Origin of the sequence: Aeromicrobium camelliae (assembly GCF_003850045.1) — a bacterium.
In the GTDB taxonomy this organism is placed as follows: Bacteria; Actinomycetota; Actinomycetes; order Propionibacteriales; family Nocardioidaceae; genus Aeromicrobium; species Aeromicrobium camelliae.
Genome location: NZ_RQJX01000018.1, coordinates 1 through 56,062, shown reverse-complemented (window position 1 = coordinate 56,062; position 56,062 = coordinate 1). Strand labels below are relative to the sequence as shown.

General features: G+C 69.2%; 55 protein-coding genes and 1 pseudogene. 28 read left to right on the top strand and 28 right to left on the bottom strand.

Annotated elements, in window-relative coordinates:
• Nucleotides 1-168: 168 nt before the first annotated feature.
• Nucleotides 169-390: a hypervirulence associated TUDOR domain-containing protein gene (locus tag EHW97_RS15810; RefSeq protein WP_243696435.1), complete on the bottom strand. Its 222-nt coding sequence runs from the start codon at nucleotides 388-390 to the stop codon at nucleotides 169-171.
• Between EHW97_RS15810 and EHW97_RS12580 the strand changes: the two genes are divergently transcribed.
• Complete coding sequence (locus EHW97_RS12580) at nucleotides 304-594, top strand: GNAT family N-acetyltransferase (RefSeq protein WP_243696434.1); 291 nt, start codon at nucleotides 304-306, stop codon at nucleotides 592-594. The two genes, EHW97_RS15810 and EHW97_RS12580, sit on opposite strands and share 87 nt — an antisense overlap.
• 12 nt (nucleotides 595-606) lie before the next feature.
• Here the strand turns inward: EHW97_RS12580 and EHW97_RS12575 are convergent, their stop codons facing one another.
• Entirely contained in the window at nucleotides 607-1,029 is a 423-nt protein-coding gene (locus tag EHW97_RS12575) for a DUF6098 family protein (RefSeq protein ID WP_208002029.1), read from the bottom strand.
• Between the two features lie 128 nt (nucleotides 1,030-1,157).
• Between EHW97_RS12575 and EHW97_RS12570 the strand changes: the two genes are divergently transcribed.
• From EHW97_RS12570 to EHW97_RS12555, 4 genes and pseudogenes are all read left to right on the top strand, one after another.
• Nucleotides 1,158-1,607 carry a helix-turn-helix transcriptional regulator gene (locus EHW97_RS12570; RefSeq protein ID WP_124237519.1) on the top strand — a complete coding sequence of 150 codons (450 nt, stop codon included), beginning with the start codon at nucleotides 1,158-1,160 and terminating at the stop codon, nucleotides 1,605-1,607.
• 5 nt (nucleotides 1,608-1,612) lie between these two features.
• A pseudogene (locus EHW97_RS12565) lies at nucleotides 1,613-2,023 on the top strand (VOC family protein).
• Nucleotides 2,024-2,046: 23 nt separating this feature from the next.
• Nucleotides 2,047-4,428: an ATP-binding cassette domain-containing protein gene (locus EHW97_RS12560; protein WP_124237518.1), complete on the top strand. Its 2,382-nt coding sequence runs from the start codon at nucleotides 2,047-2,049 to the stop codon at nucleotides 4,426-4,428.
• Nucleotides 4,429-4,748: 320 nt separating this feature from the next.
• Nucleotides 4,749-5,441, top strand: a complete 693-nt coding sequence (locus EHW97_RS12555; protein WP_124237517.1) for an MOSC domain-containing protein — start codon at nucleotides 4,749-4,751, stop codon at nucleotides 5,439-5,441.
• 35 nt (nucleotides 5,442-5,476) lie between these two features.
• Here EHW97_RS12555 and EHW97_RS12550 read toward each other — a convergent pair whose 3' ends face one another.
• The 3 genes from EHW97_RS12550 to EHW97_RS12540 are packed head-to-tail and all read right to left on the bottom strand — an operon-like array spanning nucleotide 5,477 to nucleotide 6,897.
• The gene (locus tag EHW97_RS12550) at nucleotides 5,477-5,725 is read right to left on the bottom strand and encodes a helix-turn-helix domain-containing protein (RefSeq protein ID WP_124237516.1); all 249 of its coding nucleotides are present in this window, start codon (nucleotides 5,723-5,725) and stop codon (nucleotides 5,477-5,479) included.
• Nucleotides 5,725-6,222: a DUF2975 domain-containing protein gene (locus EHW97_RS12545; protein WP_124237515.1), complete on the bottom strand. Its 498-nt coding sequence runs from the start codon at nucleotides 6,220-6,222 to the stop codon at nucleotides 5,725-5,727. The genes EHW97_RS12550 and EHW97_RS12545 overlap by 1 nt, the downstream gene beginning before the upstream one ends.
• A gap of 60 nt (nucleotides 6,223-6,282) precedes the next feature.
• Complete coding sequence (locus EHW97_RS12540; protein WP_124237514.1) at nucleotides 6,283-6,897, bottom strand: trimeric intracellular cation channel family protein; 615 nt, start codon at nucleotides 6,895-6,897, stop codon at nucleotides 6,283-6,285.
• Nucleotides 6,898-6,947: 50 nt separating this feature from the next.
• Between EHW97_RS12540 and EHW97_RS12535 the strand changes: the two genes are divergently transcribed.
• From EHW97_RS12535 to EHW97_RS12510, 6 genes are read left to right on the top strand one after another with little or no spacing between them, the layout of a single operon-like run.
• Nucleotides 6,948-7,232: a DUF1905 domain-containing protein gene (locus tag EHW97_RS12535; RefSeq protein ID WP_124237513.1), complete on the top strand. Its 285-nt coding sequence runs from the start codon at nucleotides 6,948-6,950 to the stop codon at nucleotides 7,230-7,232.
• A gap of 29 nt (nucleotides 7,233-7,261) precedes the next feature.
• The gene (locus tag EHW97_RS12530) at nucleotides 7,262-7,840 is read left to right on the top strand and encodes a DnaJ family domain-containing protein (protein ID WP_124237512.1); all 579 of its coding nucleotides are present in this window, start codon (nucleotides 7,262-7,264) and stop codon (nucleotides 7,838-7,840) included.
• On the top strand, nucleotides 7,837-8,739 hold the full coding sequence (locus tag EHW97_RS12525; RefSeq protein ID WP_124237511.1) for a DNA-3-methyladenine glycosylase family protein: 903 nt from the start codon (nucleotides 7,837-7,839) through the stop codon (nucleotides 8,737-8,739). Before EHW97_RS12530 ends, EHW97_RS12525 begins: the two co-directional genes overlap by 4 nt.
• 54 nt (nucleotides 8,740-8,793) lie before the next feature.
• Nucleotides 8,794-9,615, top strand: a complete 822-nt coding sequence (locus EHW97_RS12520) for an HpcH/HpaI aldolase/citrate lyase family protein (protein ID WP_124237510.1) — start codon at nucleotides 8,794-8,796, stop codon at nucleotides 9,613-9,615.
• Nucleotides 9,616-9,625: 10 nt separating this feature from the next.
• On the top strand, nucleotides 9,626-10,228 hold the full coding sequence (locus EHW97_RS12515; protein WP_124237509.1) for a hypothetical protein: 603 nt from the start codon (nucleotides 9,626-9,628) through the stop codon (nucleotides 10,226-10,228).
• A gap of 9 nt (nucleotides 10,229-10,237) precedes the next feature.
• On the top strand, nucleotides 10,238-10,867 hold the full coding sequence (locus tag EHW97_RS12510) for a pyridoxamine 5'-phosphate oxidase family protein (protein ID WP_124237508.1): 630 nt from the start codon (nucleotides 10,238-10,240) through the stop codon (nucleotides 10,865-10,867).
• Here the strand turns inward: EHW97_RS12510 and purE are convergent.
• Genes purE through EHW97_RS12485 form a run of 5 tightly spaced genes read right to left on the bottom strand, consistent with a single transcriptional unit; the run spans nucleotide 10,855 to nucleotide 14,918 of the window.
• Nucleotides 10,855-11,364, bottom strand: a complete 510-nt coding sequence (purE, locus tag EHW97_RS12505) for a 5-(carboxyamino)imidazole ribonucleotide mutase (RefSeq protein ID WP_124237507.1) — start codon at nucleotides 11,362-11,364, stop codon at nucleotides 10,855-10,857. The genes EHW97_RS12510 and purE overlap by 13 nt on opposite strands.
• A complete protein-coding gene (locus EHW97_RS12500; RefSeq protein WP_279432318.1) occupies nucleotides 11,361-12,530 on the bottom strand; it encodes a 5-(carboxyamino)imidazole ribonucleotide synthase in 1,170 nt (389 codons plus the stop codon). The genes purE and EHW97_RS12500 overlap by 4 nt, the downstream gene beginning before the upstream one ends.
• A gap of 33 nt (nucleotides 12,531-12,563) precedes the next feature.
• Nucleotides 12,564-13,556: an adenylate/guanylate cyclase domain-containing protein gene (locus EHW97_RS12495; protein ID WP_243696433.1), complete on the bottom strand. Its 993-nt coding sequence runs from the start codon at nucleotides 13,554-13,556 to the stop codon at nucleotides 12,564-12,566.
• Complete coding sequence (locus EHW97_RS15805; protein ID WP_124237506.1) at nucleotides 13,540-14,061, bottom strand: PH domain-containing protein; 522 nt, start codon at nucleotides 14,059-14,061, stop codon at nucleotides 13,540-13,542. The genes EHW97_RS12495 and EHW97_RS15805 overlap by 17 nt, the downstream gene beginning before the upstream one ends.
• A 26-nt stretch (nucleotides 14,062-14,087) precedes the next feature.
• The gene (locus EHW97_RS12485) at nucleotides 14,088-14,918 is read right to left on the bottom strand and encodes a biotin--[acetyl-CoA-carboxylase] ligase (RefSeq protein ID WP_124237505.1); all 831 of its coding nucleotides are present in this window, start codon (nucleotides 14,916-14,918) and stop codon (nucleotides 14,088-14,090) included.
• Nucleotides 14,919-14,935: 17 nt separating this feature from the next.
• Here EHW97_RS12485 and EHW97_RS12480 point away from each other — a divergent pair, with 17 nt between their 5' ends.
• The 4 genes from EHW97_RS12480 to EHW97_RS12465 are packed head-to-tail and all read left to right on the top strand — an operon-like array spanning nucleotide 14,936 to nucleotide 19,323.
• Complete coding sequence (locus EHW97_RS12480; protein WP_124237504.1) at nucleotides 14,936-16,540, top strand: acyl-CoA carboxylase subunit beta; 1,605 nt, start codon at nucleotides 14,936-14,938, stop codon at nucleotides 16,538-16,540.
• Complete coding sequence (locus EHW97_RS12475; RefSeq protein WP_124237503.1) at nucleotides 16,537-16,767, top strand: acyl-CoA carboxylase subunit epsilon; 231 nt, start codon at nucleotides 16,537-16,539, stop codon at nucleotides 16,765-16,767. The genes EHW97_RS12480 and EHW97_RS12475 overlap by 4 nt, the downstream gene beginning before the upstream one ends.
• A gap of 2 nt (nucleotides 16,768-16,769) precedes the next feature.
• Entirely contained in the window at nucleotides 16,770-17,372 is a 603-nt protein-coding gene (locus EHW97_RS12470) for a Maf family protein (protein ID WP_124237536.1), read from the top strand.
• A 25-nt stretch (nucleotides 17,373-17,397) separates the two neighbouring features.
• The gene (locus EHW97_RS12465) at nucleotides 17,398-19,323 is read left to right on the top strand and encodes a VWA domain-containing protein (RefSeq protein WP_124237502.1); all 1,926 of its coding nucleotides are present in this window, start codon (nucleotides 17,398-17,400) and stop codon (nucleotides 19,321-19,323) included.
• A 3-nt stretch (nucleotides 19,324-19,326) separates the two neighbouring features.
• On the opposite strand, the gene EHW97_RS12460 is transcribed toward EHW97_RS12465, so the two are convergent.
• Nucleotides 19,327-20,493: an acyl-CoA dehydrogenase family protein gene (locus EHW97_RS12460; protein WP_124237501.1), complete on the bottom strand. Its 1,167-nt coding sequence runs from the start codon at nucleotides 20,491-20,493 to the stop codon at nucleotides 19,327-19,329.
• A 191-nt stretch (nucleotides 20,494-20,684) separates the two neighbouring features.
• On the opposite strand from EHW97_RS12460, the gene EHW97_RS12455 reads away from it, so the two are divergent.
• Nucleotides 20,685-22,454, top strand: coding sequence for an acetyl/propionyl/methylcrotonyl-CoA carboxylase subunit alpha (locus tag EHW97_RS12455; protein ID WP_243696432.1), 1,770 nt, complete (start codon nucleotides 20,685-20,687; stop codon nucleotides 22,452-22,454).
• A gap of 59 nt (nucleotides 22,455-22,513) precedes the next feature.
• Here the strand turns inward: EHW97_RS12455 and EHW97_RS12450 are convergent, their stop codons facing one another.
• The 6 genes from EHW97_RS12450 to EHW97_RS12425 form a co-directional block, all read right to left on the bottom strand.
• A complete protein-coding gene (locus tag EHW97_RS12450) occupies nucleotides 22,514-27,316 on the bottom strand; it encodes a SpoIID/LytB domain-containing protein (RefSeq protein WP_124237500.1) in 4,803 nt (1,600 codons plus the stop codon).
• Between the two features lie 147 nt (nucleotides 27,317-27,463).
• Nucleotides 27,464-28,834, bottom strand: coding sequence for an NAD(P)H-quinone dehydrogenase (locus EHW97_RS12445; protein WP_124237499.1), 1,371 nt, complete (start codon nucleotides 28,832-28,834; stop codon nucleotides 27,464-27,466).
• A gap of 43 nt (nucleotides 28,835-28,877) precedes the next feature.
• Nucleotides 28,878-29,555 carry a biliverdin-producing heme oxygenase gene (locus EHW97_RS12440; RefSeq protein ID WP_124237498.1) on the bottom strand — a complete coding sequence of 226 codons (678 nt, stop codon included), beginning with the start codon at nucleotides 29,553-29,555 and terminating at the stop codon, nucleotides 28,878-28,880.
• Complete coding sequence (locus EHW97_RS12435; RefSeq protein WP_124237497.1) at nucleotides 29,555-30,343, bottom strand: heme ABC transporter ATP-binding protein; 789 nt, start codon at nucleotides 30,341-30,343, stop codon at nucleotides 29,555-29,557. The genes EHW97_RS12440 and EHW97_RS12435 overlap by 1 nt, the downstream gene beginning before the upstream one ends.
• Nucleotides 30,340-31,368, bottom strand: coding sequence for a FecCD family ABC transporter permease (locus tag EHW97_RS12430; RefSeq protein WP_124237496.1), 1,029 nt, complete (start codon nucleotides 31,366-31,368; stop codon nucleotides 30,340-30,342). The genes EHW97_RS12435 and EHW97_RS12430 overlap by 4 nt, the downstream gene beginning before the upstream one ends.
• Nucleotides 31,365-32,474, bottom strand: a complete 1,110-nt coding sequence (locus EHW97_RS12425) for a heme/hemin ABC transporter substrate-binding protein (RefSeq protein WP_124237495.1) — start codon at nucleotides 32,472-32,474, stop codon at nucleotides 31,365-31,367. The genes EHW97_RS12430 and EHW97_RS12425 overlap by 4 nt, the downstream gene beginning before the upstream one ends.
• 136 nt (nucleotides 32,475-32,610) lie before the next feature.
• On the opposite strand from EHW97_RS12425, the gene EHW97_RS12420 reads away from it, so the two are divergent.
• Nucleotides 32,611-33,417, top strand: coding sequence for a purine-nucleoside phosphorylase (locus EHW97_RS12420; RefSeq protein WP_124237494.1), 807 nt, complete (start codon nucleotides 32,611-32,613; stop codon nucleotides 33,415-33,417).
• A complete protein-coding gene (locus EHW97_RS12415; protein ID WP_124237493.1) occupies nucleotides 33,414-35,042 on the top strand; it encodes a phospho-sugar mutase in 1,629 nt (542 codons plus the stop codon). The genes EHW97_RS12420 and EHW97_RS12415 overlap by 4 nt, the downstream gene beginning before the upstream one ends.
• Nucleotide 35,043: 1 nt before the next feature.
• Here EHW97_RS12415 and EHW97_RS12410 read toward each other — a convergent pair whose 3' ends face one another.
• Nucleotides 35,044-36,303, bottom strand: coding sequence for a DUF445 domain-containing protein (locus EHW97_RS12410; protein ID WP_124237492.1), 1,260 nt, complete (start codon nucleotides 36,301-36,303; stop codon nucleotides 35,044-35,046).
• Between the two features lie 103 nt (nucleotides 36,304-36,406).
• Between EHW97_RS12410 and EHW97_RS12405 the strand changes: the two genes are divergently transcribed.
• Together EHW97_RS12405 and hrpA are read left to right on the top strand one after the other, a co-directional pair.
• The gene (locus EHW97_RS12405) at nucleotides 36,407-37,153 is read left to right on the top strand and encodes a CPBP family intramembrane glutamic endopeptidase (protein WP_124237491.1); all 747 of its coding nucleotides are present in this window, start codon (nucleotides 36,407-36,409) and stop codon (nucleotides 37,151-37,153) included.
• Between the two features lie 4 nt (nucleotides 37,154-37,157).
• On the top strand, nucleotides 37,158-40,811 hold the full coding sequence (gene hrpA, locus EHW97_RS12400) for an ATP-dependent RNA helicase HrpA (RefSeq protein WP_124237490.1): 3,654 nt from the start codon (nucleotides 37,158-37,160) through the stop codon (nucleotides 40,809-40,811).
• Here hrpA and EHW97_RS12395 read toward each other — a convergent pair.
• Nucleotides 40,777-41,481: a GAP family protein gene (locus EHW97_RS12395; protein ID WP_124237489.1), complete on the bottom strand. Its 705-nt coding sequence runs from the start codon at nucleotides 41,479-41,481 to the stop codon at nucleotides 40,777-40,779. The two genes, hrpA and EHW97_RS12395, sit on opposite strands and share 35 nt — an antisense overlap.
• Nucleotides 41,474-41,836 carry an FKBP-type peptidyl-prolyl cis-trans isomerase gene (locus tag EHW97_RS12390; protein WP_124237488.1) on the bottom strand — a complete coding sequence of 121 codons (363 nt, stop codon included), beginning with the start codon at nucleotides 41,834-41,836 and terminating at the stop codon, nucleotides 41,474-41,476. The genes EHW97_RS12395 and EHW97_RS12390 overlap by 8 nt, the downstream gene beginning before the upstream one ends.
• Before the next feature lie 19 nt (nucleotides 41,837-41,855).
• Between EHW97_RS12390 and EHW97_RS12385 the strand changes: the two genes are divergently transcribed.
• Nucleotides 41,856-42,875: a zinc-dependent alcohol dehydrogenase family protein gene (locus EHW97_RS12385; RefSeq protein ID WP_124237487.1), complete on the top strand. Its 1,020-nt coding sequence runs from the start codon at nucleotides 41,856-41,858 to the stop codon at nucleotides 42,873-42,875.
• A gap of 4 nt (nucleotides 42,876-42,879) precedes the next feature.
• Here the strand turns inward: EHW97_RS12385 and EHW97_RS12380 are convergent, their stop codons facing one another.
• Nucleotides 42,880-44,091, bottom strand: a complete 1,212-nt coding sequence (locus EHW97_RS12380; RefSeq protein ID WP_124237486.1) for an acyl-CoA dehydrogenase family protein — start codon at nucleotides 44,089-44,091, stop codon at nucleotides 42,880-42,882.
• 13 nt (nucleotides 44,092-44,104) lie between these two features.
• A complete protein-coding gene (locus EHW97_RS12375) occupies nucleotides 44,105-45,409 on the bottom strand; it encodes an acyl-CoA dehydrogenase family protein (protein ID WP_243696431.1) in 1,305 nt (434 codons plus the stop codon).
• A gap of 153 nt (nucleotides 45,410-45,562) precedes the next feature.
• Here EHW97_RS12375 and def point away from each other — a divergent pair, with 153 nt between their 5' ends.
• Nucleotides 45,563-46,156 carry a peptide deformylase gene (gene def / locus EHW97_RS12370; RefSeq protein WP_279432317.1) on the top strand — a complete coding sequence of 198 codons (594 nt, stop codon included), beginning with the start codon at nucleotides 45,563-45,565 and terminating at the stop codon, nucleotides 46,154-46,156.
• Nucleotides 46,149-46,703 carry a GNAT family N-acetyltransferase gene (locus EHW97_RS12365; protein WP_124237484.1) on the top strand — a complete coding sequence of 185 codons (555 nt, stop codon included), beginning with the start codon at nucleotides 46,149-46,151 and terminating at the stop codon, nucleotides 46,701-46,703. Before def ends, EHW97_RS12365 begins: the two co-directional genes overlap by 8 nt.
• A 3-nt stretch (nucleotides 46,704-46,706) precedes the next feature.
• Here the strand turns inward: EHW97_RS12365 and EHW97_RS12360 are convergent, their stop codons facing one another.
• Entirely contained in the window at nucleotides 46,707-47,510 is an 804-nt protein-coding gene (locus tag EHW97_RS12360; RefSeq protein WP_124237483.1) for a TrmH family RNA methyltransferase, read from the bottom strand.
• An 18-nt stretch (nucleotides 47,511-47,528) separates the two neighbouring features.
• Here EHW97_RS12360 and EHW97_RS12355 point away from each other — a divergent pair, with 18 nt between their 5' ends.
• Nucleotides 47,529-48,056, top strand: coding sequence for a YbhB/YbcL family Raf kinase inhibitor-like protein (locus EHW97_RS12355; RefSeq protein ID WP_124237482.1), 528 nt, complete (start codon nucleotides 47,529-47,531; stop codon nucleotides 48,054-48,056).
• 11 nt (nucleotides 48,057-48,067) lie between these two features.
• Here the strand turns inward: EHW97_RS12355 and EHW97_RS12350 are convergent, their stop codons facing one another.
• Genes EHW97_RS12350 through EHW97_RS12340 form a run of 3 tightly spaced genes read right to left on the bottom strand, consistent with a single transcriptional unit; the run spans nucleotide 48,068 to nucleotide 50,438 of the window.
• Nucleotides 48,068-49,156 (bottom strand): SPFH domain-containing protein, encoded by a 1,089-nt coding sequence (locus EHW97_RS12350; protein WP_124237481.1) that lies wholly within the window; start codon nucleotides 49,154-49,156, stop codon nucleotides 48,068-48,070.
• A gap of 11 nt (nucleotides 49,157-49,167) precedes the next feature.
• Nucleotides 49,168-49,620 (bottom strand): NfeD family protein, encoded by a 453-nt coding sequence (locus EHW97_RS12345; protein WP_124237480.1) that lies wholly within the window; start codon nucleotides 49,618-49,620, stop codon nucleotides 49,168-49,170.
• Nucleotides 49,621-49,637: 17 nt separating this feature from the next.
• Nucleotides 49,638-50,438, bottom strand: a complete 801-nt coding sequence (locus EHW97_RS12340; RefSeq protein WP_124237479.1) for an ABC transporter ATP-binding protein — start codon at nucleotides 50,436-50,438, stop codon at nucleotides 49,638-49,640.
• A gap of 75 nt (nucleotides 50,439-50,513) precedes the next feature.
• On the opposite strand from EHW97_RS12340, the gene serB reads away from it, so the two are divergent.
• A complete protein-coding gene (gene serB, locus EHW97_RS12335) occupies nucleotides 50,514-51,731 on the top strand; it encodes a phosphoserine phosphatase SerB (protein WP_124237478.1) in 1,218 nt (405 codons plus the stop codon).
• 9 nt (nucleotides 51,732-51,740) lie between these two features.
• Here the strand turns inward: serB and EHW97_RS12330 are convergent, their stop codons facing one another.
• Nucleotides 51,741-51,956 (bottom strand): dodecin, encoded by a 216-nt coding sequence (locus EHW97_RS12330; protein ID WP_124237477.1) that lies wholly within the window; start codon nucleotides 51,954-51,956, stop codon nucleotides 51,741-51,743.
• 24 nt (nucleotides 51,957-51,980) lie between these two features.
• Here EHW97_RS12330 and EHW97_RS12325 point away from each other — a divergent pair, with 24 nt between their 5' ends.
• Nucleotides 51,981-52,310, top strand: a complete 330-nt coding sequence (locus EHW97_RS12325; RefSeq protein WP_208002028.1) for a DUF3099 domain-containing protein — start codon at nucleotides 51,981-51,983, stop codon at nucleotides 52,308-52,310.
• Between the two features lie 2 nt (nucleotides 52,311-52,312).
• Nucleotides 52,313-53,056, top strand: a complete 744-nt coding sequence (locus EHW97_RS12320; protein WP_124237476.1) for an SURF1 family cytochrome oxidase biogenesis protein — start codon at nucleotides 52,313-52,315, stop codon at nucleotides 53,054-53,056.
• On the opposite strand, the gene EHW97_RS12315 is transcribed toward EHW97_RS12320, so the two are convergent.
• Nucleotides 53,043-54,644: an ABC-F family ATP-binding cassette domain-containing protein gene (locus EHW97_RS12315; protein WP_124237475.1), complete on the bottom strand. Its 1,602-nt coding sequence runs from the start codon at nucleotides 54,642-54,644 to the stop codon at nucleotides 53,043-53,045. The two genes, EHW97_RS12320 and EHW97_RS12315, sit on opposite strands and share 14 nt — an antisense overlap.
• Nucleotides 54,645-55,093: 449 nt before the next feature.
• Here EHW97_RS12315 and EHW97_RS12310 point away from each other — a divergent pair.
• Nucleotides 55,094-56,062 (top strand): DUF222 domain-containing protein (locus tag EHW97_RS12310; protein ID WP_124237474.1); only part of this gene is annotated, 969 nt, incomplete at its 3' end.

The following is a 56,062-nucleotide window of genomic DNA, read 5'->3' as shown; positions in this document are numbered from 1 at the left end:
CCACGCCCCGGTCGACCACAACGCGGCCACGGCCAGCACAGGCTGGAAGAACAGGCGCACGAGACGGGCACGATCGGTGGTGAGACCGAAGGCGTCCGTATGACTGAGTTACTGGGTGACGTTGCCGGGAAACGACGGTCGTGTCGTCGTCGAACGAAACGCGGCTCATCAGCGTTTGTCCAGCGACTCTTCCCGATGTGCGGCCCGGGCGCCGGTCTTGCCCGACTCCACGATCCAGTAGGGCTCGTCCGCGCTGGCGTTGAAGGTCTGTCCCTCGAACTCGAAGCGTTCGACGCGCTCCTCGTGGCCGAACTCGACGGCGAGCTCGTCGGTACGGTCATCGCTGGTTGGGACGGTTGGCGTGCCCACCTGTATCGGCTGGCGGTTCATCCCGCCCGGCGCGGCCACGGCATCGCGCAGACACTGCTCGACGCGGCGGAGCATCGCCTGTACCGCCTCGGTGCGCCACGCTTCGACGCCATGGTGCTCGAGGGCAATGAGCTCGGCGGGGGCTTCTGGACGGAGCGCGGCTACGCGCCCCAGGAGGAGTGGCGACGCTGGGTACGCGCCGCTGACGCGACCACGGAGCCGTGATCGCCGCGCGGGTCAGTCCTCCGGACCGTTGCCGGCGTCGAAGTTGCTCGTGTAGACGTCTTCGGCCTCCGCCAGGAGGTCGTCGGAGAGCCGGGCGAGCGGGACGACGTCGACGAGCAACGGTTCACAGTCCGGACCCCGTCCGGCCAACGTTCCGGTCAGCGCCCACGCGTGGCGCTCGGGGTTCTTCTCGTGGAGATGCTTGTACTGGCAGAGCTGCCGGGCCAGCCAGTCGCGGACCGGACACGTCCACCACGCCTCGGGGGTGAGCGGGTTGACCGACAGACCGGGCAGTTCCAGACCGCTCTCGGTGTCGAAGCTGCCGGACGAGGCGTCGGCGTCGTAGCCCTCGGAGTAGCGCACGTAGACCGTCTCATCCCGCTTGAGCAGATCCTCGAGCTCCTCGAGTGAACTCACCACGTCGATCGTCTCCACCGCGCACCACCTCACGTTCGTCGTTGCGCCCTCGTACTGCCCCACGTCGCCGTGCGTGAATCGACGACGCTCCCATCGTGCCAGCGCGCTGCTAGGCATTGTCGGCGGGACGTGACACGATCTCGCGTGTGAGCAACCGAACGGTCGACGAGGAACGTCTGCGCGAACTCCTGCTGCTGCGCCGGGTTCGCGATCGGATCGACCGCGAGTACGCTCAGCCGCTCGACGTCGAGTCGCTCGCGCGCGGCGTTCATATGTCAGCGGGGCATCTCAGCAGGCGGTTCAAGATCGCGTACGGCGAGTCGCCCTACTCGTACCTGATGACCCGGCGCATCGAGCGGGCGATGGTGCTGCTGCGTCGCGGCGACCTCAGTGTCACCGACATCTGTTTCACCGTCGGCTACGGCTCCCTCGGGACGTTCAGCACCCGCTTCACCGAGCTCGTCGGCATGTCGCCCAGCGCCTACCGCGTCAAGGCGGCGCAGGACGCGGCGGGCATTCCGCCTTGCGTGGCCAAGCAGGTCACCAGACCGATCAGGAATCAAGAAGCGCTCTCGCGTCAGCCGCAGCTAGCGTGACCGTCATGAGCCTGATCATTCATTACACCTTCCTCCCGCACACGGACGCCGACGCCGCCCTGGCCTTCTACCGCGACGCCCTCGGATTCGAGGTCCGCAAGGACGTCGGATAAGAGGACATGCGCTGGATCACGGTGGGACCGCCGGAGCAGCCGGAGACGTCCATCGTGCTGCACCCGCCGGCCGCCGATCCGACGATCAGCGACGCCGAGCGCCAGACGATCCTCGAGCTGATCGCCAAGGGCAACTACGGTGCCCTCACCCTCGCCACCGAGGACCTCGACGCGACCTTCGCGAAGCTCGAGGCGTCCGGTGCCGAAGTCCTCCAGGAGCCGACGGACCAGGATTACGGGGTGCGCGACTGCGCCTTCCGCGATCCGGCCGGCAATCTCATCCGCATCAACCAGCTGGCGTGAGCCGCACGAAAGGGTTCAGAGGTATGACCAGCAGCGAGCAGGCGTCGGTGGCCGCGCACGTCGCCGACAGCCATGACCGGATCCGGGTGCACGGCGCCCGCGAGAACAACCTCAAGAACGTCACCGTCGACATTCCCAAGCGGCGGTTGACGGTGTTCACCGGTGTGTCCGGTTCCGGCAAGAGCTCGCTCGTGTTCGGCACGATCGCCGCTGAGTCGCAGCGGATGATCAACGAGACGTACAGCGCCTTCGTGCAGGGTTTCATGCCCACGCTCGCGCGGCCCGAGGTCGATCTGCTCGAGGGGCTGACCACGGCGATCATCGTCGACCAGGAGCGCATGGGTGCCAACCCCCGCTCGACGGTCGGCACCGCCACGGACGCGAACGCCATGCTGCGCATCCTCTTCAGCCGGCTCGGCGATCCGCAGATCGGACCGCCGACCGCCTTCTCGTTCAACGTCCCGACCCGCCGGGCGGGCGGCGTCATGAAGACGGAGAAGGGCGGCCGCGTCGAGAAGAAGGTCGTCCGCGACGCGGTCTATCTCGGTGGAATGTGCCCGAAGTGCGAGGGCATGGGCCACGTGTCGGACTTCGACCTCACGGCGTTGTACGACGACTCCAAGTCGCTCGCCGAGGGTGCGCTCACGGTGCCCGGTTACAGCATGGACGGGTGGTACGGCCGGATCTTCGCCGGTGCGGGACTGCCGCTCGACAAGCCGATCTCCGCCTTCACCGACAAGGAGCGCGAGAAGCTGCTGTACGCCGAGCCGCAGAAGATCAAGGTGGAAGGCGTCAACCTCACCTACGAGGGACTCATCCCGAAGATCCAGAAGTCGATGCTGTCGAAGGACGTCGAGGCGATGCAGCCTCACGTGCGGCGGTTCGTCGAGCGGGCGATCACCTTCGACACGTGCCCGGAGTGCGAGGGCACACGGCTGACCCGCGAAGCTCGATCCTCGACGATCAAGGGCAAGAACATCGCCGACCTGTGCGCCATGCAGATCAGCGACCTCGCTGCATGGGTGCGCGAGCTCGACGAGCCGTCGGTGGCACCGCTGATCGCCGGATTGCAGCACCTGCTCGACTCCTTCGTGGAGATCGGCCTGGGGTACCTCAGCCTCGAGCGCCCTGCCGGCACGTTGAGCGGGGGAGAGGCGCAACGCACCAAGATGATCCGCCATCTCGGCTCCTCGCTGACCGACGTCACCTATGTCTTCGATGAACCCACGATCGGTCTCCACCCGCACGACATCGACCGGATGAACGACCTGCTGGTGCAGTTGCGCGACAAGGGCAACACGGTGCTCGTCGTGGAGCACAAGCCCGAGACGATCGCGATCGCCGATCACGTCGTCGACCTCGGCCCGGGAGCGGGCACCGAGGGCGGCACGATCTGTTACGAGGGGAGTGTGGAGGGCCTGCGCAGCAGCGGCACGGTCACCGGCAAGCACCTCGACGACCGCGCCCACCTCAAGGACGAGGTGCGGCGGCCGACCGGCGTGCTCGAAGTGAGGGGAGCGGACACCCACAACCTCCAGGACGTCGACGTCGACGTGCCGCTCGGCGTCCTGTGCGTCGTCACCGGCGTCGCGGGCTCGGGCAAGAGCTCGCTCATCCACGGTTCGGTCGCGCCACGCGACGGCGTCGTGGTGATCGACCAGGGTGCGATCAAGGGCTCCCGCCGCAGCAATCCCGCCACCTACACGGGCCTGCTGGAGCCGATCCGCAAGGCGTTCGCCAAGGCCAACGGCGTGAAGCCGGCGCTGTTCAGTTCCAACTCCGAGGGTGCCTGCCCCACGTGTAAAGGTGCCGGCGTCATCTACACCGAACTCGGGATCATGGACACCGTCGAGACGCCGTGCGAGGAGTGCGGCGGCCGGCGATTCCAGACCGCCGTCCTGGAGTACACGTTCGGCGGTCAGAACATCGCCGACGTACTCGACATGTCCGTCGACGAGGCGCTCGCGTTCTTCTCCGAGGGCGAGGCGAAGACGCCGGCCGCCCACAAGATCCTGGCGCGGCTGTCGGATGTCGGTATCGGTTATGTCAAGTTGGGGCAGCAGTTGACCACCCTCTCGGGCGGGGAGCGGCAGCGGCTCAAACTGGCCAGCCAGATGGGCGAGGCCGGCGACGTCTACGTCCTCGACGAACCGACGACCGGCCTGCACCTGGCGGACGTCGAGAATCTGCTGGGATTGCTGGACCGGTTGGTCGACGGCGGTAAATCGGTCATCGTCATCGAGCATCACCAGGCCGTCATGGCGCACGCCGACTGGGTGATCGACCTGGGTCCGGGCGCGGGACATGACGGCGGGCGCGTGGTCTTCGAGGGCACACCGGCCGAGCTCGTGGCCGACCGGTCGACGCTCACCGGGCAGCATCTCGCGTCGTACGTCGGTGCGTGAGTTTGCCGCGGCCACTGGGACAATCGCGGAATACTCGATAGAATCCGCGAAAGGGGAGTACTTCACAAGGCCGGACCCGGTCAGTACGGACATCCCACGATGGCCCCGGGCCGCCGCCCCAGCGGGGCGAAGGAGACCTTGACCTCGCTGCTCGAGGAGGCCCCATGCTCGCCGCCATCGTCGATGTGAGCATCGCTCTGCTGATTCTGACCGCCCTGGTGATCTCCTGCGCGGCCCTGTCCGGAGGTCCACGACCCCGAGGACGCGGCCGCTAGGCGTCGAGCGTTCCGCGCGCGTGACCCGCATGGGACCCTAACCCCATGCGGATGACAGTGGCGCGACTGCGACGATATCCGGTCAAGTCGATGGGCGGCGAGTCGCTGGACTCCGCCGAGCTCGATCTGCGCGGCCTCGTCGGCGACCGTCGGTACGCGGTCGTCGACGAGGCCGGCTTTCTGGCCTCGGGAAAGAACACGAGGAGGTTCCGCCGTCGCGACGCCATCTTCGACTACACGGCGCGCATGACCGACGACCACGACGTGCTGGTGACGAACGGTCGGCGCGAGTGGCAGGTCGGCGACCAGAACCTCGCCGACGAGCTCTCCAGCGCCATGGACGCGCGGGTGACGATCGAGGCGGATCGCACCGCCGCTCACCAGGATGAAGCGGCCGTCTCATTGATCAGTACGGCGACGCTCGACTGGTGCGCGGCCCGTTGGAGCATCGACGCCGATCCGCGACGCCTGCGCACGAACCTGGTGATCACCGCTGACGAGCCGTTCACCGAGGAAGCCTGGGAAGGCCGTGAGCTGACGATCGGCGACGGCGTCCGTCTGCGCGTCACGCGGCGCATCCCACGGTGCCGGATGATCGACGTCGATCAGGACGGCGCCGTCGCCGAAGGTCGGTGGCTCAGGTCGCTCGGTGCCGAGCGCGACACGCGCATCGGCGTCTATGCGGAAGTGATCGACGGCGGAACCATCCGTACCGGCGACGTTCTCAGCCCCTCCTGAGACGTCTCCGCACTGCGCCGATAATGTGCATTATGTCAACTTACGGAGGAAGGCGTGGATGCGCCCCCGTCGTACTCCTCGGCCGGCTCGAAGCGCAGCAGGTCCCCCGGCTGGCAGTCGAGCGCCTCGCACAGCGCCTCCAGTGTCGTGAATCTGACGGCTTTGGCGCGGCCGTTCTTGAGCACGGCGAGATTGGCAGGCGTGATGCCGATGCGTTCGGCGAGTTCGCCGACGGCCATCTTGCGCTTGGCCAGCATGACGTCGATGTCGACGATGATCGGCATCAGATCACCTCGCCCAGCTCGGCGCGCAGATCGTGCGCCTCGACCTCGCGCGCAACGGCCTGCGCCAGGAGCGAACGCATGACGAACACCAGCAGTGCGACACCGAAGGCGGTGACCGAGAGTCCGCAGATCAGCAGCACCACGCCGGGCGCCGCCGCCTCCCCCGGTGCCAGCGTGACGGCCAGCGCGAAGATCAGCACCGCGGCGGCGACGACCGCACCGATGATGACGTCGACGTAACGGAACGCTCCGTGCGAGAACACCGTGCCCCGGCGAACCATCGTCAGGAGCCGCCAGACGCAGACGAGTACCACTTGGGCGGTCACGAATCCCAGGATCACGATGACCACGACGGGGATCTGCACCGCGGACAGGTCTCCCCCGGCCTCATCCAGATCCACGCGCAGCAAGGGCGCCATCACACCCTGAACGAACAGGGATCCGGCGAGCAACAGGACGATCACGACCCGCAGTGCCAGAACGGCGAGCTTTCCCATGGCCCACTCCTTCACTCGACTGTCGATAAGTATATAGCGACAGTCGATAGATGGGAAGTGTCACGCCCGGCGTCGTGCTCCCGGAGCCGACCATCCGCGTCGCATGGAGACGAGCCGCAGCCCGAGGCACAGCAACGCAGGGAACACGTAGAGCACCCCGAGCGGCTCGAACTCCTGCAGGGCGACAGTGAGCGTCGCGCCGACGACGGCGGGGATCGCGTACAACTCACCGCTGAAGACCACGGGAGTGCGGCCGGACAGCACATCGCGCACGACTCCGCCGCCGATCGCGGTGATCACCCCGAGCAGCGCGCCGGTCGCCGGAGCGATGTCGTGCTGCAGCGCGGCGATCGTGCCCGTGACGCAGAAGGTGGCGAGCCCGACTGCGTCGAGCACCATGATCACGGGCTCGCGGCGACTCACCCGGTCGTGCTGCCAGAAGACGAGGGCGGCGGCCAAGGTAGCGGTCAAGAGCCGTTCCCAACTGGCGACGTTGACCGGAGGTGCGACACCGAGCAGAACATCGCGGATCGCGCCGCCACCGAGTCCGGTCAGCATCGCCAGTGCCAGCAGTCCGATGATGTCGAAGTCGCGCCGCGCACCCACGAGCGCGCCGGTCATCGCGAACACGAAGATCCCGGAGAACTCCAGGGCCGCGAGCACTGCATCGGTCACCGGGACATCGTAGGGGTGGACTGTCGGCGGCACGTGCGACGATCGAGCCTGTGTACACGTTCGAGGCCCGCGTCGAGCGGTTCGAGGGCTCGGCCGCCTGGCATTTCGTGATGCTCCCCGAAGACATCACCGACGAGATCGAGGACGCCGCTCCCCTGCGCGGTGGCTTCGGATCGGTCAAAGTACGGATGAGGTGCGGGAGCTCGGTCTGGGAGACATCGATCTTTCCCGACACCAAGCGCGGCAGCTTCCTGTTGCCCATGAAGAAGGCCATTCTGCGAGCGGAGGCCGTGGGCTACGGCGACCTCGTCCAGCTCGAACTGGAGATCCGGTAGGTCCGTACCATGGGGGGCGAGGTGGTTCGATGGACGGCGATAGCCGACGCCGAGCGGCGCACTACCGGACGAGCGCCGACCAGGACGCCCGCTCCGACGGGGCGTCCGAGGAGACCAGCGAGGCCGAATCCGGCCGCGATCGGCGCTTGGAAGCTCACGCGCTCTGGGTCGACCAGCAGATTCGCGCCGCCATGGCGCGCGGGGAGTTCGACGACCTGCCCTACTCCGGCAAACCTCTCCCCGACGACGTCATACGACGCGACCCCGACTGGTGGCTCAAACGACTCGTCGAACGCGAGCAGATCTCCGGGGTCCTGCCGCCCGCTCTGCAGCTGCGCAAGGACGATGCCGCCCTCAACGACACCCTCGACCGCCTCGGCTCGGAGCGTCAGGTGCGAGAAGAACTCGAGTCGTTCAATCGCCGGGTGATCGAAGCGCGCCGCCAGCTGCTCGGCGGTCCCCCGGTCGTCACCCCGCTGCGTGACGTCGATGCCGAGGTCGCCGCCTGGCGTGACCGCGCCGTCGAGCGACGGCGTCGTGCGGAACGAGCCCGCGTCCAGGAACGTGACCGCCCCGCGCCGCGTCGACGCTGGTTCTGGCACCGATGAACGGCGACGTCACCACGACCGTCGACCTGCCTGGCCCGTACCACCTGCATCGTTCCCTGGCCATGCTGCGTCGGGGTCCGGGCGATCCGGCCCTTCGTTTCGACACCACCGGCGCATGGCGGGCCACCCTCACTCCGGACGGGCCGGCCTCGCTGCGCCTCACGCCCCTCGCTGCCGATCGGGTCGGCGTCGCGGCCTGGGGGCCAGGGGCCGAGTGGGCCGTCCGGCAGGCGCCACGTCTCCTCGGCTACGAGGATCGCCCGGACGAGTTCCGTCCGGACCTCGCCTGGCTCGCGGATCTCCACCGTCGCACGCCCGGTCTGCGTCTCCCCCGCACCGATCGCGTCCTGGAGGCGCTCATCCCGGCCATCCTCGAGCAGAAGGTCCTCGGCGTCGATGCGTTCGCGGCGTGGCGGCGCTTGCTCCAGCAGCACGGCGACCCGGCGCCCGGTCCGGTACCGCCGGGACTGCGCGTCCCCTTGTCGGCGGAGCGTTGGGCTCGCCTCGCCGTGTGGGACTGGCATCGCGCGGGCGTGACACCTGAGCGGTACCGCACCGCGCAGGCGGTGGCGCGGATCGGCGACCGCTGGGAACACCTCTCCCCCGACCGCCTGCGCGCGGCGCTCCGTGCGGCGCCGGGGGTCGGGCCCTGGACGGTCGCGGAGACCCTGATGCGCGCACGCGGCGACGCCGATGCGGTTCCCTGGGGCGATTACCACCTGGGGCGCATCGTCGGCACGGCCTTCCTGGGACGGATTCTCGACGATGACGCCGAGGTCGCGAAGCTGCTCGCGCCGTTCGCTCCGCACCGGTACCGCGCGCTTCGGCTGCTCACGTTGCACACCCGGGTGGAGCGACGCGGACCGCGCCGAAGCAGGGTCGATGTCCGGCGCTGGTGACCGCCGCGCGATAATAAGAGGGTTCCCTCATGTTTCCGCCCGTGATTGGCCCGAATGACTGCACTCTCCTCCTCGTCCCTCGCCCAGCTCGACGTTCCGACGGCTCTCGCCCGCTCGTGGCGACTCATCGCCGCCGACACCCTCACGCCTGACACCCCGCGGATCGCGGACGTCCTGGTAGCCGACCTCGAGGACGGAGTGCCGGCCGAGCATAAGGAGGCCGCGCGGGCCACGCTGACGGCGTGGCTCGACGGCGGACGCGAGGCCTGGGTGCGCATCAACACCGCCGGTGGCCAGGAGTGGGAGAAGGACGTCGCCGCGCTGCGGGACCGCCGCGGACTTCAGGGCGTCATGCTCGCGATGGCCGAGACCGCCGAGCAGGTCGAACAGACCATCGCGGCGTTCGGTGACGTCCCGGTGGTGGCGCTCATCGAGAGTGCGCTCGGTGTCGAGAATGCCGGCGAGATCGCTCGCGCCGGCGTCGTGCGCATCGCGTTCGGCACCGGCGATTTCCGCCGCGATCTCGGCATCCCCGGCGACCGCACCGCGCTGCTGTACGCCCGCTCGCGACTCGTCGTGGCCAGCCGGGCGGCGCGGCTCCCCGGCCCGATCGACGGGCCGACCGTGGGCGACGATCCTGTCGTCGTCGCTGACGACACCCGCCACGCTCTGTCATTGGGCATGACCGCCCGGCTCTGCACGTCCGACCAGGCGGCGAGTGTCGTCAACACCACGTGTGCGCCGACCCCGGCCGACGTCGCCGCGGCGCGCGCCTTCGTCGCGTCGCCCCCCGAAGGCTATGCCGGCGCGATCGCCCCGCGTCTCGCGCAGGCCAAGGACACGCTTCGCCGCGCGGAGGCCTACGGGATCGAGTGATACTGGGCCGATGCTGTGGTCGTTCACCGGATACATCGCCGGTCTCGGAACGACCTCAGGTCTGCGCATCGTCATCGGCCACTGGACCGCATCGCCCTTCGGTGCGTTCAGCGACGTGATGCTGGAGACCGCGTCCGGGATGCGCGTCTTGCTCGCACCCGACGAGCAGGTCGCCGACTTCGTGGCAGCAACCTACCGATTCGACGCCGTGGTCGTCGGACCGGTGGCGGTTCGGGTGGTCGACGACCAGTGGGACGTCACGGCCCCTGACCTGGATCTCCACGTCGAGGTCGGCGGCCGGCGGACGCTCGGCCTCCTGCTGCGGACCGTCCCTACGAGGGTGCGCGACAGCCTCTGGTGGGCTCGCGCCATCGACCTGCTGGCGAGGACTCTTCAGCCCGGAGTACGCACCTACGGTTCTGCGGGCTCGGACCGCACCGAGTGGTACGCCGCGAGCGACGTGCGGTCGGTCAGCGCCGCCTGGGGCACGTTCCGCGGCGACCCTGTCGGCACGATTGCGCCGGTCGTTCCACCCGTCCGCTTCGGCTTCGGTTCCGCGCCGCGCTCCCCCAGCCTGACGACGGTCCGGTCCTTCGTGCGATCAGCCGGCTAGGCTGCGGCCATGGGCGAGACCGTCGAGATCACCGATGAGCAGGAACTGCGCGAGATCCTCGGCGTTCCACTTCCGCGTGCCGCTGCGAAGGACCGCGACCGCCTGCACCCGGAGCATCGCGACTGGCTGGCCGCGTCGCCGTTCTGCCTCGTCGCGACCAGCGCGCCGGACGGGAGCTGCGACGTGTCCCCGAAGGGGGATCCCGCCGGCCGCCTCGTTCACGTCATCGACGACCGCACGATCGCGCTCGCGGAACGGCCGGGAAACCGCCGCGCCGATGGCTTCCTCAACATCCTCAGCAACCCCCACGTGGGGCTGCTCTTCCTGATCCCGGGCCGTGGCGACACGCTGCGAGTGAACGGCCGGGCTCGCATCCTCGCCGATGCGCCGTACCGCGACGCGTTCGCCGTCGACGGACATGTGCCGCGGCTCCTGCTGGAGGTCGCGGTCGAGCAGGTGTTCTTCCACTGCGCGAAGGCGTTCCTCCGCGCGCATCTGTGGAAGCCCGAGACGTGGAATCCCACGGCTGTCGCCTCCCGTGCTCGCCTCGCGAAGACTCTCGAGGGCGCGGAGAACTCGATCGAGGAGTTGGAGCGCTACTACGGTTCGGCCTACGAGGCCAACCTCTATCGCGGCTGAGCGGCGTCGCGGACCGCCGCGCCCTTGGCGCGGGCGGTGTCAGCGAGCGACTCCTGGAAACGCAGCATCGCCGCGGTCAGTTCGGCGTCGCCGGCCGCGAGGATGCGCGCCGCCAGCAATCCGGCGTTGCGCGCGTTGCCGATCGAGACGGTGGCCACCGGCACGCCGGCGGGCATCTGCACGATCGAGAGCAGGGAGTCCATGCCGTCCAGGTAGCGCAACGGCACCGGAACGCCGATGACCGGCAACGGCGTGACCGCCGCCAGCATGCCCGGCAGGTGCGCCGCTCCGCCGGCTCCGGCGATGATGACCTCGAGCCCACGCTCGTGGGCACGCCGGCCGTACTCTAGCATCTCCGCGGGCATGCGGTGTGCGGAGACGACATCGGCCTCGTAGGCGATACCGAACTCGGCGAGCGCCTCGCCGGCTGCCTGCATCGTGGGCCAGTCGGAATCCGACCCCATCACGATTCCCACGCGGGGCGTTGCGTCGCTCATGCCGTCTCTTCTCCGTCCGTCAGGATGGCCGCACTCCGCCTGGCCCGGCGCAGCACGTCGTCGAGGTCGTCGCCGGTGGCCGTGACGTGTCCGACCTTGCGGCCCGGTTTGACCTCTTTGCCGTAGAGGTGGATGTGAACATCCGGCTCGGCCGCGAGTGCGACGGCTCGCTGGGCCACGAGGTCGGTCACGCTGCCGCCGAGGATGTTGACCATCACTGCCCACGGCTGGCGCGGCGCGGGTGAGCCGAGCGGAAGATCGAGCACGGCCCGAAGGTGGTTCTCGAACTGGCTCGTCTCGGCGCCGTCGATGCTCCAATGCCCGGTGTTGTGCGGCCGCATCGCGAACTCGTTCACGAGGACTCGGCCGTCCTGGGTCTCGAACAACTCCACGGCCAGCATGCCGACGACATCGAGGCCCTCGGCCACTGACGTGGCGACAGCCGTGGCCTCGGCGGCCGTCGCCGGATCGAGATCGGGCGCCGGCGCCGTGACTTCCACGCAGATGCCGTCGCGCTGGCGCGACTCCACGACCGGGTACACCACCATCTCGCCGGACGGGCGCCGCGCGACCTGCGCCGACAACTCCCGCCTGAAGTCCACGAGCGCCTCGGCGAGCAAGCGGGCCCCCGAAGCCGTGACCGCGGCGAACGGCTCGTCGAGGTCGTCGGCCGACGTCACCTTCCAGACGCCCTTGCCGTCGTACCCGCCGCGCGTGGTCTTGACGATGAAGGGCCAGCCGATCTGGTCGCCGAACGCGACGAGCGCCTCTCGGGCGGACTCCTCACCGTGCTGAGCGGGGTCGACGACGGTGAAGGCAGGAGCCGGTAGCGACAGTTCGGCCAGCTTCTCACGCATGTCGCCCTTGTCTTGGGCGTAGATGAGCGCCTGGGGCCCGGGACGGCATGCGATCCCCGACTCCTGCAGAGCGCGCAGGTGGGTCGGCGGCACGTGCTCGTGGTCGAACGTCACGACACCGACGCCCGCGGTGATCCGGTGCAAGGCGTCGAGGTCGGTGTAGTCGCCGACCTCGTGGTCCACCACGACCTGGGCGGCCGAGACGTCGGGGCCCTCGGCCAGGAGCCGAAGTCGGATCCCGAGGGCAATGGCAGGCTGCTGCATCATCCGGGCGAGTTGTCCCCCGCCGATCACCGCGAGTTCAGGCACGCCAGCAGCCTATCGATCGCAGCAGGCGGACGATCAGCGACTGCGGAAGCCGCGTCGCTCGCTGACGGTGATCGGCGAGACGTTGCCGAAACCCCGCAGCAGCCGCGGCGGGAGCACACGTGTCTCGAAGTCGTCGCCGAGCGCGTTCGCCGTCGTCGTGTCGACGAGCACGCGGTTGCTGCGCGCCACGTGGGAAAGTCGAGCGGCCAGGTTGACCGGAGGACCGAACACGTCGCCGAGGCGGCTGATGACCGAGCCGGTGGCCAGGCCCACCCGCAAGCTCGGGAGGCCCTCACTCGTCGACAGTCGCTTGACGATCTCGAGCGCGATCCGCGTGGCTTGGACGGGATCCGGGCACACGTAGAGCACGGCATCGCCCAACGTCTTGATGACACGGCCGCCGTACGACGTCACCAGGTCGGTGGCACGGTTCTCGAACGTCTCGACGACGCGCGCGAGCGCCGCGTCGTCGAGCTCGTTGGACAAGGCGGTGAAACGGGAGAGGTCGGCGAATCCGACGGACATCGTGGTCGACAACAGTTCCTCGTCGACGGCGCCCTGCGCCTCCAACCGCGATGCGGCGGCGGCCAGGTGACGGCGCCACGCATGCACCATGAGCTTCTCGAGTGCCGGGCCGGCGGTGGCCGCCAACGCCATCGCCGCCTGGAGCCGGCTCTGGGCCTTGCCCTCCTCGACGTCGCGCTCCAGTTGATCGACCAGCGTGGAGACCTGCCAGTCCGCGAGCCGTGCCATGGTCTGGCCGACGGCGCGCGTGAGCCGGAAGGTGGTGTCCTCGGCGAGGATGTCGTTCTCGATCGCGGAGGCGACGATCGCCACCGCTTCGGCGTCCGACGTGCCGAACGCCGACGAGTCACCCGGATCGGGAAAGCCGAGCGCGCGCCACAGTCGCCGGGTGTTCTCCGGCGACAGGCCGCCCTTCTCCGCGACCTCGTCGCTGGTCAGGTCCAGTCGCGAACCGAGGATCAGCGAGACGAGTTCGTCACGCTCGTCAGCTCGATTCGCCACGGGGAACCTCCTGATGGGATGGGTGGTTGTCGAACACCAGCGTGCTGACGCTGCGGTGGAACTCCTCGATCCGCGGGACGTCGTGCAGCCGCAGGCCCTCCTGCTGGCTCGCATCATGGATCACGAGCGTCCCGCAGCGCAGGATGCGGTCGATGAGCTGTTTCTCGTAGTTGACGTCGTTGACGCGCATGAGGGGGATGATCCTGCCGGTCCGCGTGAGGATTCCGCGCTGCTCGACGATCCGCAGGTTCGTCAGCGTGTAGGTCCACAGGTACCAGCGCAGGAACGGGATGACCGTGGTGATGGTGAAGAGCACGAGAGCGACCACGACGACCGCGATGCGCGCCCAGGAGCCGCCGCCGTCCCCGATCACGCCGTAGGTGAACCCCGCGACCGCCATGACGGCCAAGCCGAAGAGGAACGGCACGACGAGCACCTTGACATGCGTGCGGGTCTCCTCCACGACGTTCTCGCCGTCGAGGAGCAGCTTGGCCGAAAGGGACATGTGACGATTCTGTCACGCCCGGGAGGTCACCTGGCAGGACGAACGTGAGTGATGTCGCCGGCGCTGAACGGCTTCCCGTCCACGACCAGGCGACCGAACTCGTCCACCGTCTCCGCGGTGCCCTCGACGCGACTCCCGTCGGGCAGCATCACCCGGACGTGCTGCCCGACGGTGACGCAGCGCTGCACGAACGCTTCGCGCAGCGCGGCGAAGCTCTCGTCGTCGTTCTCCCACGCCGAGAGCCATCGATCCAGGTGGGTCAGCAAGCGGGTGGCAAGCACCGTGCGGTCGAGTTGGTCGGCGCCCTCCAACAGCAGGGAGGTGGCCGTCTCCACCGGCCGCTCCTCCTCGCTGAGGCTGACGTTGACCCCCATCCCGATGACCGCGGCGGCCGCCAGCCCCGATCCCGCGGGCGGCTCCACCCGCTCGAGCAGGATCCCGCTGATCTTGCGTCCCGCGACGAGGACGTCGTTGGGCCACTTGATGCCGCCGTCGCGAACACCCGCCTCGGCGATCGTGTCAGCGACCGCGAGCCCCGCGACCAACGGCAGCCAACTCCACCGCGCGAGGGGGACCTCCGGCCGGATGAGGGCCGACACCGCGATGCCGGACATCGGCGGCATGACGAAGGTGCGGTCGAGACGGCCACGACCCGCCGCCTGATGATCGGTCGTGACGACGCTTCCCGAGGGCGCCCCGGACCGCGCCGCGATCGCCAGTTCGGCGTTGGTGCTGGGTGACTCGACCGTCACCTCGAGGCGCTGCCACCGGGTCGCGCGAAGCGCGTTCTGAAGCGCTACGGCGTCGAGCGGAGTGCGGGGCAGATCACAGGGACGGCGATGCGGTGAGGAAGACACGGTCTAAGGTAAGCCACATGACCGACGCAGCACCGGACGTCCAGCTCGAGGCGCATCCCGAGCTCCACACCACCGCGGGCAAACTCGCCGATCACGAACGCCGCACGCACGAGGCCACTGTCGAGGTCGCGGAGCGTGCCGCCGAGAAGCAGCACGCCAAGGGGCGCCAGAGCGCGCGCGAGCGGATCGAGCAGTTGCTCGACGAAGGTTCGTTCGTCGAACTCGACGCCTTCGCGCGTCACCGTGCCACCGCCTTCGGCTTGGCGGAGAACCGGCCGCTCGGCGACGGTGTCATCACCGGCTACGGCACGATCGACGGCCGCCAGGTCTGTGTCTTCAGCCAGGACTTCAGCATCTTCGGCGGCAGCCTCGGCGAGGTGTACGGCGAGAAGATCACCAAGGTCATGGACCTCGCGATCAAGTCCGGGTGCCCGATCATCGGGATCAACGAGGGTGCTGGTGCCCGCATTCAGGAGGGCGTCGTCTCGCTCGGCCTGTACGGCGAGATCTTCCGCCGGAACGTCCACGCGTCGGGCGTGATCCCCCAGATCAGTCTCATCATGGGATCGAACGCCGGCGGCCATGTCTACTCCCCCGCCGTCACCGACTTCGTCGTGATGGTCGACAAGACCTCCAACATGTTCATCACCGGCCCGGACATCATCAAGACGGTCACCGGCGAGGACGTCACGATGGAGGAACTCGGCGGCGCGCGCACCCACAACACCAAGAGCGGCAACGCCCACTACATGGGCGCGGACGAGACCGACGCGATCGAGTACGTCAAGGCGCTGCTCAGCTACCTCCCCCAGAACAACATGGAGGAGCCCGAGGCCTACGACGAGGACATCGACCTCGAGCCCAACGACGCCGACCTCGCGCTCGACACGCTCATTCCCGATTCGGCCAACCAGCCGTACGACATCCGCACGGTCATCGAGACGGTCCTCGACGACCAGGACTTCCTCGAGGTCCAGCCGATGTTCGCCCCCAACATCGTCATCGGTTTCGGCCGCGTCGAAGGCCGCAGCGTCGGCGTCGTGGCCAACCAGCCGATGCAGTTCGCGGGCACGCTCGACATCGACGCTTCGGAGAAGGCCGCGCGGTTCGTCCGCACGTGCGACGCCTTCAATATCCCGGTCCTGACGTTCGTCGACGTCCCGGGCTTCCTCCCCGGCACGGACCAGGAGTGGAACGGCATCATCCGTCGCGGAGCCAAGCTGATCTACGCCTACGCCGAGGCCACCGTCCCGCTGGTCACGGTCATCACGCGCAAGGCCTATGGCGGCGCCTACGACGTCATGGGCTCCAAGCACCTCGGCGCGGACGTCAACCTGGCCTGGCCGACCGCGCAGATCGCCGTGGTGGGTGCTCAGGGCGCCGTCAACATCCTCTACCGCCGCGAGATCGCCGGCGCCGAGGACCCGGACGCGCGTCGGGCCGAGCTCATGACCGAGTACGAGGACACCCTGTGCAACCCCTACGTGGCCGCCGAGCGCGGTTACGTGGACGCGGTCATCCGTCCCAGTCGCACCCGGGCCGAGATCGCCAAGGCGCTGCGCCTGCTGCGTACCAAGCGCGAGACCCTTCCGCCCAAGAAGCACGGGAACATCCCGCTGTGAGCGAGGAGACGACCCCGGCGAAGCCGGTCCTGCGCGTGGTCCGTGGCGACCTCACCGAGGAGGAGCTCGCGGCTCTCGTGGCCGTCGTCGCTGCGCGCAATGCGGCCGCCGCTCACGCCGCCGCCAAGCGTCCAGCGCCGGTGCGCTCCGAGTGGGGACACCCCGCCCGCCAGCACCGCGCGCCGCTGCGCGTCGGCCCCGGACAGTGGCGCCGCAGCGCCTGGTGACGATGCGGCTCATCCTCGCCTCCGCGTCTCCGGCGCGGTTGTCGATCCTGCGACGTGCCGGCATCGAGCCGGACGTCATCGTGTCGGGTGTCGACGAGGACCAGGTCGTCGCCGCGACCCCGAGCGGACTCGCCAGCGAGCTGGCGCGGCTCAAGTGCGACGCTGTGGCGAGCGGTCACCGCGATCGGCTCGTTCTCGGCTGCGACTCCGTGCTGGAGTTCGACGGTCAGATCCTCGGCAAGCCCCACGACCCTGAGACAGCGCGTCAACGCTGGCGCGAGATGCGCGGTAACGCCGGTGTTCTTCATACCGGCCATTGCCTGCGCCGCGGCGACGACGTCGTGCTGCGGGCCGCAGCCACCCGCGTGCATTTCGCGTATGTGACCGACGAAGAGATCGACGCGTACGTCGCGACCGGTGAGCCGCTGCACGTGGCCGGCGCGTTCACGATCGACGGCATCGGCGGCGCCTTCGTGACCCGGGTCGAGGGCGATCACCACAACGTGATCGGTCTCAGCCTGCCGCTGTTGCGCGAGATGGTGCAGGAACTGGGTATCGTGTGGCCCGATTTGTGGAACCTGAACGGACACGACGCGAACGGGTAGACCGACCCGTCATCGAGGGGGCCCCATGAAACGAAGCAGTTATGTCGTCGTGGGCGTCCTGCTCCTCGCCTGGTCGGCGCTCGCCGCACCGGCCGTGGCCGAGGAGCCCGAGGACGCCTCCCCGAGCGACATGATGCTGGTGCTGGATGCGTCCGGCTCCATGGCAGACCCCGCGGGCGGCGGTGGCGGCACCCGCATCGATGCGGCGAAGCAGGCGTTGAGAACCGTCATCGACGAACTCCCGGCGGATCAGCGCGTCGGCTTCCGGGTCTTCGGGGCCAGCGACGTCGCCGAGACCGACCCCGCCGCCTGCACCGACTCACAGCGTGTCGTCGATCTGGGCACCGAGAACCGTGACGACCTCCGCGCCGCGGTCGACGAGTACGCTCCGGTCGGCTGGACACCCACCAGCCACGCTCTGCGTGAAGCGGCGGCGGACCTGGGCGATTCGGGCCAGCGATCCATCATCCTGGTATCCGACGGCGAGCCCACCTGCGATCCCGACCCGTGCGAGGTGGCCGGTGAGATCGCGAGCTCGGGCGTCGACGTGCGTGTCGACGTCGTCGGCCTCGACGTCTCCGGTGCCGCCCGCGACACCTTGCAGTGCATCGCCGAGCGCGCCGGCGGCACGTACTACGACGCGAACGACGCCGAGTCCCTGACCCGCAGCCTCACTGTCACGTCGACCCGAGCCTCCCGCCCGTTCGACCTCGGCGGGACTCCCGTCGAGGGCACGACCGATCCGGAGGCCGCACCCACCATCACTCAGGGGCGCTACCTGGACTCGATCCCTGACGAGGAGCCGATCCACTGGCGCGTCGAACGGACCGTTCCGGGCAGCACCATCCACGTCGGCGCCGTGTTCCGCGGCGTGGCGGGTTCGGTCGGCGACGCCCTGGCCGTCGCGGTGTACGCCGACGCGGACTACGGGCCGAAGCAGTGCAATGTCGCCACTGCGTACGGCATCGGGATCGGAGCCCGGAGCCCCATCAATTACGGAGCGACCTCGAGCTGGGTTGAAGACCCCGACGACGTCTGCAACACCGCCGATGAGGTCACCGTCCGCATCGACCGCACGGTCGGCATCGAACTCGCCGGCGCGCCGGTCGAGCTCGCGGTCTATGAAGAGCCGCCTCTGGCCGAGGCGCCGACCACCGACCCGCCCCAGGCGCCCGCATGGACGGCGCTCGAACCGGGGGACGCCACGCGCGACGTGGTTCCCGGCACCAGCAACGCCAACGCACCGATCGTGGACGAGGGCACGTACGCGCTCGACATCAACCCGGGCGAGACCCAGGTCCTCGGAATCCCGCTCGATTGGGGGGAGAGTCTGCAGGCCCAGCTGGACGCTCAACTGACCGACGCCGTCCGCCGAGCGGCAGGCGCGGGCAGCGGTATCGAGGTCTCCATCGTGAACCCGCTGCGCGCAGAGAACTCGATCTCGTTCTGGACGAAGGAACCGGAGGACTGGAGCACGGGCGCCTTGGCCAACACTCGAGAGAACGGTCCGTTCCGTACCGGCGCCCAGTCCTACCCGATCGCCCCGTCCCAGCGCACGTCGACCTCTGCGGCCGAACAAGGGGCCCAGTTGGCCGGCGTGCATTACGTCCAGGTCGTCTACAACGTCCGCGGCGATGATGCCAACCTGCCGTACACCCTCACTCTCAAGCGGACGTCGAGCGGTGACGGCGCCGCCCCCGAGTACGAGGACGTCGCCGGACTCACGGCCCCGTCCGCCGACTTCCGGCTCGCGGCGGCAGCGGCCGACGCGACGCCGGCGGCGGGCGGGAGCGACGGCGATGGCCAGGAAGGGGCCGCAGTCGCGGACACCGCCGAGGAGCCGTCGGCCGGCACGCCGTGGACCACCGTGGCCGTCGCCGGAGTTCTTCTCGTCGCGGTCGCGGGGGCCGTGGTCACGATCCTCGTCCGGCGCCGTCAGGACGCCGGATAACGCTCACTCGACCGGCAGACCCAGGCCGCGGGCGATGAGCATCCGTTGCACCTCGCTCGTGCCCTCGCCGATCTCGAGGATCTTGGCATCGCGATAGAACCGCGCGACCGGGTACTCCTCCATGAACCCGTAGCCACCGAACACCTGCGTGGCGATGCGCGTGGCGGTGACGGCGGCCTCCGAGGTGTAGAGCTTCGCGATGGCCGCTGCCTGCTTGAACTCCGCGCCGGTGCGTCCGGCGTCCTTCATCGCGGCGGCCTGGTACGTCAGTGCGCGACCGGCACGCGCCATCACGGCGAGGTCCGCGATCTGGAAGGCGACGCCTTGACGGGTGCCGATGGGCCGGCCGAAGGTCTCCCGCTCCCCCGCATACTGCGTGCACAGCTCCAGACACCCCTCGATGAGACCGACCGCCAGGGCGGCGATCGCGACCCTGCCGTCGTCGAGAGTCGCGAGGAACTGCGCATAGCCCCGCCCGCGGTCGCCGAGCAGGTGGTCGGCGGGCACTCGCGCGTCGGTGAACGTGAGCGGGTGCGTGTCGCTGATGTGCCATCCGAGCTTGTCGTAGGCAGGTTCGGCCACGAAGCCGGGCGTGTCCGCCGGGACGGTGATGGCGGAGATCTCGGGACGGCCGTCCGGTGTGGTTCCAGTGCGCGCGGTCACGGTGACGAGCGACGTGAGCGCGCTGCCGGAGTTGGTGATGAACTGCTTGGCACCATTGATCACCCAGCTGTCCCCGTCGAGTTCGGCGCGCGTGCGAGTGGCCCCCGCGTCGGAGCCGGCGCCTGGCTCCGTGAGACCGAATCCGGCGAGCGCACGGCCGGCGACGAGATCGGGGAGCCACCGTTCGCGCTGCTTCTCGTCGCCGAAGGTGGCGATGGGGTTGATTCCGAGACCCACGGCCGCCTCGAGCGTGATCCCCAGCGACTGGTCGACCCGTCCGAGCTCCTCGATGGCCACACACAGGCTGGTGAAGTCCGCGCCCGCTCCCCCGTACTCCGGTGAGGCGGTGAGGCCGAACAGCCCGAGGTCGCCCATCGCCCGTACGGTCTCGACCGGGAAGTGGTGCTGCCTGTCCCATTCGGCGACGTGAGGGGCGATGTGTTCCTGCGCGAAGTCGCGCACGACGTGCCGGAAATCCTCGTGTTCCCGGGACAGTTCGAAGTCCATGTGACGAGGTTAACACTCGTTAACCTCGTGCAGCCACTTCCCCTGGCGCGGCAGGGAAAGCTCAGCGCGCCTGAGTCGCAGGGGCGGCCGCGGGCACCCTCGCAATATGAGACCTGGGACACGGCACCGGCGCCGTACGCCCTAGACTCGCTCTGCAGCCCGCGCTGCTGTGTCGACGACAAGGAGTTCACGTGACGACGCCGTTGAAGAAGGTACTGATCGCCAACCGCGGTGAGATCGCCGTCCGAGTGATCCGGGCGGCCAAGGACGCCGGGATCGGCAGCGTAGCCGTCTACGCCGAACCCGACCGCGACGCTCTCTTCGTACGGCTCGCGGACGAGGCCTACTCACTCGACGGCGCCACGCCAGCGGACTCGTACCTCTCGATCGAGAAGATCATCGCGGTCGCGAAGCGCAGCGGTGCCGACAGCGTGCACCCCGGGTACGGCTTCCTCGCCGAGAACGCGGACTTCGCGCAGGCCGTCATCGACGCCGGACTGATCTGGATCGGTCCCCCGCCGGCCGCGATCGACGCTCTCGGCGACAAGGCCAAGGCGAAGCAGATCGCCCAGAAGGCCGAGGCGCCTCTCGCACCGGGGACGAAGGACCCGGTGAAGGACGCCGACGAGGTCCTCGCCTTCGCCGACGAGGTCGGACTCCCGATCGCCATCAAGGCGGTGTTCGGCGGTGGCGGCCGTGGCCTGAAGGTCGCACGCACCCGCGAGGAGATCCCCGAGGCCTACGAATCGGCCGTTCGCGAGGCGGTCGCCGCCTTCGGGCGCGGTGAGTGCCTCGTCGAGAAGTTCCTCGACAAGCCGCGGCACGTCGAGACCCAGTGCCTCGCCGACACGCACGGCAACGTCGTCGTCGTCTCGACCCGCGACTGCTCGCTGCAGCGACGCCACCAGAAGCTCGTCGAGGAGGCCCCGGCGCCGTTCCTGAGCGACGAGCAGCTCGAGCGGCTCTACAGCTCCTCGAAGGCCATCTTGAAGGAAGCCGGCTACGTCGGCGCCGGCACGTGCGAGTTCCTCGTGGCCGCCGACGGGACGATCAGCTTCCTCGAGGTCAACACCCGCCTCCAGGTCGAGCACCCGGTCTCCGAGGAGGTCACCGGACTCGACCTCGTGCGCGAGATGTTCCGCATCGCCGCGGGCGAGGAACTCGGCTACGACGACCCGGAGATCCGCGGTCACTCGATCGAGTTCCGCATCAACGCCGAGGACGGCGGCCGTAACTTCCTGCCCGCCCCCGGAACGCTCACAGCCTGGGAGCCGCCGTCAGGACCCGGCGTTCGCGTCGACTCCGGTTACGTCGTCGGTGAGACGATCCCGGGCTCCTTCGACTCCCTCGTCGCCAAGCTCATCGTCACCGGGTCCACCCGTGAACAGGCGATCGAGCGTTCGCGTCGCGCGCTGGACGAGTTCGTCGTCGACGGGATGCCGACGGTCATCCCGTTCCACAAGAGCGTGCTGCGCGATCCGGCCTACACCGCGGAGAACGGCTCCTTCGACGTCTACACGACGTGGATCGAGACCGACTACGACAACCAGCTCGAGCCCTACGCTGGCCCGGCCGCCGAAGGCGACGAGGCTGGCGAGCGTGAGCGCGTCGTCGTCGAGGTCGGCGGCAAGCGTGTCGAGGTCGTGCTTCCGGGCGGCCTGGGCGCCTCGGCTGCGGTTGCCGGCGGAAGCCAGAAGAAGACCAAGCGCAAGGCCGGCGGATCGGCGGGCGCGGCTGTCAGTGGCGACGCTCTGACGTCGCCGATGCAGGGTACCGTCGTCAAGCTCGCCGTCGAGGACGGCCAGGAGGTCGCCGAGGGCGAACTGATCCTGGTCATCGAGGCGATGAAGATGGAGCAGCCGATCAACGCGCACAAGGCCGGCACGGTCACGAGTCTCACGACGGAGGTCGGCGCCACGCTCGGTGCCGGCGCCGTGATCTGCGAGATCAAGGACGCCTGAGTTCCCCACACGACGAAGGGCCGCTCCCACGGGAGCGGCCCTTCGTCGTTGCGAGGTGTCTAGAAGCCGAACCAGTCGGACTTGAGACCGAACACGGAGCGCGCGGCATTGCCGGTGATCTGGACCGAGCCGCGTGAGCCGTCAAGGTGGATGTCCCAGGCGCGACCGCCCATCGCACCGTTGCCGCTGCGTCGGGTGATCCGCACCTTCTCCAGGGTGCCGATCTGCGGGTAGGACGACTGAATACGCGACGCCGCGACCTCCTGCGTCCAGGCGTGATTGTTGTTGCCCGGCGTGTCGTCCCACGGGTCGTTCACCGCGCGCAGATACGGGTGTGCTGCGAGGTTGGCGGTCTGGTTGGTGAACCCGCCCGAGGAGCTCGAGAACTGGGTGAAGGCGGCCCGGCCGTTGTAGGTCACGATCTGGCCGGCGGTGGCGTCGATCGCCTGGTTCGAGCCGCTCTGCTCCGCACTCGCCCCGCCGTACACCTGGCAGGCCGTGGTGTCGCAGACGTCGAAGTAGTGCGACGGGCGCATCGTCGAGACGGCGTAGCTGCGCGCCGCGAGCGCCTGCGCCTTGACCGCCTCCTGGGGCCATGACGATGGCATCTCGCGCGGCACGACGCCGCGCACGTAGTCCTCGAGCGCGACGACGTTGACCGTCACCCGCTGTGTCGAGCCAGCGCTCGGCACAGCGGATCGCAGGATGCCACGGTATCGGACCTGGGAACCGTTGGGGAGGACCAAGGTGTTCGCCTGGCCTCCGGGAACGTCGAATTCACCGTTGCCGCGCCAGCCGACACCGTGGTTGTACCAGGTCCCCTGGTGCAGATACTGCAGCTTGGAGCTGGTCGCGTCTCCGCCGACGTAGGTGATGCGCCAGCGTTCGACAGCGCGACCGCTCACGGAGGTAGGCAGACGTTCGCTGCGACCGGCCGCGTTGCGGAACGTGATGTCACCACGGGCGAGGATCGTCAGGTCCGGCGACGTCGCGGCCGTGATCTGCACCCGGATGTTCGTCCAATGCGTGCCGATCGAGGTCCCTGAGTAGTAGTGCCCCAGGATCTCTCGGTAGCTCTTCCCAGCCCGCGCGCCACCGAGCGCGCCGAACTGGCTCATCCCGATGCCGTGGCCGTAACCGTGTCCCTTCACGGTGAGACTCCCATTGCGCACGTAGCCGACGTTGACGTCGTTCGTCGAGGCGGCGGGCGTCCGGAAACTCAATAACGTGTGGTGCCACCCGCTCACGGGCTGTCCGTTGGATCCGACGGCCACGACGGAGGCGTAGTACGTGGTCGACGCGCGCAGCCCGGTGACGGCTCGCGCGAGCTCGGACGCCGGAACGACCTGGCACCCGCTGCCGCACGCGGCGCCGGGACGAGCCGAGGACGTCGACACGTGCACCCAGTACTGGGCGGCACCGGAGAAGCCGCTCCAGCGCAGCGTGGCGCGATCGGACTGCAGGCTCTCGGCGCGCAGCCCACGCACGAGCGGAAGCGTCGGCACGGTCAGCGGCGTCGTGTGCCACGCAGTGATCGCCCGTCCGCTCCCATCATAGGCCTGGATGTTCGCGTACTGCGTCGATCCGGCGGTAACGCCGCCGAGCGCCGCCGTCGTCGTGGGCGCGGTGACCGACGCCTCCACGCAGCCGTTGCCGCAGACGCCCGAACGGATCTCTGCCGCGGAGGCGCCGACGATGACCCGGTAGCGCGACGCGCCACTCAACGTGCTCCAGCGCAGACTCACGCGGTCGGACTGGAGGCCGCTCGTCTGCAGTCCTCGCACGAGCGCCGATTGCGCCGTGGTCGTCGCCAGCTTCAACGGGTTAGCGTGCCAACCGCTCAACGGCTGGCCGTTGGCGCCGACGGCGACGACCGTGGCGTAGTACGTGGTCGTGGGCTTCAGCCCCGTGCGAACGTGGCTCAGCTGACCCGCCGGCACGACCTGACAGCCGGACCCGCACGAGGCGCCCGGCCGGTTCGGAGACGTCGACACGTGGACCCAGTAGTTCGCGGCCCCCGAGAAGCTGTTCCACCGCAGGGCGAGCCGGTCGCCGTCGGCGCTGTCGAGCCGCAGTCCTCGCACCAGGGGCAACGTCCGGACGGTCAGTGGTGCGGTGTGCCACGCGGAGATCGCCCGACCGCCACTGTCGAGCGCCTGAATGTTCGCGTAGTAGGTGGCGCCCGGATCGCGGTCCTTGACCGCCAGCGTCGTCGTCGGCGCGGTCACCGTCTTCTGCTCGCAGCCCGAGCCGCACGTGCCCGACGCGGCGGCCGCCGTCCGACCGACCACCACACGGTACGACGCAGCGCCCGTGAAGGCGTTCCAGCGCAACGTCATGAGATCGGATTGCAGGCCGTCGGTACGCAGACCACGAACCAGGTCCGTCAGTTGCGGCGTCGCGACCTTGAGCGGCGTCGCGTGCCACCAGCTGATGGGCTCTCGTTTGGCGTCGACCGCGATGACGGTGGCGTAGTACGTGGTGTTGGGGTCGAGACCCGTGAGCTGGCGCGAGAGCGTCGTGCCCGACACCTCCTGGCAGTCCGTTCCGCAGAGCAGGCCCGGACGCTTCGGTGAGGTCGAGACGTGCAGCCAGTACTTGCTCGCACCCGATTGGGCGTTCCACCGCAGGGTCATCCGGTCGGACTGGACGCTCTCGGCGCGCAGCCCGCGCACCACGGGAAGGGTGCGCACGGTGAGCGGGACGGTGTGCCACGCCGACAGGGCCCGCCCGCTGCTGTCGAGCGCGATGATGTTGGCGTAGTACGTCGACCCCGCCTGCACACCCTTGATGTCGACGGACGTGCTCGTACCCGAGACATTGGTGCCCTGGCAGCCGTCGCCACAGGTTCCCTTGCTCATCGCGCTCGAGGACCCGCCCAGCACCACCTGATAGCGTGCGGCACCGGCGAACGCGTTCCACCGCAGCGTCACGAGGTCCGACGACGGACCCTCGGTCCGAAGCCCCCGGACGAGAGCCGACGTCGGTGCCGTGGTCTTCACCGTCAACGCGGTGGGATGCCAGTCGCTGAGGGCACGCCCGCTGCCGTCCAACGCGACGACCCGCGCGTAGTACGTGGTGTTGGGCTGCAACCCGGTGACCGTACGACTCACGTGGCTCGCGGGGACGTCCTGGCAGTTGCTTCCACACGACGACACCCGTGCCGGAGAGGTCGAGATGTGAAGCCGGTACGTCGCCGCTCCCGAGAACGCGTTCCAGCGCAGGGTGAGGCGGTCCGACTGGGCTCCGTCAAGGCGCAACCCCCGCACGAGTGGTGACGTCTTGATCGTCAACGGCGTCGCGTGCCACTCACTCAGGGCTTGTCCCTTGGAGTCGAGCGCCACAGCCCGTGCGTAGTAGGTGGTGTCCGGCTGGAGTCCGGTCAGCGTCCGGGAAAGCTCGTTTCCGGGAACGTCATGGCAGTTGCCGCCGCACGTCGTCGGGCGCGCGGACGAGGTCGAGACGTAGAGCCGGTACGAGGCGGCGCCGGAGAAGGCGTTCCAGCGCAACGTGATGCTGTCCGCCTGCGCGCCGTCGGCGCGAAGGCCTCGCACCAGCGTCGGCTCCGGTGCCGGCGGCTGGTTCGAGTAGAACATCAGCTGGTCGACCTCGTACCGCAGGCCGTTCGACGCGTCGAGCCACGCGATGCCGTAGCGCCCGGGACAGGCGGTGGCCATCCAGTTGCGGTGTCCGCTCACCGTGAAGTTGGTCTGTCCGTTGAACGTGACCCGCGAGAGCGCGGTCAGACCGAACTGCTGCAGCCGCCAGGCGACGAGCCGCACGGTCGTGCTGCGCAGCGTGGCCCACTCCCCCGTGCGGATGTCGGCGGTCTCGAAGTTGCCCATCATCGAGATGCCCGTCGTGTTGTCGTTGACGACACCGACGCCGGCGTGGGCACCGCGCTTGTGCTGCGTGATGCTGCCGGCACGGCCCTCGAAGATCTGACCGTACTTGTCGACCAGGAAGTTGTAGCCGATGTCGCACCAGCCCTGACGCACGATGTGGTCGGTCTGGTACGCCCGCACGATGGCGGCCGACTCACTCTTGGAGTAGTTGTTCGCACCGGCTGTGTGGTGAATGACGATGCCGCGCATCGAGCCCCGCGTGGCGTCGCAGGACGTTCCTGATCCGGCCCCCCAGCCGGCACGGGAGATGATCGGGGGACGGCTCACCGTGGCGGTCTCGACAGTGTCGGCGTCCATCTCCTTGAGGTAGACCGCGGGTGTGTCGACCGTCTCCGGACCCGGATCGATCGTGGTGATCTCCACATCGGGCAGCGGGCCCTGCGCGGACGTCGCCTGGACGGCGATGCCGTCGGCCTCCTCGGTCCACAGCGGGTCGGTCGAGGACGGCACCTCCTCGTAATCGGAGATCGGCAGTTCCTGCCACTCACCCCACGCCCCGGCGATCCGGACGCGGACCTTGACCTCGATGTCGGTGAGCGCAGGATCGGCGGACCAGTTGACGCCCGCCATGCGGAACGGCTTGACGTCGGTCTGCTCGATGATGGGCTCCGCGTCCGCCGAGGACATCCGCGCGACCTCGGCGGGCGCGCGGGTCTGCTCGACGGTGACGAGGTCCGAGATCGCGTCGTCTGCTGTCTCCACGGGTGCGGGAGCTTCGAGCACGGCCGCACCGGCCGGCGGCGGTGTCGTGGGGACCGCGTCGGCCTCCTGACTCGGCGCCGGCTCAGGAGCGGGCTCCGCTGGCGGTGCCTGATCGGCCGGTGCCGAGGAGGGCGTCGGCGTGGGTGCGGGAGCAGCGGGCTCTGCTGCCGTGGGCTGGACGCACGTGAGCAACAGCGCGGTCGCGGTTGCCGCGACGAGTGCGCCGGAGCGCACGATCCGAGGCCGTGAATGCATGGGGGAAGTCCATTCGTGTGGCGCCTGTGACGGATGTGAATCCTGATGTCAACGAGGATTATTGCCCCACGAACGCTCCGAGCGCCAGCCCGAGGCGATGACCTGCGAAACCACACGCGTGTGGTTTCGTTCAGCAGCGCGAAACGCTCAGAGAAGTCGGTGCAGCCGTCGAGCCGCCTCGGCCACGGATCCGGACATCGACGGGTAGACCGTGAACGCCTCAGCGACGTGATCGGCGGTCAGCTGCGCCGAGACGGCGAGCGACACCGGGTGGATGAGCTCGCTCGCACGAGGACCGACGACCACACCGCCCACGACGGTTCCGGTGCCCTGGCGGGCGAAGAGCTTGACGAATCCGTCGTGCACGCCCTGCATCTTGGCGCGGGGGTTCGCCGCCAGCGGCAGGATCGTGGTGTCCACGAGCATGCCACGTTCCTCGATCTGCTTCTGCGAGATGCCGACGGTGGCGATCTCCGGCGACGTGAAGATGTTGCTCGAGACATGAGCGAGACGCAGCGGGTTCACGGTGTCGCCGAGCAGATGCGCCATCGCGATACGGCCCTGCTGCGCCGCGACCGAGGCCAGCATCAGCACACCCGTGCAGTCGCCTGCTGCGTAGACGCCGGGCACCGAGGTGCGCGAGACCTTGTCGACCACGACGAAGCCGCCGTCGTCGAGCGTCACGCCCGCCTCCTCGAGGCCGAGACCCGCCGTATTGGGGATCGAGCCGAGCGCGAGGAGGCAGTGCGAACCCTCGACGGTACGCCCGTCCGTGAGCGTGACGGTCACTCGATCGCCGTCGCGCGCGACCGACGCCATGCGGGAGTTGCCCATGACGGTCATGCCGCGACGGGTGAAGACGTTCTCGATGAGGTTGGCGGCGTCGGGGTCTTCGCCGGGAAGCACGCGGTCGCGGCTGGACACGAGCGTGACCTGAGCCCCAAGCCCGGTGTACGCGCTGGCGAACTCCGCTCCGGTAACGCCGGAGCCGACCACGATCATGTGCTCGGGGATGTCGTGCAGACCGTAGACCTGTTCCCACGTGAGGATGCGTTCACCATCGGGTCGGGCGTCCTCGCTCACGCGCGGGTGAGCGCCGGTGGCCAGCAGGATGCCGTCGGCATCGAGCGTCTCCTCGCCCTCGGCGGTGCGGACGATGACACGTCCGGGTGCATCGATGCGCCCTTCGCCCCGAACGACGCGGCATCCCGCGGAGACCAAGCGCTCCTCGATGTCGTGCGACTGCGCTGCGGCGAGCCGGAGCACACGAGCGTTGACGCTCGCCAGGTCCGCGCGGACCGTGGACGGCATCTGCACACCGAGCTCCGCCGCGGAACCGACTTCCGTCAGCAGATCCGAGGTGGCGATGAGGGTCTTGCTCGGGACGCAGTCGGTGAGAACCGTCGAACCGCCGACCCCTTCGCGCTCGACCAGGGTCACCTCCGCGCCGAGTCTGCGGGCGACCAACGCCGCCTCGTATCCGCCGGGACCGCCTCCGATGATCGCCACATGAGTCACGCGGTCATTCTTCCGTAGATCCGGTGGCGAGAGCCAATCGTGGTCAGGCGGTGTACTCGTCGAGGCGATCCGTCAGCTCACTGAACACCGCACCGTTGAGCGCGAAGGCGAGACGCACCTCCTCGACCACCCGCTGCTGGTCCTCGCTGGCAAGCGGAAGAGCGTCGAGGCGGGCGCGGTATCCGTCCTTGTACGGCTTCGGCTTCTCGATGAGCGGGAATTCGTAGAACGTCAGCCCCGGTCCCCCGCGCTCGATCTCGTAGGTCCGCCCCAGGATCCGGCCGATCGCCTGTCCGCCGCTGAGATCTCCGAGATACCGGGTGTAGTGGTGGGCGACGTAGAGCGCGGGGTCGTTCCTGGTCTCGAACAGGCGCTCCGCGTACGCGACGACCGCCGGCGATGGTGCCTCGACGGGCGCGTGACCGGCGCGGGCGGTCCAGTACTGCAGATCCGCCTCGAGCGCCGGGAGGCGGTCGAGGCGCGAGTCGACGATGCGGCCCGCGACCGGGTGGTCCGCCAGCTCGCGTCCCACCTCCTCGAGCGCCGCGTAGACGGGACGCAACGCACCGAGGTACGCGGTGTATCCGGCCGCATTCACGCGGCCGTCGAGCATCGTGGCCATGAAGTCCGAGCTCTCGGCCTCTCGATGCTCGATGACCGAGCCGTCGCGCATGAGGACCGACAGCGGCGGCGTGGCCGTCTCGGGAATAGTGGCGGGCATCAGCGGTTCCTTTCGGGGGTGGGACGACGGTCCGGGACGACCAGCAGTGAACCGTCGGGGCCGTGAAGGAGCGCGATATCGATACCGTAGACGGTTCGGACACGCTCGGGGGTGAGTACGTCGCGAGGGAGGCCGTGGGCCGCCACCCGCCCGCGGTCGAGCATGAGGACACGGGAGGCATAGGCGGCCGCAAGCGACAGGTCGTGCAAGACCACGACGACCGTTCGACCGGCCTGCGCGTCCTCGGCGGCGCAGCGCAGGACGTCCTCCTGGTGGCGAAGGTCGAGCGCCGCGGTCGGTTCGTCCAGCAGCATCACGTCGGTGTCCTGGGCGAGCACGCGCGCGAGTGACACGCGCGCCCGCTCACCGCCGGACAGCGCGAGGTACGAGCGCGCGCGCAGGTGCGCCACGTCCGCACGCTCGATCGCCCGTTCGACGGCGGCCTCATCGCGTTCGGGGTCGGCGGGCCACGGGCTGCGCCCCATCGCGACGACCTCGTCGACGGTGTAGCCGAAACTCACCGCGTGCGACTGCAACAGCACGGAACGTCGACGGGCGAGGTCGCGCGGGCGCCAGTCGCCCAGCGGCCGTCCGTCGAACTCCACGGTGCCCGCCTCGGGCCGGACGTCGCCGGCGAGCGCTGCGACGAGCGTCGACTTTCCAGCGCCGTTCGGGCCGACGATCGCCACCATCTCCCCCGCGGCGACATCGAGGTCCACGCCGTCGAGCAAGGACCGCTCGCCGCGGCGGACGGTGAGGTCGCGGACCCGGTACGTGAGCTCGGTCATCCCCATCCCCCTGCCCGCGAGCGCGCCTGTCGGATCAGGACGAAGAAGAAGGGACCGCCGATGAGCGCGGTGATCATGCCGATTGGCAGATCGGCGCCCGCCACGGCGGTACGGGCGAGCAGGTCGCACCAGACCAGGAGCGCGGCGCCGGCGATGGCACTCGCGGCGAGCAATCCCCGGTGGCTTGGGCCGAGCAGCATGCGGATGCTGTGGGGCACCACCAATCCGACGAACGAGATGATCCCTGCGAAGGCGACAGCTGCTGCGGTGAGCAACGCCACCAGAGCGATGGAGCCCACGCGCAGCGCCTCGACGCGGACCCCGAGGTGAGCCGCGGAGCGCTCGCCGAGGCTCAGAAGGTCGTAGCGGCGGGCGAGTGCGAGCGCGATGAGGGTCGTCGGCACCACGATCGCGGTCACGACGGCCACCTCGTGCCAGCGAGCACCGTTGAGGCTGCCCAGCTGCCAGAAGACGATCTGCTCCCGCGAAGCGGTGTCGCCCACGAACATGACCAGCGCGATGCCGGCACCGGCGAAGGCATTGACCGCGATGCCGGTCAGCAACAGCGTGACGACCTCGGTGCGCCCGTTCGCGCGGGCCGTCACGTAGACCAGGAAGGTCGCGAGAAAGCCGCAGACAAACGCCGCGGCCGCGACGCCGGCCCCGCCCGCGACGCTCACGCCGGACGCGATCGCCGCCGCCGCGCCGAGCGCCGCCCCGGACGAGACTCCGACCACACCGGGCTCGGCGAGCGGATTGCCGAAGATCGCCTGCATGACCGCTCCGCCGACCGCGAGCGCGGCGCCCACCAGCGCACTCAGCGCTACCCGCGGAAAGCGGATCTGCTCGAGCGTCATGGCGACGACCTCGTCGCTCGGCGCCCAACCGCTCGTGATTCCCAGGCGCGCGAGCGCCGCGCCCACCACGTCGGTGGTGCTGACCGGGAGCTGGCCGACGCGCGCCGAGACGACGAGACCGACGAGCAGCGCGCCGGTGAGCGTGGCGAGGACGACGACTCTTCTCATGCTCCGCCTGCGTCCGGTGCGGTGTAGAGAGCACGAGCGAGCGCGTCGATCACGCCGGCTGAGCGAGGGCCGAAGGAGAGGACGTCGGCGTCGGCCATGTCGACGATGCGGCGGTTCCGACCCGCGGTCGTCGCGGCGATGGCGGGCTTCGACTCGATGAGCCCGTCGACGCCACCGGCCGACTCGAGTCCGTGCGTCATCACGAGGATGACATCCGGGTCGGCCGCAACGAGCGCTTCGTCGGTGAGCGGTGTGTACTCGCCCCACCCGTTCTCCGTGCCGATGTCGCGGCCGCCGAGCGCGGTGATGAGATCGTCCGCTCCCGACCCTCGGCCGAACAGGTAGTAGATGCCCGCGTCGCCGCGGATGTAGAGGAAGGCGATCGCGAGCGGCTCCTCCGGGGCCAGCCGCTCGGCGACCGTGGTCGTGACCGCCTCGACCTCGCGCTGAATGCGTTGTGCGAGCTGCTCCCCCTCCTGCGCGACGCCGAGGGCCTGCCCGACCGAGCGCGCCAGTTCGGCCGCTCCCGTCATGGACGGATCCCGCTCGACGAAGACGACGGGGACGCCCGCGCTGCGCAACTGCTCGACGACGTCGCGCGGACCGACAGAGCCGTCGGTGACGATGACCGTCGGGCGCAGGGCCATGACCGCTTCGGCGTTGATGGCGTGTCCGCCGCTAGTGACGACCTCGACGTCCTCGATGCCCGCGAACCCGGCTGCCTGGTCGCGGCCGACGAGCCGATCGCCCAACCCCAGACCCCAGACCGTGGCCGCGATCGACCCGGACATGTCGAACGCGACGATCCGTGAGGCGTCCTCGACGGTGACCGGCTGCGTGGCGCCGCCGCGCTCGTGAGAGGTGACGGTGACCGGGAGTGCCGGTTGGGCCTTCTCCACCACCGGCTCGACGGCTCGGTCCCCGAGAACGGCCGTCGCGGGGCCTTCGACCGCGCGGGGATCGGCGACCGGGGTCAACTCCTCCAGCGGCAGCCGCTCCCCCGCACCCTCACCTGGGTCCGACGCCGTACCACTGGCACCACAGCCCGCGAGCACCAACGCCGCGACGGCGAGGCTCACGAGCGGACGAACGGAACGAGGGGCCACGGATCGCACTCCTTCGAGTTAGGTCGCCCTTGGCTAGGGCACCCTAAGTAAAGCAGACCTAAGTGCCAGTTCCGGTGCGGGCCCGCTCACATCGTGGACCCCACCATCGAGATCGTTCCTGTCGTAGGGTGGGCCGGTGAACGCCTACGACCGCGCCCGCGAAGCCGCCGACGTCCTCCGAGAGAAGACCGGGAACGTCGATCACACCGTCGCCCTCGTCATGGGATCCGGCTGGTTGCCCGCCGCCGACGCACTGGGCGAACCGGTCGCCGAGTTCCCTGCCGCAGAACTGCCGCACTTCTCCGCGCCGGCCGTCGAGGGGCACGGCGGCACCGTCCGCTCCGTCCCCATCGGAGACACCCACGCGCTGGTCTTTCTTGGCCGCACGCACTTCTACGAGGGCAAGGGCGTGGAAGCCGTGGTACATGGCGTCCGCACCGCCGCAGCCGCCGGAGTCCGGACCATGGTGCTGACGAACGGGTGCGGAGGCCTCGACCCGTCATGGACTCCGGGGACGCCGGTGCTGATCCGCGACCACATCAATCTCACGGCCACGTCGCCGATCGCCGGTGCCAACTTCATCGACCTGACCGACCTCTACACGCCGCGCCTGCGCGAACTGGTCCGCGAGGTCGACCCGACCCTGGACGAGGGCGTGTACGTGCAGTTCCCGGGGCCGCACTACGAGACGCCCGCGGAGATCGCGATGGTGCGGGCCATCGGCGGGTCGCTGGTCGGCATGTCCACGGTCCTGGAGGCCATCGCGGCTCGCGAGGCGGGCCTGGACGTCCTCGGCATCAGCCTCGTCACGAACCTCGCGGCGGGAATCGGCGGTCAGCCGCTCGACCACGCGGAGGTACTCGAAGCCGGCCGGGCCTCCGCCGCGCGCATGGGCACCCTGCTGGCGGACGTGCTGCCGCGCATCGGAGGAGCCGCCGCGTGACCGCGCCGGACGTCTTTGACCAGGCCCGCGCGTGGATCGCCCAGGACCCGGACCCCGACACGGCATCGCACCTGCGCCAGTTGGTCGAACGTCGCGACCGCGCCGCACTGGAGCGCCTCTTCGCCGGGCGCCTCGCGTTCGGGACCGCCGGATTGCGCGGGGAACTGGGACCGGGTCCGCTCCGGATGAACCGGGTGGTCGTCATGCAGGCTGCTCGCGGCCTCGCCAACCACCTGCTCGAGCAGGAGGACGCGCCCTCGGTGGTGGTCGGTTTCGACGCACGGCACCAGTCTCGCCGATTCGCCCGCGACACCGCCGAGGTTCTCGCGGGAGCCGGCGTCCGCGTCACACTGCTCCCCCGAGCCTTGCCCACGCCGGTGCTCGCCTTCGCGATCCGTCACCTGGGCTGTAGCGCCGGGATCATGGTCACCGCGTCGCACAATCCGCCGCGCGACAACGGGTACAAGGTCTATCTCGCGGACTCGAGCCAGATCACCGCTCCCGTGGACGCACAGATCGCGGCACACATCGCGGCGGTCGGCCCGGTCGACACGCTGCCGCGTTCCGAGGCGTTCACCGTGGCCGGCGACGACCTCGTCGATGCGTACGTCGCGCAGGTCGTCAGCCTCGTCGGCGACCGAGAGCGCCGTGACCTGGAGGTCGTCTACACGCCGCTGCACGGCGTCGGCTACGAGGTGCTGAGCCAGGCGGTGGCACAGGCAGGATTCGCTCCGCTGCGCGTCGTCGCGGCGCAGGCGCAACCCGACCCCGACTTCCCAACCGTCACGTTCCCGAACCCCGAGGAGCCGGGCGCGATGGACCTCGCCCTCGCCGAAGCTGAGGCGATGGACGCCGCGCTCGTCATCGCGAACGACCCGGACGCCGACCGGTGTGCCGTTGGAGTGCGACTGCCGTCCGGCGGATACCGGATGCTCACCGGCGACGAGCTCGGTGCGCTCGTGGCCGACGCGCGGCTTCGCGACGGCGTGCAGGGAACGTACGCGGCGTCCATCGTGTCGTCGGACCTGGTGGGGCGCCTCGCCGCCGCTCGTCAGCAGCCGTGGGAGCAGACCTTGACCGGCTTCAAGTGGATCGGCAAGGTGCCAGGACTCGCGTTCGGCTATGAGGAGGCCCTCGGGTACTGCGTGGCCCCGCAGATCGCGCGGGACAAGGACGGGATCAGCGCTGCGCTCGTGGTGCTCGACCTTGCGGCCCGGCTGCACGCGCAAGGCACGAACCTGCTGCGTCGACTCGAACAGATCTACGCCGAACACGGATGGCACGCCACAGGCCAGGTCGCGTTGCGCGTCAGCGACGTCGCGGAACTCGACGCGCTGATGGAGCGGGTCCGCGCTACCCCGCCGCGCGAACTCGGCGGCCGGGCGGTGCACGCCATCGATGATCTGGCCGAGGGATACGCCGGCCTTCCGCCCACCGACGGTGTCCGCCTCGGCCTCTCCGGCGGCGCCCGCGTCATCGTCCGTCCATCGGGCACCGAGCCGAAGCTGAAGTGCTACCTGCAGATCGTGGTCGACTGGGCCGGAACCGCTGACACCACGCGCGCCCTCGCCGAGGCCGAGCTGACGAAGTTGTCCGACGACGTGCGGGCCCTCGTCTCGGCCTGAGTCAGAGCAGCGTCGTCGCGGCGTGGATGAGCACGCCCACCAGGCCGCCCACGACCGTCCCGTTGATCCGGATGAACTGCAGGTCCCGCCCGACGTGCAGCTCGATCCGCCGCGCCGTCTCGCGGCCGTCCCAGCGATCGACCGTCGCGGAGATGACCGTCGCGATCTCGCCTCCGTAGCGCCCCACGATCGCGCCGGACGCGTCACGCGCGACGCGATCGACGCGCTCGCGCAGGGCCGCGTCGTGCTGGAGTCGCTCCGCGAAGTGCACGACCTCCTGGTGGAACCGCCGGCGCAGAAGTCCGTCGCGATCGCGGAGCGCACTGATGATCGCGATCCGCAGGGTGTCCCACAGCCGCACGGCCGTCGCCAGGGTCTTGGGCTGGGTGAGCAGCCGTTGCTTGAGCCGTTCGGCGGCTGCGGCCGTCTCCGGGTCGTGCTGGAGATCCTCGGCCACCTCCGCGAGCCACTGGTCCAGCGCTCGTCGCGCGCTACTCTGCGGGTCCGTGCGGATGTCGTCGACCCACGAGCGCGCTTCCCGCACGAGACGATCGGCGACGAGCCGGTTAGCCCACTCCGGTGACCAACTCGGCGCCCGTTCCGTCACGAGCGCGGTGAGCCGATCAGGATGCCGGTCCATCCACCCGCCCAACTCGTCGAGGACCAGGTCGACGAGCCCATGATGGGCCTCCTCCCGGACGACCTCAGCGAGCAGCTCACCGATGGCCGGACTCAACGGCTCCTCGAGGATGCGCAGGATGATCATGTCCGTCAGCACCGCCTCGACGTCCGCAGGATCGATGGCGGCGAGGACGTCCGCCGCAATGTCGGACCCCTCGTCGACGAGCCGTCGGGCATGCGCGTCGTCGGCGAGCCACCGGCCGAGACGAACCGACACACCGGCCTGATCCACGCGCTCGCGGATCACCTCCGGTCGCAGGAAGTTCTCGCTGACGAACTCCTGAAGACTGGCCCCGAGTTGCTCCTTCTTGCGCGGCACGAGCGCGGTGTGCGGGATCGGTAGACCGAGCGGGCGCTTGAACAACGCCGTGACGGCGAACCAGTCCGCGATCGCGCCCACCATCGCAGCCTCGGAGGCGGCGTGCACGTAGCCCACCCACCCCTCACCGTCGCGCGTCAGGAGGAAGACGACGGCGGCGAGCAGGAGCAGCGACGTGGCGACCGTCCGCATAACGCGGAGGCGACGTCGCCGTTCGCCGTCGGCCGCGGACAGCTCGGAAGGAAGCGCGAGGCTCGTCATGCAGGCACCTTAGTGCGACCGACCCCGACCGGCCCGCGCACTAGACTGCCCGCATGAGCTTCACCAGTGGCGGCACCCGCGACGTTCTCGGTGCCGACGAACGGTGAGTCCTCGTCGTCTTCGGGCGGAGATCTGGATCGTCCTCGGCCTCTCGCTCGGGCAGTCGGCGGTCTATGCCGTCGTCAGCCTCCTCGCCAAGCTGGCCCGCGGCCCGCTCGGCGAATCCACCGCCACACTCAACCCACGCCGCAGCGAGATGGTGTGGCACGACGTCACCCTCCAGGTGCTGAGCATCGGCTTCGCCCTCGTGCCGGTGGCACTCGCGCTCTTCCTGCTCGCGAGTGATCCAGGACGCCCGTCTCCCTGGCGCCGCCTCGGCCTGGACGGCTCCCGCCCGCTGCGCGACCTGGCCTGGGGTGCCGTCCTCGCCGCCGTCATCGGGCTGCCCGGGCTCGGTGTCTACGCGGTCGGCCGAGAGCTCGGCGTCACCGCCGACATCGTCTTGAGCCCGGCGGGCGCGCCGTGGTGGACCTATCCCCTGCTCATCCTCGCGGCGTTGCAGAACGCCGTCCTCGAGGAGGTCGTCGTCGTCGGCTACCTCATGACGCGGCTGCGGCAACTCTGCTGGTCGGTTCCGACGATGATCGCCGTGAGCGCCCTGCTGCGCGGCACGTATCACCTGTACCAGGGGTTCGGTCAGGGCCTCGGCAATGCCATCATGGGAGTGGTCTTCGGCTACTGGTATCACCGCACCGGGCGCGTCATGCCGCTCGTGATCGCCCACGCGATCCTCGACATCGTCGCCTTCGTCGGCTATGCGCTCCTCGCCGAGACCCTCGGATTGCGCTGACACCATGAGAATCACCTACGACACCGCCCTGCCCATCGCCGGCCGGCACGACGAGATCGCCGCCGCGCTGCGCGATCACCAGGTCGTGGTCGTGGCCGGCGAGACCGGATCGGGCAAGACGACCCAGTTGCCCAAGATCGCCTACGAACTGGGGCGCCGGTCCATCGCCCACACCCAGCCGCGTCGCATCGCGGCACGCTCGGTGGCCCGACGGATCGCCGACGAGTGCGGGGTGGAACTCGGCGCCGAGGTGGGATATGCGGTGCGGTTCGACGATCAGACCGGGCCGGACACCGCGATCCGGCTGATGACGGACGGCCTGCTGCTGGCCGAACTCCAGCGGGACCCCGAGCTGCGCCGCTACGACACGATCATCATCGACGAGGCCCACGAGCGCTCGCTCGCAATCGACTTCCTGCTCGGGTACCTCAAGCGCCTGCTGCCGAAGCGCCCCGACCTCTCGGTCGTCATCACCTCGGCGACGATCGACGTCGAGCGCTTCGCGGAGATGTTCGACGGCGCACCGATCATCAAGGTCTCCGGACGGACCTACCCGGTCGAGATCCGCTACCGGCCGTTGACCGAGAGCGACGCCTCCGACCTCACCGAGGCGATCGACCAGGCGATCCGCGAACTCCCCCGCGAGGGCGACATCCTGGTCTTCCTCTCCGGCGAGCGCGAGATTCGCGACACCGCGGAGTATCTCGAGGGTAAGAAGTACCCGCGCACCGAGATTCTCCCGCTCTACGGCCGGCTGGCCGCCCAGGACCAGCAGAAGATCTTCAGCTCGCACCCGGGGCGACGGATCGTCCTCGCCACGAACGTCGCCGAGACCTCGCTGACGGTGCCCGGCATCCGTTACGTCATCGACTCCGGTCTCGCGCGGATCAGCCGCTACAGCAACCGACTCAAGGTCCAGCGTCTGCCGATCGAACCGGTCTCGCAGGCCAGCGCAGCGCAGCGCGCCGGTCGCTGTGGTCGCGTGGCCGAGGGCATCTGCATCCGGCTGTACTCCGAGGAGGACTTCGAGGGCCGGCCGGAGTTCACCGACCCGGAGATCCTCCGCACCAACCTCGCCTCCGTCCTCCTGCAGATGGCGGCGCTGCGACTGGGTGACATCGAGGACTTCCCGTTCCTCGATCCGCCGGACCGGCGCGCCGTGGCCGATGGCATGAACCTGCTCCGCGAGCTCGGCGCCCTCGACGGGAACCGCCTCACGCGGCTCGGCCGGACGATGTCGAACCTCCCCGTGGACCCGCGCCTCGGCCGGATGCTCATCGCCGCGGACCGACTCGGGTGCCTCGCCGATGTGCTCGTGATCGTCGCCGCCATGTCGATCCAGGACCCCCGCGAACGACCACTCGAGCGCCAGCAGGCGGCCGACGAGAAGCACCGCCGATTCACCCAGCCCGACTCCGACTTCCTGTCGTACCTCAGCTTGTGGACGTATCTGGTCGAGAAGCGCGAGGAGTTGTCGCACAGCCGCTTCCGCAAGCTCTGCCACGAGGAGTTCATCCACTACCTGCGGGTCCGGGAGTGGCAGGACGTCCACGCCCAGCTCCGGCGCACGGCCCGCGATCTGGGGCTGAAGGCGCGTCGCGAGCTCAGCGGCGACGCCGACGCCATCCACCAGGCGCTGCTGACGGGCCTGCTCGGCCACGTCGGCCTCCGCGAACCCGACGGTCGGGAGTATTTCGGGGCCCGCGGAGCCCGGTTCATGGTCTTCCCGGGCTCGGGGCTCGCCAAGAAGCCCCCGCGGTGGATCATGGCGGGCGAGCTCGTCGAGACCACCCGGCTGTGGGCGCGCACGGCTGCGCGAGTGCAACCGGAGTGGATCGAGAAGGCGGGAGCGCATCTGCTCAAGCGCCAGTACGCCGAGCCCTACTGGTCGTCGCGCCGCGGGGCGGCGATGGCCAAGGAGCGCGCCACGCTCTACGGCATCCCCGTCGTGGTCGACCGGCCCGTGCAGCTGTCGCGGGTCGACCCGGCGCTGGCGCGCGAGCTGTTCATCCGCCATGCGCTCGTCGAGGGCGACTGGCACACCCGGCACGCCTTCTTCCGTCGCAACCGCGAACTGCTCGACGAGGTCGGTGAGCTCGAGGACCGGATGCGCCGTCGTGACCTGCGCGTCGACGACCAGACGCTGTACGACTTCTACGACGAACGGATTCCCGCGGAGGTGGTGTCCGCTCGTCACTTCGACACGTGGTGGAAGAAGGCGCGGCGCGACCATCCCGACCTGCTGACGTTCGACCCGTCCCTGGTCACGCGGGAGGGCCTGGACGAGGATGTCGAGGAGCAGTTCCCGACGACGTGGACCTCGCAGAGCGCGGAGTACGACGTCGAGTACGTCTTCGACCCCGCGTCGATCGTCGACGGTCTCGTCGTCACGTTGCCCCTCGACGACCTGCTGACGGCCGACGAACGCGAGTTCGCGTGGCACGTGCCCGGGCGACGGGTCGAACTGATCACCGAGTTGATCCGTACGCTGCCGAAGGCGATCCGCCGCTCGTTCGCGCCCGCCGGGCAGTTCGCTGCGCAGGTGGCGCCCGCCCTGGATCCCGCCGACGGCGAGTTGACCGCCCAGCTGGCGCGTCAGCTGCAGTCGATCTCCGGGACGCAGGTCCGTCCCGAGGACTTCTCTCCCGAGCAGATTCCGGCGCATCTGCGGGTGACCTACCGGGTCGTCGACGGTGAGAAGGTCCTGGCCACCGGCAAGGACCTCGAGGCCATCCGCCGTGAGCTCGAGCCACGGCTGCGGCGACAGTTGCGCCACGCGACCGCGCACGAGGAACGCAGTGGCATGACCAGCTGGGAGGTCGGCGCGATCGACAAGTCCGTCCCGGCGGGGCACCTCGTCGGTTACCCGGCGCTGGTCGACGAGGGGAACTCGGTGGCGTTGCGCGTTCTCGACTCCCCCGATGAGCAGCGCGCCGCGATGGTCCGCGGGCAGGGCCGTCTCCTCGCGCTCACGACGTCATCTCCCGTGGCGCACATGTCGCGGTCGCTCTCGCTCCACGACAAGCTTCTGCTCTCGACCGCGCCGTATCGGGACGCCAGCGCGGTCGTGGAGGACGCCTGGCTCGCGGCGCTCGACGGTCTCGTGGTGCAGCACGGCGGGCCGGTGTGGGACGAATCGGCCTTCGCTCAGCTGCGCGACCGCGTCCGCGCCGACGCGTACGAGTACTGCGAACGAGCGGTGCGCGCGATCCTCGACGGGCTACGCGTCCTCGGTGATATCGCCCCTCGTGACGACGAGCCCGGCCAGGACGTCCGGGTGCAGCTCTCGTGGCTCGTCTACCCCGGTTTCGTCCGCGACATGGGCTCCGACCGACTCCCACGCCTTCGGGTGTATCTCGAAGCCGCCCGGCGGCGCCTCAACGCGCCGCTCACGGCCGATCTCGCGGCGACGCAGGAGCTTGAGGCACGATTCCACGACCTCACCGCCGACCTCGGCGTCTGGGCGCGGCTCAGTGAGCCCGTGCGGGACGCACGGTGGGCGCTGGAGGAACTGCGCGTCAGTCTGCTCGCCCAGGACCTGCGCGCAGCGATGCCCGTCTCGATCAAGCGGGTGACGAAGCGGCTGGACGGCCTCGAGACCCACCTCGCGTCGATCCGCCGCCCTACCCCAGCAGGTCCAGGGCGTCAGCAGCGTTGACCGCGAGGAGGAAGCCGACGATGGCCACCGTCCACGCCAGTGTGCTCTGAGCGTTCTTCTGCATCCAGGACTCGATGCGTCGCAGCAGCGGCTCGACGGGACCGGCGGCGGCGAGCCGCGCACCCAGCAGGACCAGCGCGGGGGCGATCATCACCACGCAGTACGCCGCGAGGACGACTGCGCCCAGCGCCCACGCGATGTCGAGCGAGGTGATGATGCCGATGGCCGCGAGGTACGGCAGCATCGTGGCGGCCTCCAGCGCGACCGCGAATAGCGCGACCGTCACCAGGCTTCGTACCGAAGCGCCTTCGCCGACCACTCCGTCGCGCCAGCGCAGGAGGCGCCCTGGCCGGCGCGACTTCCGCTTCTCCAGGGGGTGGCTCCAGATCATGAGGCCCACGCCCACGATGAGCTGGACCCACAGGACCGGATCCGACCCCAGCAACCGCGCCAACGGCTCAGCGACCGCCCCGAGGCCGGCGTAGAGCGCGAGACCGAGCACGAGGTAGCACGCCGCGACGGTCGCCAGGAACAGCAGGATCCGGCCGGCCCGAAGCCGTCCGGGCGCGAGCATGAACCAGATCGGGATCAGCAGCGTGCCGAAACTGGTGCTGTCGATCAGCGCAAGGACGACGAGCGTCCCCGCGAGGGCGAGGCTGAGCTCAGCCAACGCCCAACAGGTCGATCACGAAGACCAGAGTGCGGCCCGACAGACGGTGGCCACCGCCGGCCGGACCATAGGCGAGCTCCGGGGGCGCGACGATCTGGCGGCGTCCTCCGACCTTCATGCCGGGGATGCCCTGCTGCCACGCGGTGATGAGCTGCGGGAGCGGGAACCGTGCCGACTGTCCGCGGTCCCAGGACGCGTCGAACTGCTCGCCGGTCTCGAAATCGACACCCACGTAGTGGACGTCGACGACGCCGCCGGGCACCGCCTCGGGACCGTCACCCTCGACCAGGTCGGTGACCTGGAGTTCGGTCGGCGGAGGGCCTTCGATGAAATCGACTTCGGGCTTGGAGGTCATGCCTGCCATCCTTGCACGTATGCGCGCAACCATCCTGACGTCCCCCGGCCACATCGAGCTGCAGACGCTCGCCGATCCTCAGCTCGAGCAGGACACCGACGCCATCGTGCGCGTCGTCGCCTCCTGCATCTGCGGCAGCGACCTGTGGCCGTATCGCGGACTCAACGGAGAACAGACCGAGCCGCGTCAGATCGGTCACGAGTTCGTCGGCGTCGTCGAGCAGGTCGGCGACGCCGTCAGCGGCCTCGCGCCCGGTGACTTCGTCATCGCACCGTTCATGTACTCCGACAACACCTGCGCGTTGTGCCGGCGCGGCGTGCACACCTCGTGCGTCAACGGCGGCGGCTACAGCGGCTGTCAGTGCGAGCTGGTCCGCGTGCCGCAGGCCGACGGGACGCTCGTCACGGTGCCCGGCAGCGTCAGCCAGGAGCTGGTGCCGCATCTGCTGACGCTCTCCGACGTGTTCCCGACGGGCCACCACGCCGCCGTCTCCGCGGGCGTCCGTGAGGGCAGCACCGTCGCCGTCGTGGGCGACGGCGCGGTCGGGCTGAGCGCGGTGCTCGCTGCCACGCAGCTCGGCGCCGCGACCGTCGTCGCGATGTCACGCCACGCCGACCGTCAGGCGCTCGCCCGGGAGTTCGGCGCCGACGCGATCGTCGAGACCCGCGGCAAGGAGGGCGCCGCCGAGGTGCGCGAGATCTTCGACGGCATCGGCGCCGACTGCGTTCTGGAGTGCGTGGGCACCGACGCCAGCATGAAGCAGGCGTTCATGGCGACCCGTCCCGGCGGCACCGTGGGATACGTCGGCGTGCCCCACGGCGTCTCGATCGACCCGCGACCGATCTTCGGGCGCAACATCGGCCTCGCCGGCGGCGTCGCGCCGGTGCGCAACTACTTGGAGGACCTGCTGCCCGCGGTGCTCGACGGCACCATCGAGCCGGGCAAGGTCTTCGACCTCACCCTCCCGCTGGACCAGGTGGCCGAGGGCTACCGAGCGATGGACGAGCGCCGCGCCACCAAGGTCCTGCTGACCCCGTGACCACTCACTTCAGCTGCGAGCTGGTGAGTCCGAGGATCCGCCGCGCGACGATGAGCTGTTGAATCTGCTGCGTGCCCTCGAAGATGTCGAGGATCTTCGAGTCGCGCGACCACTTCTCCAACAACTCCGTCTCGCTGTAGCCGAGGGTGCTGGCCAGCTCGACGCAGCGCAGGGTGATCTGGTTGCCCACCCGGCCGGCCTTCGCCTTGGCCATCGACGCCTCGAGCGAGTTGGGCTGACGGTTGTCGGCCATCCACGCGGCGCTCAGCGTGAGCAGGTGCGCGGCCTCCCAGTCGGCCTCCATCTGCAGGAACGTCGCTGCGGCCGCAGATTGAGACTGTGCCGGCCGGTCGTAGTCGATCTCGACGCCGGCCTCCTCCAGCAGCTCGCGCGTGAGTTCCAGCGCAGCGCGGGCACAGCCGACGGCCATCCCGGCGACGAGCGGGCGCGTGTTGTCGAAGGTCGCCATCGCGCCGGCGAAGCCCTTCGAGGTGTCGATCTCGGGGTCACCGAGCAGGTTCTCGGCAGGCACACGGCAGTTGTCGAGCACGATGACCGCGGTGTCGGACGCCCGGATGCCGAGCTTGTGTTCGAGCCGCTCCACGCGGATCCCGGGCAGCGATTTGGGCACCACGAACGACTTGATCGCCGCACGGCCCTTGGACTTGTCGAGCGTGGCCCACACGACGACCGAGTCGGCTCGGTCGCCGGAGGTCACGAAGATCTTCTCGCCGTTGAGGATGTAGGCGTCGCCGTCCTTGACCGCCGTGGTGCTGATCGCGGCCGAGTCGGAGCCGAAGCTCGGCTCGGTGATGGCCATCGCGGCCCACGTGTCCTTGAACCGCTCGAGCTGCTCGTCGTTGGCCACCGACGCGATGGCCGAGTTCCCGAGGCCCTGACGCGGCATCGACAGCAGCAGGCCGACGTCGCCCCAGCACATCTCGATGACCGAGAGCACCGAGGACATGTTGGTGCCGTTCTTGACGCCGGTGTCCTTCGCGTCGTCCTTGACGCGCACACCCGCGGCGCCGGCGCCCTGGCTCTGCCCGGACTCGTTCATCCCGTCGACGAGCGAGGCCAGCAGGTCGAGCTCCTTGGGATAGGCATGCTCGGCGAGGTCGTACTTGCGTGAGTTGGAACGCAGGAAGTTCTCGGCGACCTCGTGGACCTGCTTGACGAAACCGCGGTACTTCTTGGGAGTTTCGAGGTTGATCATGTCGGTGTCGCCCTCAGACGAGGACCGCTCCTTCCATCACGCCGATGGCCCGCAAGTCGCGGTACCACCGCTCGACCGGATGCTCCTTGACGAAGCCGTGGCCGCCGAGCATCTGCACCCCGTCGGTGCCGATCTTCATGCCGTACTCCGCCGTGAGCTTGCGCGCCAGGGCGATCTCCCGGCGGGCGTCGAGCCCCTGGTCCACGCGCGAGGCGGCTCGAAGCGTCGTGAGGCGCATGCCCTCCAGTTCGATCGCCATGTCCGCCACCGTGAACGCGACCGCCTGACGGTGGGCGATGGGCTCACCGAAGGCCTCGCGCGTCGGCACGTACTCCTTGACGTACTCCAGCGTGGTCTTCGCCGTGCCCAGAGCGAGCCCGGCCCAGGCGAGACGGGAGAGCCGGATCATCTCGCGATAGTCGTCGGGCGTTCCGAGGATCGCGTCCTCGGTGATCTGCACGTGCTCGAGCTTGAGCCGCGACAGCCCGGCCGCCCGAAGCCCCATGCCCGGGTCGTCGGCGATCGAGACTCCCTCGGCAGCAGGCTCCACGAGCACCATCGAGGGACCGCGTCCGTCGACATCCGCCGCGACGACGAGTAGTTCGGCCTCGCCGCCGCGGACGACGCCCGACTTCAGCCCAGTAAGGACGTAACCGCCATTGGCTCGCGTCGCCCGGGTCTGGAGCGCCAAGGGGTCGAACAGCATGCGCGGCTCGGCCACCGCCAGCGCGGCGGCGGGCACGTCGTCGCCGCCGAACGCCGGCAGGTAGGTCTGCTGCTGGCCTTCGGTGCCCCACAGCGAGATCGCCGTCGCGACCGCCGACGGAGCCAGGCATGCGACCGCCTGCCCCATATCGCCGCCGGCGAGAGCCTCGGCCACGAGGACGCCGGTGACCGCGGAACGGTCCGGCGAGAGCCCCCCGAGTTCCTCGGGGATGTTGATGAGCGAGAGCCCGAACTCCGCCGTCTGCGACAGCACCTCCTTGGGCGTGTCGTTCGCGGCCTCGGCCGACTCGGCGCCGGGCCGCAGCACCTCGCGGGCGAACTCCTCGATGACCTCCACCATCATCTGCTGGTCCTCGGTCGGGTTGAGGTCGAAGACGCCGGTGGCATGGGTGGAGGGCCGGGCGCCCTGGCCGGGCCCGCCGACCTTGGCGAAGCGACGCTGCGCGGCGCCGGCGGCGCGGAAGCCGTTCTTGGCGCCGTGGTAGACCGCCTTCTCGGCAGCATCACGCAGGCCGAGGCGGTCGATCACGGTCGACTGGGCGATCCGGTTGAGGACCTTGAGGCCGACGCCCATGGGATCGGTGCGAGCCACTGGGGTGCTCCTGTCCAGAGAGTGACGGGGATGCGTAACCGCAGGTTGCAGTTTCACATACCGAGAGTATCTGAACGCGCGTCCCCTGCCAAGCAGGCTCCCCCGCCATGCTCGGTAGTGTGGACCCGTTCGGCTCGTCGACAGGAGTACACCGTGTCCCTAGCAGCGCAGTCGCGACCTCTTCCCGAGGGCGGCAAGGTCCGTCCCATCACGCGATGGGGCACGCCGGTCATGCACCACGAGTTGACCGAGGTCACGGAGTTCGACGACGAGCTGGCCACGCTCGTGGCCGACATGGTCGCGACGATGCACGCCGCCGAAGGCGTGGGGCTGGCCGCCAACCAGGTGGGCGTCGATCTGAAGGTCTTCGTGTTCGACTGCCCGGACGCCGACCACGAACGCGTGACGGGCGTCGTGTGCAACCCGGTGCTCACCCTTCCCGAGGGCAAGGACCGCAAGCTCGACGCAGCCGATGAGGGGTGTCTGTCGCTGCCTGGCGCCTTCACCGAATGCGCTCGCCCGGACTACGCCGTGGTGCGTGGAGTCGATCACCATGGTGAGCCCGTCGAGTTCGTCGGCACCGGGCTGCTGGCCCGCTGCCTGCAGCACGAGACGGATCACCTCTTCGGCACCGTGTTCGGCGACCGCGTCCCCGACCGTGCCCGCAAGAAGCTGTACAAGCAGCACCAGGCGCTCGCCGAGGACTACCCCGACGACTGGCCCGTGACCCCGGCCCGGGATGACTGACGTCGCTTACACGCTCAGTCGTCCCACGCTCGACGATCTGCCCGACTACGCACGCCTGCACAGCGACCCGGCCGTCTGGCAGCACTTCCCGTCCGGCCGCCACACCTCGGTCGAGCAGAGCCGCGAAGGACTCGAGCGGGACATCGCCGACTGGGACCGCGACGACCTCGGGTTCTGGATCGTCCGGGCCGCTGACGACACGATCGTGCCGCGCGGGCAGCTGCTCGGTGTCGCCGGCTGCCGCGCAGCCCACGACAGCCTGTTCTGGAACCTGTACTACCGACTTTCACCGCGGGCACAGGGACACGGGCTCGCCCGTCGCCTCGGCCAGGAGGCGATCACGGCGGCGAACCGGACCCGGGCGGACCGTCCGGTCGTCGCCTACCTGCTCGAGCACAATCATGCGAGCCGGCGCACCGCCGAACGCGTGGGGCTCACCCTGCAGTGGCGCGGCCCCGACGCCGGCAACCCCGACCCGACGGCCGTGCGCCTCGTGTTCGCCGACCGTCCCCTCTCCCCCGCCGTCCTGAGCGCCTTGACCCCCTGACCCTCACGGGCGGAAGTGCCAGCAGGCCACGGCGGTCGACGCTGCCACGTTGAGCGAGTCGATGCCGGCCGCCATCGGGATGACGACCCGGTGGTCGGCGGCGCGTTGCCAGTGCTCGGTCAGGCCGGGGCCCTCAGAGCCGACGATGAGTGCGATCTTCTCCCCCGGCTCCGGACGGACCTCGTCCAGCGGCACGGCGTCGTCGGCCAGCGTCATCGCGTAGCTCGTGAAGCCGTGGTCGCGCAGGAGCTCCGGTGCCGCGTACCAGTCCTCGATCCGGGCGTACGGAAGCGAGAACACCGCACCCATCGCGACCTTGACCGACCGCCGGTACAGCGGGTCGGCGCAGCGGGGCGATAACAGCACGGCGTCGAATCCGAGCGCGGCCACGTTGCGCATGAGCGCCCCGATGTTCGTGTGGTCGACCAGATCCTCGGCGACCACCACACGTCGGGCCTGCTCGAGGACGCTCTCCGGCGACCGGGGTTCGGGGCGATCCATGGCGGCCAGTGCGCCGCGATGCACGTGGAAGCCGGTGACGTGCTCGATCGACTTCTCCTCGAGGACGAAGCACGGTGCGTCACTGCTCTCGAGCACGTCGCTCAGGGTCTCAGCCCATCGGGGGGCGAGCAGGAACGAACGCGGACGGTGGCCGGCCGTGACGGCGCGGCGCACGACCTTCTCCCCTTCGGCGATGTAGAGCCCGCGCTCGGTCTCGAGGAGTTTGCGCAGGCTCACGTCCCGCAGATCGACATAGTCGCGTAACCGCGGATCGCGGAGGTCGTCGACGCGAATCATCTCGGCCACCGCCCTAGGCTACGGACCATGAATCTGGATCGACCCGTGACCCCGGACCCGTACCCGCTCCTGCCGGCCGTGCCGAGCTTCGACCTCCGCAGCGACGACGTCACCGACGGCCAGCCGCTCAAGGACGATCAGATCAACGCGCTCGGCGACACCTCACCGCATCTCGCGTGGAGCAACGCTCCTGAAGGGACCAAGTCCTTCGTCGTGACGTGCTTCGACCCGGATGCTCCGACGGTGTCGGGCTTCTGGCACTGGGTGGCCGTCGACATCCCCGCCGACGTCACCGAACTCTCCGCCGGCGCCGGTTCCTCGGACGCGAGCCTGCCGGGCAGTGCCTTCCACGTGCGCAACGACGGTGGCGGACTCAACTTCATGGGAGCCGCCCCGCCCCCGGGCGACCAGGTGCACCGGTACTTCTTCGTGGTGCACGCGGTCGACCGGGAGCAGCTCGGCGTCGACGCGTCAGCCTCGCCGGCCGTGGTCGGCTTCCAGCTGGCTTTCGCGACGCTGGGACGCGCCATCATCCACGGCACGTACCAGCACTGACCTCTCGCGTCTCAGACGGACGGGGGCGGGGTCGGCGCCTCGCCCTCGTCGTCGGGACGCGCGACCGGCGACTCAGCCTGACGAGCGGCCTTGATGGCCTCCTCGACCACGCTGGAGGTGTCCTCGGTGTCGGTGTCCTCCGCGACGATCTGCTCGTCGAGGTCGACCTGACGACGGCTGCCGCCGCCGTCGACGGGAATGTCGCCGACCGCGGCACCGAGCGTGCCGAGCGCCTTCGTGAGTTCGGCGGGGATGATCCACGTCGAGGCGTTCTCACCGGCGGCGATCTTGGGCAGCGTCTGCAGGTACTGGTACGAGAGCAGCTTCTGATCCGGGTTGCCGTTGTGGATGGCCTGGAACACGGTCTCGATCGCGCGGCCCTCACCCTGCGCCCGCAGGATCGCGGCCTGACGCTCACCCTCGGCCGAGAGGATCGAGGACTGCTTTTCGCCCTCGGCCTTGAGGATGGCCGACTGCTTCTGGCCCTCGGCGGTGAGGATCGCGGCCTGACGCTCACCCTCAGCGGTGAGGATCGCCGCGCGCTTGTCGCGATCGGCGCGCATCTGCTTCTCCATCGCGTCGATGATCGTCGGCGGCGGATCGATGCTCTTGAGCTCGACCTGGTTGACCTTGATGCCCCAGCGGGTCGTCGCGGCGTCCAGTTCAGCGCCGAGCGTCCGGTTGATCTGGTCGCGGCTCGTCAGCGTCTGCTCCAGCGTCATGCCGCCGATGATGTTGCGCACCGTCGTCATGGTCAGCTGGTGGATGGCGTCGATGTAGCTGACGATCTCGTACGTCGCCGACACCGGGTCGTTGACCGTGAAGTAGATGACGGTGTCGATCTCGACCGTGAGGTTGTCCTCGGTGATGACGCCCTGCGGCGGGAACGAGACGACCTGCTCACGCTGGTCGACGCGGTACCGCACCCGGTCGAGGAACGGCACGATGAGGTGCGGCCCGGAGTTGAGCGTCGCGCGGTACTTGCCGAGACGCTCGACGATCCCGGCGTGGTTCTGCGGGATGATCTTCAGCGCCATGAACGCCGCGATGACGAGCAACGCGACGATGAGGCCCACGAAGATCACGAAGGCTGATGCCATGGTGGTTCCTTTCAGGAGGCGTGGGAGGCGGTGACACGGGCGATCGCACCCTCGATCGCCACCACCAGGACTTCGTCACCGGACTCGAAATGAGCATCCGGGTCCAGCGGGCGCGCGAGCCAACGCTGACCGCGCACAGTGATCTGACCGGCGTCGCGCGACACCGGCTCATCGACGACGCCGATCTGCCCGACGAGCCCGTGCTGCCCTGACGGCAGCGAAGGACCCGCATGCAGGCGGCGCACGATCGGCGGGCGAGCGAGCGACAGCATGCCCGCCGAGACGGCCCCGAAGACCACGAGGCACACGACCAGCGGTGCCCCGACGCCGGCGGCCACCGCGGCGGCGAACGCCCCGACACCGAACATCAGGAAGACGAGCTCCATGCTCGCCAGCTCGACGACGGACAGCACGACGCCGATCGCCATCCAGGTGAGCCAGATGTCATCACCGAGCCAGTCCATGCGTTAGTTCCTCACCCTCATGCCCGGCGCGCGGCGGGTGCACGTCGCGCCGTGAATCGTCCTCGATCCTGCGTGACCTCCAGGCGCTGTCCGAAGGCCCTGCTCAACGTCTGCGAGGTGAGGACCTCGTCCAAGGGGCCCTGGGCGACGACACGCCCCTCACCGAGGACCAGCGCGTGCGTGAAGCCGGCCGGGATCTCCTCGACGTGGTGTGTGACGAGCACGAGCGCAGCGCCGTCGGGGTCGCCGGAGAGCACGTCCAGGCTCGCGAGGAGGTCCTCACGGGCACCGAGGTCGAGGCCGGCACCCGGCTCGTCGAGGAGCACGGCTTCTGGGTCGGTCATCAGCGCACGGGCGATGAGGACCCGCTTCTTCTCACCCTCGGACAGGGTGCCGAACGTGCGGTCCGACAACTGCGAGATCCCGAGCTCGGCAAGCAACTGCTCCACCCGGGTGAAGTCCTCGTCGTCGTACTCCTCGTGCCAGCGGCCGATGACGGCGTAGGCGGCCGAGAGCACGACGTTGCGCACGGACTCACGAGGCGGGATCCGCTCGGCGACGCTCGTCGACGTATGGCCGATGCGCGTCCGGAGCTCGAAGACGTCGACGGACCCGAGCGTCTCCTCGAGGATCTCCACACGCCCCGAGGTGGGGTGCAGTGACGCACCGAGAATCTGGAGCAGCGTGGTCTTACCGGCCCCATTGGGTCCGATCACCACCCAGTGCTCACCGGTCCGCACGGACCATGTGATTGAGTCGAGCAGCGTCTTGCCGGATCGGATGACCGTGACGTCGGTCAAGTCGAAGACGGCGGACATGCACCCTCCTGATCGCGGGATCGGTGATGCCAACCTATCGTGTCGCAGGTGAGCGCTCCCGCTACCCTCAGAGCGATGACCAGCGAGCATGTTCCCGCCACGCCGCACCTGACCACTCCCACGGTTCTGGTGACGCTGGTCGGACCCGATCAGCCGGGTGTGTCCACGCGCCTGTTCTCCACAGCCTCGGCCTTCGATGTCGAAGTCATCGACGTCGAGCAGCTCGTCGTGCGGGGCCGGCTCATGCTGAGCACGTTGCTGAGCGAGCCGGAGGACAGCGCGGCGCTGGAGGACGACCTTCGCCGGTTCGCCGAGCCGCTCGGCTTCGAGATCACGGTGGAGCGCGGCGTCGGCGACAACCGCCCGCGACGGGTCGGGCGCGCCCAGGTGATCGTTCTCGGGAGCCCGTTGCGCCCGGCGGCGATGTCGGCTCTCACCGCGGCGATCAAAGCTCTCGGAGGCAACATCGACCGCATCACCCGGATGGCGCGGTATCCGGTGACCGCAATCCGTCTCGAGGTGTCGGGCGCGGACCCCGACGCGCTGCAGTTCGACCTCGCGCGTGTCGGCCACGAGCAAGGGGTCGACGTGGCCGTCCAGGAGAACGGCATCGGCCGCCATGCCCAGCGTCTCGTCGTCATGGACGTCGACTCGACGCTCATTCAAGGTGAGGTCATCGAGATGCTCGCCGAGCACGCAGGGTGCGCGGACGAGGTCGCCGAGGTCACCGAGCGCGCCATGCGCGGCGAACTCGACTTCGCCGCGTCCCTCCACGAGCGGGTCGCCCGGCTCGAGGGCGTACCGGCCGGTGCCCTCGACGCCGTGTACGAGCGGATCAGCTACACCCCGGGCGCCCGCACGCTGGTGCGCACCCTCAAGCGCCTGGGCTATCGCTTCGCCCTCGTCAGCGGCGGTTTCACTCAGATCATCGAGCGGATCGCCGACGACCTCGGCATCGACTACTACGCCGCCAACGAACTGGAGATCAGCGACGGCGTCCTCACCGGGAAGGTCGTCGGTGACGTGGTCGATCGCGCCGGTAAGGCTGCGGCACTGCGCCGGTTCGCCGCGGAGGCGGGCATCGCCGAGCGGAACACGGTCGCCATCGGCGACGGTGCCAACGATCTGGACATGCTCGCGGCAGCAGGGCTGGGCATCGCCTTCAACGCCAAGCCGGTCGTACGCGACCAGGCGCAGACGTCCGTCAACGTGCCCTACCTGGACACGGTGGTCTTCCTCATGGGCATCACCCGTGAGGAAGTCGAGGCCGCCGACGCGGCCGATCCGGCGTGACCGCCGGTGTCACTCGTCGTCTTCGAGGCGGAAACCGATCTTCATCGTCACCTGGTAGTGCTCGACGCCATCGTCCACGATCTGGCCGCGGATACCGGTGACCTCGAACCAGTCGAGGTGCCGCAAGGTCTGCGACGCCCGCCGGATCCCGCTCTGCACGGCCTCGGTGACGCCCTCGGGCGACGTCCCGACGATCTCGGTGACACGGTAGGTGCGATTGCTCATGGCCAGAACCGTACAGTGGACGGTGTGAGCAAGCGCAAGGGCGACGGCGACGGCGACGGCGACGACGAGGTCTACTCGATCACCTCGGCGCGTGAGTCGCACAGCTCGGCCGTGTGGTCTCGTGAGAAGCGGTATGCGATCTCGATGGCGATCCGCACCGTCTGCTTCATCGGTGCCGTGGTCGCCACGGGTCCGCTGCGATGGGGCCTGCTCGCCGGTGCGATCTTCCTGCCCTACATCGCGGTCGTGTTCGCGAACCAGCCTGCCCGCAAGGCCAGCGACGGCCCGTCCCCGTTCGGCGTCGACCGGCCTGAATTGGAGTCCCGCGAACGACGCGAGCTCGACGAGGACTGACGGTGGGATTCCTGCTTTCCCGGCGCTGGCTCGGGTTCGGTGCCTTCGTGGTGGCCTTGTCCGTCACCTGTGTCGTCCTCGGCATGTGGCAACACGACCGCCACGAACAGCGTCAGGAACGCAACGCCCGCATCGAAGCTCACGCGGCCGCCGACCCCGTCCCCGTCGAGGAGGTTGCGCGTCCCGGCGAGAGCTGGGAGTCCGAGGCCGAGTGGACGCGGGTCACCGCCACCGGACACTACGACCCCGATCACGAGGTCCTCGTCAAGTTCCAGCAGCGCGGCAGCTCCCCCGGCGTCGACGTCGTGACACCGCTCGTGCTGGACTCCGGCGTGGCCGTGCTGGTCGACCGCGGCTGGTGGGGCACCCGGAACACTGCCGAGAAGCCGGACGACATCCCGGCCGCCCCCTCGGGCACCGTCGAGGTCACGGGCTGGCTGCGAGCCAACAGCACCGCGGACGGGCAGGCCATCACCCCCGAGAACGGACAGGTCCGCGCCATCCACAGCGAAGCCGTCGCGGAGACGGTTCCGTACGACCTGCTCGACGGCTACGTCGCGCTTCGCGAACAGGACCCGCCCACGGAGGGCCTCTCCCCCGCCGAGCCGCCGGACCTGGGCATCGGCGTCAACCTGTTCTACTCGTGGCAGTGGTACTTCTTCGCCGGGCTCGCGGTCTTCGGGTTCTTCTGGTTCCTTCGCGCGGAACTCAAGGAGCGCCGCGAGAAGGCCGTCACGCCAAGCTGATCAGGTCGAAGTAGCTGTCGGACCAGATGTCCTCGTCGCCGTCGGGCAGCAGCAGCACACGGTCCGGGTCGAGTGCCGCGACAGCGCCCTCATCGTGGGTCACGAGCACGATCGCGCCCTCGTAGCCGCGGATCGCCCCCAGGACCTCCTCGCGTGAAGCCGGGTCCAGGTTGTTGGTCGGCTCGTCGAGCAGCAGCACGTTCGCCTTCGACACGATGAGGCTCGCGAGCGCCAGCCGGGTCTTCTCACCGCCGGACAGGACGCCGGCGGGCTTCTCGACATCGTCGCCCGTGAACAGGAATTGGCCGAGGACGCTCCGCGCCTCGGTCTCGGTGAGTTCGGGCGCCGACCGCTGCATGTTCTCGAGGATCGAGCGGCTCGTATCGAGGGTCTCGTGCTCCTGGGCGTAGTAGCCCAGCTTGAGACCGTGACCAGGCTGGATCTCACCCGTGTCGGGCGCGTCCATCCCACCGAGAATCCGCAAGAGCGTGGTCTTGCCCGCACCGTTCAGGCCGAGCACCACGACCCGGCTGCCACGGTCGATCGCGAGGTCGACGTCGGTGAAGATCTCCAACGAGCCATAGGACTTGGACAAGCCGGTTGCCATGAGCGGGGTCTTGCCGCACGGCGCGGGCTTCGGGAAGCCGATCTTGGCGACCTTGTCGCTCTGCCGCTCGTCCTCCAGACCGGCCATCATCTTCTCGGCACGCTTGATCATGTTCTGCGCGGCGACCGCCTTCGTCGCTTTGGCCCGCATCTTCTCGGCCTGCTGCAGCAGACGTTCCGCGGTCTTCATCGTGTTGGCCCGCTCGCGCTTGCGACGCTCCTCGTCGGCCTCGCGCTGCTTGAGGTAGGCCTTCCAGCCCATGTTGTAGACGTCGATGACCTGGCGGTTGCCGTCGAGGTAGAAGACCTTGTTCACGGTCGTCTCGATCAAGTCGACATCGTGGCTGATGACGATGAACCCGCCGGAGAAGTCCGCGAGGAACTGGCGCAGCCACACGATCGAATCGTGATCGAGGTGGTTGGTCGGCTCGTCGAGCAGCAGGATCTCCGCGTCGGAGAAGAGGATCCGCGCCAGCTCCACGCGTCGCCGCTGACCACCGGACAGGGTGCTGAGGGGTTGCTCCAGGATCCGCTCCGGAAGCGCGAGCGACATGGCCATCGCGTCCGCCTCCGACTCTGCCGCGTACCCGCCGGCCGCCTGGAAGTCGGCGTCGGCCGCCGCGTACCGCTTCATGCCCCGCTCGGCGACTTCGGGGTCGCTCGACGCCATCTCGGCCTCGGCGGTCCGGAGGCGTCGCATCGCGTCGTCGAGACCGCGCACGGAGAGGATCCGGTCGCGCGCCGAGACCGACATGTCGTCGACGCGCGGATCCTGCGGCAGGTAGCCGACGGTTCCCGACCGGCTGATGGTCCCGGCGGAGGGCTCGCCGCCCGCGCCGGCGAGCATCTTGGTCAATGTGGTCTTGCCAGCGCCGTTGCGGCCGACGAGGCCGATCTTGTCGCCCTTGGCGACGCGGAACGAGACATCGGACATGAGGACGCGGGCGCCGAAGCGCAGCTCCACGCCGGAGACGGTGATCACGGGGGTGCTCCAGTGAGTGAGGAATGAGACACGAAGGGACATCAGCGGCGCCGCTCGGACGCCGGCCGCTCACTCTCGCTGAATACGCACCGGACGAGTCTACCGCCGCTCCCCCAACCGCCGAGCACCGGCGATCCCGGTTGTAGGTGGTCGAGTAGCGGCGACGAACGAGCCGCATGGAGCCGTGGCAATGAAGGCGTAGCCGCCACGGCGCGAGACCACCTCACGCAACGTGGTCTCGATACGGCACTCCGCTAGCGCTCCGGCCTACTCGACCACCTATGAAGCCCGCGATGAGCGGTCGAGAAGCGGCGATCCCGGTTGTAGGCGGTCGAGAAGCGACCGAGGAACGAGGGAGCATGGAGCTGAGCGACCTCCTACTCGACCACCCGATCAGGTGATGTGCACAAGGGCCGGAAAGTGTCGGCGGCCTTCTCTAGATTAGGAACATGATCGGGGAAACGAGCGACCAGCGACTCACCTTCATGGGTGAACTGCAGGTCGAGCGTGCCCGAACCGAGCACCGGATCTGGGCCGAAATGCTGAAGTTCCTCGACGCTGAACGCGTTCGGATCGAGCGGGAGGTGGCGCCGCAGCAGCAGGACCTCGCACTGGCCGCCGTCCGGTCGGTCGTCGCGCAGGCGAACGGCTGGTCCGAACACCAGGCCGCAGGTCGGATTCACGAGGCGGAAACCGCCCGTGACGACCTGCCGAATGTGTGGACAGCCTTCTCGGAAGGAACCCTCGATGCCGCGCGAGTGTCAGTCATCGCGAACGGCGCATGGAAGTTGACCAAAAAGCGTTCGATCCAGCGGCTCGACGCACGATCGGTCGCCTACGCCGCCACGCATACGGTGGGTGAGCTGCGCCGATGGGTGAAGCGGTTCATCGCCCGCGTCGAACCCGACGAAGTCGAGAAACGCCACGAGGACATCGTCGCGGAACGATCGGTGACGATCCACCACGATGAGGACGGCACCAGCAGCCTCTACGCGGAAAACCTGCCGTCGTATGTGCTCGCGGGAATCGATCAGCGTCTCGACCACGCAGCGAAGTCCCTGACCGACGACGACCGGACCCTGCACCAGCGCCGCGCCGACCTGTTTGTGCAGGCACTCGACCACATCGCCCCCGACAACGACCCCGCCCGCACCCCGGCCATGGCGATCGGCGTGATGGTTCCTGCCTCGACACTGGCAGGAATCGACGACCAGCCGGCGATCAGCGCCGACCGCGACTGGATCATCCCCGCCAACGTCCTCCGCACACTCGCCACCAGCGGCAACCCGTACTGGTACCGACTCCTCGTCGACGACAACGACGACATCCTCGCCGTCAGCTACCGCGGATACTCACCACCGGACCACCTGAAAAACGCCATCCGCTACAGAGACGGCACCTGCAGATACCCCGGATGC

Bases quoted from the DNA above. Each gene is read 5' to 3' on its own strand.
- EHW97_RS12515 (WP_124237509.1), top strand. From the start codon at position 9,626: ATGCTGTGGTCGTTCACCGGATACATCGCCGGTCTCGGAACGACCTCA.
- serB (WP_124237478.1), top strand. From the start codon at position 50,514: ATGACCAGCGAGCATGTTCCCGCCACGCCGCACCTGACCACTCCCACG.
- EHW97_RS12435 (WP_124237497.1), bottom strand. From the start codon at position 30,343: ATGACCGAGCTCACGTACCGGGTCCGCGACCTCACCGTCCGCCGCGGC.
- EHW97_RS12470 (WP_124237536.1), top strand. From the start codon at position 16,770: ATGCGGCTCATCCTCGCCTCCGCGTCTCCGGCGCGGTTGTCGATCCTG.
- EHW97_RS12390 (WP_124237488.1), bottom strand. From the start codon at position 41,836: ATGACCTCCAAGCCCGAAGTCGATTTCATCGAAGGCCCTCCGCCGACC.
- EHW97_RS12330 (WP_124237477.1), bottom strand. From the start codon at position 51,956: ATGAGCAATCGCACCTACCGTGTCACCGAGATCGTCGGGACGTCGCCC.
- EHW97_RS12340 (WP_124237479.1), bottom strand. From the start codon at position 50,438: ATGTCCGCCGTCTTCGACTTGACCGACGTCACGGTCATCCGATCCGGC.
- EHW97_RS12480 (WP_124237504.1), top strand. From the start codon at position 14,936: ATGACCGACGCAGCACCGGACGTCCAGCTCGAGGCGCATCCCGAGCTC.
- EHW97_RS12355 (WP_124237482.1), top strand. From the start codon at position 47,529: ATGAATCTGGATCGACCCGTGACCCCGGACCCGTACCCGCTCCTGCCG.
- EHW97_RS12555 (WP_124237517.1), top strand. From the start codon at position 4,749: ATGCGGATGACAGTGGCGCGACTGCGACGATATCCGGTCAAGTCGATG.
- EHW97_RS12430 (WP_124237496.1), bottom strand. From the start codon at position 31,368: ATGAGAAGAGTCGTCGTCCTCGCCACGCTCACCGGCGCGCTGCTCGTC.
- EHW97_RS12450 (WP_124237500.1), bottom strand. From the start codon at position 27,316: ATGCATTCACGGCCTCGGATCGTGCGCTCCGGCGCACTCGTCGCGGCA.
- purE (WP_124237507.1), bottom strand. From the start codon at position 11,364: ATGAGCGACGCAACGCCCCGCGTGGGAATCGTGATGGGGTCGGATTCC.
- EHW97_RS12520 (WP_124237510.1), top strand. From the start codon at position 8,794: ATGACTGCACTCTCCTCCTCGTCCCTCGCCCAGCTCGACGTTCCGACG.
- EHW97_RS12545 (WP_124237515.1), bottom strand. From the start codon at position 6,222: ATGGGAAAGCTCGCCGTTCTGGCACTGCGGGTCGTGATCGTCCTGTTG.
- EHW97_RS12530 (WP_124237512.1), top strand. From the start codon at position 7,262: ATGGACGGCGATAGCCGACGCCGAGCGGCGCACTACCGGACGAGCGCC.
- EHW97_RS15810 (WP_243696435.1), bottom strand. From the start codon at position 390: ATGAACCGCCAGCCGATACAGGTGGGCACGCCAACCGTCCCAACCAGC.
- EHW97_RS12380 (WP_124237486.1), bottom strand. From the start codon at position 44,091: ATGATCAACCTCGAAACTCCCAAGAAGTACCGCGGTTTCGTCAAGCAG.
- EHW97_RS12345 (WP_124237480.1), bottom strand. From the start codon at position 49,620: ATGGACTGGCTCGGTGATGACATCTGGCTCACCTGGATGGCGATCGGC.
- EHW97_RS12510 (WP_124237508.1), top strand. From the start codon at position 10,238: ATGGGCGAGACCGTCGAGATCACCGATGAGCAGGAACTGCGCGAGATC.
- EHW97_RS12550 (WP_124237516.1), bottom strand. From the start codon at position 5,725: ATGCCGATCATCGTCGACATCGACGTCATGCTGGCCAAGCGCAAGATG.
- EHW97_RS12365 (WP_124237484.1), top strand. From the start codon at position 46,149: ATGACTGACGTCGCTTACACGCTCAGTCGTCCCACGCTCGACGATCTG.
- EHW97_RS12350 (WP_124237481.1), bottom strand. From the start codon at position 49,156: ATGGCATCAGCCTTCGTGATCTTCGTGGGCCTCATCGTCGCGTTGCTC.
- EHW97_RS12440 (WP_124237498.1), bottom strand. From the start codon at position 29,555: ATGCCCGCCACTATTCCCGAGACGGCCACGCCGCCGCTGTCGGTCCTC.
- EHW97_RS12410 (WP_124237492.1), bottom strand. From the start codon at position 36,303: ATGACGAGCCTCGCGCTTCCTTCCGAGCTGTCCGCGGCCGACGGCGAA.
- EHW97_RS12525 (WP_124237511.1), top strand. From the start codon at position 7,837: ATGAACGGCGACGTCACCACGACCGTCGACCTGCCTGGCCCGTACCAC.
- EHW97_RS12460 (WP_124237501.1), bottom strand. From the start codon at position 20,493: ATGGACTTCGAACTGTCCCGGGAACACGAGGATTTCCGGCACGTCGTG.
- EHW97_RS15805 (WP_124237506.1), bottom strand. From the start codon at position 14,061: ATGTCCCTTTCGGCCAAGCTGCTCCTCGACGGCGAGAACGTCGTGGAG.
- EHW97_RS12465 (WP_124237502.1), top strand. From the start codon at position 17,398: ATGAAACGAAGCAGTTATGTCGTCGTGGGCGTCCTGCTCCTCGCCTGG.
- EHW97_RS12560 (WP_124237518.1), top strand. From the start codon at position 2,047: ATGACCAGCAGCGAGCAGGCGTCGGTGGCCGCGCACGTCGCCGACAGC.
- hrpA (WP_124237490.1), top strand. From the start codon at position 37,158: ATGAGAATCACCTACGACACCGCCCTGCCCATCGCCGGCCGGCACGAC.
- EHW97_RS12385 (WP_124237487.1), top strand. From the start codon at position 41,856: ATGCGCGCAACCATCCTGACGTCCCCCGGCCACATCGAGCTGCAGACG.